Raw genomic sequence first — 52,077 nt, forward strand, 5'->3', positions numbered from 1 at the left:
CCAACGGAGATCCAGTTCTTCGACGGCTGGTTGTGGAAGATCACCGTTCTACTGGATCTCCGTTCCCACGTCCTGAGAACTGGCGCGCTTGACGGCGCTACAGAAACCTTAACTACCTGGCCTTGGGGGTTCGCCCCGAAGTGTGGACACCGGCTGTCATGCGGCGAGCAGTACTCTATCGGTGGTCTGCTGCTCGTAGTCGATCGGGCTGAGGTAGCCGAGGGTGGAATGTCTCCTGCGGGTGTTGTAGCGGGTGATCCATTTGAAGACGGCCAGGCGGGCCTCACGCGGCGAGGACCAGCGCCCGGCGCCCTGCAGCGTCTCGCGTTTGAGGCTGGCGTTGAACGCCTCCGCGGCGGCGTTATCGGCGCTTTATCCGGCTAATGGCCCCGGTTGCCGGCGTTGGCCGGTTAACGCTTTCAGCCGACCCGAGTAGCGAGTCGCCGGAGTTGCTCTTCGTGGTTACGGACGCGAGTGGCGATGGCTTCCAAGGCGGTGTGGAGGGTGTGGATCTCGTCCAGGAGGCCGGTGAGGGTGCCGTTGGTGGCGGCGCGGTGACGGTTTTCCTCGATGACGGCGCGGAGGCTGGGGCTGCGGTAGAGGGTGGTGCGGCCTAGCCCGGTGAGGTTGGCGACGGCGGTGAAGGTGACGGGTTGGCCGTCGCGGTGGAGTTGAGCGCATGCCTTCTCGACGCGGTGGAGGGTGTCGCTGGTGGTCATCCGGCTTGGGCCTCGCTGATCAGGTTGTCGAGTCGGGTGATGAGTCGCCGGTGTCGTTCGGCTTCGGCGATCCAGCCTCGATTTTCGGCGTCTTGGGCGAGCGCGTCTGCGTCGACACGCTGGGCGGCGAGGATGGGCAGCGAGCTAGGTTCGGTGTGGAAGCTGGGGCAGTGTTCGCAGATGTTGGCGTAGGTGCAGGCGCCTTGGGCGGGTGCGCGTAGGCAGAAGCCGCCGGCCATTCTCGATTTGATCAGCGGGGTGTCCTTCCAGTCCTTGCCGCCGGTGATGTCGGCCAGGGGCAGGTGGACACGGCCGGGGGCCGGGGTGCGGGCTTGTTGTTTGGCCAGGTCGAGGGCTCGTTCGTATTCGGAGCGGACGGTGGTGTCGAACAGTCGTCCATAGCGCAAGCTCATTTCAGCGGAGGCGTGTCCGAGCAACGCCATCAACGCCTGCAACGAGACCCCGGCGTTCACCAGGGCTGTGGCGTAGGTGTGGCGGAGCTGGTGGGAGGTGATGTGACCGAGTCCAGCTTGCTGAGCGGCGCGATCGAGTTCGGCGCGGATGGCGCCTTGGCCGAGGCGGCGGCCGTGGTGGGTGAACAGGAACTGCGCCGGACGTCGGTAGCGGGGATGCGGCATGGGTCTGCCGTGCGTTCGGAGTTCGATGGTGCGGTCGATCAGGTCGCAGATCTCTTCATCGAGGGGAACCATGCGTTCGGTCTCCAGCTTCCCGAGGCCGATCTTCAGCCAGCTGCCGTGGCCGGGAACCTCGTGGACGCAGTCGAGTTCCAGGTCCAGGAGTTCTCCGATGCGTAGCCCGCAGGCGCGTTGCAACCTGAGGGCGCAGGCGGCCATCTGGTTGCCGGGACGGTCGCGGAGCTCTTCGGTCAGGCGGCGATCGGCATCGACGGGCAGGTAGCGGGGCAGCACTTGCGGGAGCTTGGGGTTGTCATCACGGAACACCAGCTTGCGGGCGGGCGCCTCGGCCCAGCCCCACTCGGTGATGTCGGTGAGGAAGCCGGTCAGCGCGATCACCCGGCGGGAGCGGTCGGCGACGGTGATGGCTTCGCCATTCTTAGGATTGACGGCGTCGACCAGGGCGGTGAGGTAGGGCTCGATGTGACGCTGGCGGTCCAGCTTGGCGATCGAGGTGAGTCCGGGATCGATGTGGGTGAGGAAGAGGCCGAAGTGTTTGAGCCGGGTGGCGATCGCGGAGACGGTCTTGGGCTGACAGGTGGCGCGCTTGCGTTCCAGGTAGGCGATCATCGTGGTGCGGATCGGTTCTGCCACCTCGGCCAGTCGCTGCTCGAAAGGGACCGGCCCGCCCATCCTCGGCAGCATGTCGATAATGCCCAGGTGAAACAGGACCCGCTGGGCATTGCTGAGCGCGGACAGATAGTGACGGTGATCCTTGCCGGTGCGGGCGCTGCGGGCGACGCAGGCGGCGGCGAACTCTTCCAGATCGTCCAAGGTGAGCTGCTCCAGAGGGCGTCCAGCCTGGATGAGCAGCCGGGCCGGCACCTGAGAGCCGGTGGCCAGACGCACGCGCAAGGAGAAGCCGAGGTCCTCGGCGGCGGTCATGAAGCGCCGCACTCCCGCAGCGAGGGGCGAGCCCTCGATCTCTCGCCAGAACGTGGACAGTTTGCGTTCCAGCAGGTAGTCGTAGCCGGGTCGTAGTCCGCGGTGCAGCATGAGAAAGGTGATGATCGGCCGAGTGTGCGCATCGGCCGACAAGCGCATCTCCAACGGCTCGGCAGCCCAGCACCCGGGGTCGGGCCAACGCTCGAAGAACACTCGCGCGGCCTGCTGATAGGGACGGTTGCCTCGCCCGGTCCGCTGCAGATAGTCCAGGTAATCGGCGTGCAGGCTATTGCTGGGCGCGGATGCGGCTGCGTGCGGCATCGAACTCGGCTTTCACGTGGGCGGGTGCCAGATGGATATAGCGGGCGGTGGTGTCGACGTGCGCGTGACCGAGCAACGCCTGCATCACCGCGAGGTCGACTCCGGCTTCGGCCAGTGCGGTGCCGAAGGTGTGCCGCAGCGCATGGGGATGAGCTGCGATGATCCCGCTGACGGCGCGGTGATAGCGGAAGATCGTGCGCAGCCCGGCCGCCGTGAGCGGTCGTCCCCGGTTGGGGCCCTTGGCCACCAGGAACAGCCGCCGCTCGGCCGACTCGGGGCGCTCAGCCAGCAGATATACCTGGATGACCGAGGCGACGTCGGCGTCCAACGGGACGCGCCGCTGCCGAGCCCCCTTGCCGATCACGCTCGCCCAGCGGCCACCGATGTCGGCGTCGGCGACGTTCAAGCCGAGCACCTCGGCCGAGCGCAGCCCGCAATACAGCATCAGGCCCGCGATCGCTCGGTCGCGCCAGGTGTGGAAGCTCGCCAGCAGCTCGGCCGCCTGGGTCTGGGACAGCGCTTTGGGCAGCCGCCGGGGCTCGCGCAGTCGTAGCGAGGAGCGATTCTTCGGACGGCGGATCGTGTGCGCGAGCATCCCGGACCGCTCGCCGGCCACCCGCCAGCGCGCCTCGCGTCCTTTCGGGACCGGGTTGACGAACTCCGGGTCGCGCATCGTGACGAACGTGAACAGCCCCGAGATGGCCGCCAGCCGCCGGTTGATCGTCGTGGCGGCGTACTGATCCATCCGACGGCCCGACAAGGTGACGACATTCGAACCGCCGCGACGCCCGGGAACCTTGGCCTCACGACAGGCGTGCAAGAACTTCAGCAGCGTCTCGGTCGTCACCACGCCCAGCGACACGTCCTCGGACGCCAGCCAACGGCAGAATGCCAGCAGGTCATAGCCGTAGGCGCGGACGGTCTTGGGCGAGTAGTTCCGGTCTGCCAGATGCGCCAGATACTCATCGACCAGGACAAACTGCCCGGCGGACGGTCCGGCCAGCATCCAGCTACCCTCACGCGCTTCGAGCCGGAGTCCTTGTTGGATCATGAGAACAGATGTACCCGCGATGACCCCATCCGGCCAGCAGGTAGCAGATCATGGCGTGTCGCTGACCTGGGGAAACATTCGTATTAGCCGGTTAAGAGGGAGGTACCGACGGCGCCCATGGACTGGCGCACCCCGAGCTCGGCGCAGACCTTGGCGAACTCGGCCGAGGTGTACTGGGCCCCGTGATCGGAGTGGAAGATCGCACCGTCCAGGCTGCCCCGCGTTGCGGCGGCGGCCCGCAGCGCGTCGGTCACCAGCTCGGTGCGCATGTGATCGGCGATCGACCAGCCCGCCAGCCGCCGCGAAGCCAGGTCCAGCACGGTCGCCAAATACAGGAACCGGCCCTCACCGACGGGCAGGTAGGTGATATCGCCGACATAGCGCAGGTTCGGCGCGGGCGCGGTGAAGTCCCGCCGGAGCAGGTCGGGAACCTTCTGATGCGACGGCTCGGGCACCGTGGTGCGCACCTTCTTACGCAGGTGCACCCCGACGATGCCGAAGCGGCGCATGACGCGGGCGACGCGCTTGTGGTTGACCTCGCGGCCCTTGTCGCGCAGTTCGGCGGTGACGCGCGGACTGCCGTAGGTGCCGTCGAACTCCGCGTGGATCTGCTTGATCTCCTCAGCGAGCGCGGCATCGGCTGCGGCGCGGGCCGCCCGCGCGGGCGCCGCCTTCATCCATCGGTAGAAGCCTGAGCGGGAAAGTCCCAGCACTCGGCACAGCCGCTTCACGCCGAAGGCGCCCACGTGGTCGGCAACGAACTCGAAGCGGCTCACCAGTTCGTCTCTCCCGCGAAATATTTCGCCGCCCGGCGCAGAATGTCGCGCTCCAGCTCCCGGACCCGAGCGCGGAGCTGCTTGTCCTCCTCTTCCAGCACGTCGTCGGACGATATCGGGCCGCTCGCCGGCTTCTTGGCCGGGCCCGCCTTCTTCGCCCCGGCGGTGCCGTCAGCGCGGGCCTCCTTCACCCACAGGCGCAGCGTCTCGCGGTTGATGCCCAGGTCCCGCGCCACCGACGCATACGTCCGCGCCGGGTCAGACAGATACAACGCGACGGCGTCCGCCTTGAACTCCGGCGGATACGACTTCATCGCCACGTGGAACTCCTTGTCTCCGGATTTCCATCATCCGGCACTCAAGGTGTCCACACTTCGGGGCGAGGACCCGAGTGTCCTTGAGCAGGAACCCGCTCGCCCCCGCCCGCAACGCCCTGAACACCAGCTCGTCGGCGTCGAACGTGGTGAGCACCACCACCTCGGGCGCGCCCGCCCGCGCCCGCAGCCGCCGGGTCGCCTCGATGCCGTCGAGGCCGTTCATCCGGATGTCCATGAGCACCACGTCCGGCCCGTGCTCGGCCACGGCGCCCTCCACCTCGCCGCCGTCGGCCACCGCGCCGACGATGTGCAGGTCGGGGGCGCCTTTCAGCATCAACGTCAGACCGGCGCGTACGAGGGCGTCGTCATCCACGATCAGCACCCGGATCGGCGCGCTCTCGTCGGCTCTCACCTGGGCCATGCTAGCCAGGCCCGCACCACGGCGTAGCATCCATGGCCCTGTACGACCTTCAGCGTCCGGCCGTCGGCCCCGGTACGGCATGCGTACGCGACGAGCGGGTCACGACGACCTCGAGCAGGTTGGCGAGCTGATCGAGCTGTTCCGGGTCCAGGCGGCCGGTCGCGGGCGCGAGGGCACGCCGGACGTCGTCCTCCACGCGTTGGGCGAGTTCGAGCCCTGCCGGGGTCATGTACACCTCGACGACCCGGCCGTCAGCGGGATTCTTGCCGCGCGTCAGCAGCCCCCGGCGCTGGGCGCGGTCGATGAGGGTGGACATCGTGGACTTGTCCAGGCCGAGGTAGGCGGCCAGTTCGGTGACGCGGGCGCGGCGGTCGCGGAGGATGCCGAGCACTCGTAGCTGGGTGAGCGACAGGTCGTGCTCGCCGGCGATGCGGGTCAGCACGCCTGCCACCTCGAAGGTGGTCCGTACGAGGGCGTCCATGGCATCGTCGGCGCTGGTCATGCCGTCATGCTAGTTCGGCATGGTTGGAAATACCAACTATGCCGAAGCGAGGAAGGCCGCCGCCGCCACCCGAGCCTGCGGTTGACATGGTTTGAATGTCCAACCATTATGGCGATGGTTGGAAATGCAAACCATACTTCTGGAGGTCACCATGCACGCTGCCGTCATCCCGGCCGCCGACGTCCCGCCGATCTATCGCGACCACCCCGCCCCTGCGGAACCCCACGGCGACGAGCTGGTCGTCGAGGTCCTCGCGGCCGCCCTGCACCATCTGACCAGGTCGAAGGCGAATGGCTCGCACTACTCCAGCAACGGCGTGTTCCCGCTTGTCCCGGGCGTCGACGGCGTCGTACGCGACAAGGAGGGCAACCTCCGCTATGTGGTTCTGGACGACACGGCGCTGGGGACGTTCGCCGAACGCACCCTCATCGACCCCCGCCGCAGCGTGATCCTGCCCGACGGCATCGACCCGGTGCAGATCGCCGCCGCGATGAACCCGGCCATGTCGTCCTGGATCGCGCTGCGCCGCCGCGTCGACTTCCACGCCGGCCAGCGCGTCCTCATTCTCGGCGCCACCGGCAACGCGGGACGGATGGCGGTCCAGATCGCCAAGCTGTTCGGCGCAGCCAAGGTCATCGCCGCCGGCCGCGACGCCACCCGCCTGAAGGCGCTGACCGCGCTCGGCGCCGACGAGACGATCACCTTCGACCAGATCGGCCACGCGGCCGACGTCGACGTGGTCATCGACTACGTGTGGGGGGACGTCTCCGCCGACGCCATGATCCCGATGCTCACCGCCCGCGCCGACCGCACCGCCCCGCTGACCTGGATCCAGATCGGATCCGTCGCCGGCCCGACCGCGCCGATCCCCTCCGCGGCGCTGCGCTCCGCCCGCCTGCAGATCGTCGGCAGCGGCATCGGTTCGGTCCCCGCCCGGGACATCCTCGCCGAGTTGCCGGAGCTGGCCTCGGCGGTGGCCGCGGGCACGATCGACGTACGGGCCCGCGCCGTACCCCTCGCCCAGGTCGCGCAGGCCTGGACCGCCCAGACCGACGACCGCATCGTCTTCGTCCCCTAGCCGTCACATCCGGGGAGGAAGCCATCGCTTCGTTGAGCCGCGAGACAGATCGCCGACCACCCGCCCACCGTGCTCTTCTCCTGCCGCACCGACGACGTCGAGCTCATCGGCCGGCCCGCCGAACGGGTCCGCGCCGAGTACGGACCTCAGCCGGTCGGCGACCAGCCGCTCCGCGTGCACGCGCCCAGACGGACAGCGTTCGCGAGTTTGCGCTCGCAGCCATGGGGAGCACCGCTCCAACCGAAACCTGCTGATGAGGGCGATCAGGCCTTCTGCGTGAGCGCCGCCTCGCGTTCGAGGGAGATGTCCCGTAGAAGCGCAGTGTCCTGGTAGAACGAACGCTTCTTGGTGATCTTGCCGTTCACCACGTCGACCAGCTCGAGAACGGTCATCCTCCACGGGCTGCCGTGGAGGTCGGTGCCGCCGTTCGTGGCCACCACCACCACGCGAGTGGGACCGTCGGCCATGAGCTCGTCAATGGTGATGGCAGAGATGTCCAGCCCGGTCAGTTCGTGCATCCGATGCCGCGCCGGCCCGATGGCGGCTCCCCTGTGGACGCCGCTGTCGGGGTGGCCCCAGTTGAGCTCGACCTCCTGCTCATCGGTCAGCTCTTTGATCGTCGCGAAGTCCGGACCGCCGGATACTCGGAGAACGGCTTCGTAGAAGCGGCGGACCACTTCCTTGTTCAGCTCGGCCTGGGGCGGGGTTTCACTCAGCATGGGAGTTCCCTTTCTTTCGAAGGTGCCCCGGAATCCGGGGCTGGGCTTTCCAGGCGTCCTGTCAGGGTGCCGGGTCGCCGAACCAGTGGGTCGCGGCGTGCCGGAACGCCTCGTGATCGGGGTCGTGGCCGTCGGTCCAGGCCACGATCCCGTCGGGCCGGATCAGCAGGGCGCCGAATCCGAGGTCGTTGCTCACCGGTCCGGCCGCGTACCGGATCCGGCCTTTCCAGCTCATCGCCGCGTCGTGCAGGCGCCGGCCGGTGGTGAAGTCGAGTGCGACGCCGTGTCCTTCTCGCAGCAAATCGCCGAGGCGGGTGCCGTCGGCGAGACGGAAGTCCGGTGCGGTCCGGCCGACAAGTGGCTGGTCGCTGCCCAGGTCGTAGCGGTGGGACAGTCCTGAGGTGCTGCGGAACACGTGGGTGGTTCCGTCGCGGGTGTCGAGCAGGTCGTGGACCAGCCGCCGCAGGGCCGGGGCGTGGGGGCCGGGGTTCATGGTCGCGACCTGGGCGCGTGACCAGTCGAGGATCGCCGCGCCGACGGGGTGGCGTTCGGCGGTGTAGGTGTCGAGCAGGCCCTCTGGTGCGCTGCCGTGGATGGTGGCGGCGAGTTTCCAGCCGAGGTTCATGGCGTCGCCGATGCCGAGGTTGAGGCCCTGGCCGCCGAGCGGGGAGTGGATGTGGGCGGCGTCGCCGGCGAGCAGGATGCGGCCGTTCCGGTAGGTCGTGGTCTGCATCGCGCGGTCGGTGAAGCTGGAGGCGAGATGGACCTCGGTGAGTGTCGCGTCGGTGCCGGAGACCCGGCGCAGGACCGTCTGGAGGTGCTCGTGCGTCAGCGGCTGCGAGCGGTCGAAGGAGCCGCCGTCGAAGTCCATCATGCCCAGGTGCCCCTCGAAGGGTGTCCGCAGGTACATGCCGGTCGGCGTCAGGTTGAAGCCCAGGTCCAGCTTCTGCGGATCGGCGAAGGTGACGTGGGCGGCGTAGCCGGTGAACAGCGGTTCGGTGCCGGCGAAGTCGAAGCCCGCCAGCTCGCGTACCGTGCTGCGCCCGCCGTCGCATCCCATGAGCCAGCGCGCCTGGTGGTCGCGCCCACCGGCTCGTACGACGACGGTGTCGCGGTCCTGGGTCACGGCCTCGACGGGAACGCCCCGCAGGATCTGCACGCCGAGCCTGGCCGCCCGCTCGGACAGCACCGTCCCGACCGCGTCGAGGCTCGTCATGATGCCCTCCATCGCCGGGCCGGGCAGCCGGAACGGGAGGGCGGCGGTGTCGATGCCGGCCGGGTCGAGCCGCATGCCCGCGAAGTGGCTCACGTCACGAGGAGCCGGCGGCTCATGCGCGCCGGGGTCCGCGCCGATCCGCTTGCCATCGGCGCCTGAGGCCTTCAGCAGCTCTTCCAGCATCCCGCGGCGGTAGAACGTCTCGACCGATCCGGCGTTCAGGCCCCGCATCCCCAGCGGGAGCGTCTTCCACGGCGAGGTCTGCTCCTGGTCCCGCTCCAGCACCAGGACCGAGCAGTCCGCCAGCGCGAGCTCACCGGCAAGGAACAGGCCCACCGGGCCCGCACCCACGATCACCACGTCATACACGTCGATCCTCCTTCGATCCCAGGCAGTTATGGAGCATCGCTCCAGTCATGGAACGGTACTCCATGTTGGATCAATGCTCCAACCGTGCCAAAATGTCAGGCATGGCCATACGGACACGTCAATCACAGCGGCGCAGGCAGGTGCTCACCCGCGAACGCATCGTCGAGACCGCCGTCGAGCTGCTGGACGAGGTGGGGGCGGATGCGCTGACGGTCCGGGCGCTGACCGGCCGACTGGCCACCGGGCCCGGCGCGATCTACTGGCACATCGGCAACATGGACGAGCTGCTGGAGGCCGCGACCGACGCCGTCGTCGCCACCGCCCTGGCCACGCGACCCGCCCAGCCTGCGGAAGCCGGCGGGGCTGCCGGCGAGATCCGCTCCGTCGCACTCGGTCTGTTCGACGCGATCACCGAACACCCATGGCTCGCCGCCCAGCTCGCGGTGCAGCTCATCCGCAATCCCTGGGGACCGGTGACCCTGCGGATCTTCGAAAGCATCGGCCGGCCGGTCCGCGCGCTGGGCGTGCCGCAAGGCGACTGGTTCACCACGACCTCGACGCTGGTCCACTACATCCTCGGCGCCACCGCCCAGACCTCCCACGGCTCTGGTGACGGCAGTGTCCCCGGCTCCGAAGCGGACCGCGCCGAGTTCCTCGACACCGCATCCAGGGCCTGGCAAGAACTCGACCCCGACGACTACCCGTTCATCCGGGCCATCGCCGAGCAGATGCGCGAGCATGACGACCGCGAACAATTCCGCAGCGGCATCGACCTCGTCCTCACCGGCATCACCACCCTCCACGTCAAGGGCTCTGCTCCCGGTCGCCTCCCCCGCCCAAGTACCGCGTGATCGTGTTTCGGGTGATGCTGGGCGGTCACGACACGCCCCAATGCACATCCAAGGATGACCGAGGCGGCGCTCACCGCCACCGTCATGGCGAGCGCGGCCGTGCTGGTCGGCATCGTCTCGGCCTTCGTCCCCAAAGATGTCACGCTCGATCAGAGACCGAGGGCTCCCCCGGCGACGCCTCAGTAGCCAGGAAAGACGCGGCGGAGCAGATCGAGGTCGACGGCTCCCGTCGTGGCCACCGTGCCGGGCGTGTGAAGAGGGGCAAGGCGACCGGCGACCAGCCGCAACCACGCCTCGGCGGGCAGGGCGAGCGTGGCGTCGGGTGACTCCGGCACGTCGAATTGCACGCTGACCGGCGCCTCCAGCCGCAACGCGAAAACGGATTCGGGCTCGCTCGTCGTGACCTTGACGACCAGGTTCCGGCCGTCGAGCGCGTCCGGCTTACCGACCCAGGCGAGCAGGTCCGGCGCGCCGTGCAGGAGGGCCGCCGCGGCCTCTGGGGCGAGGGTGGCATGCTCGTCGAAGCTCACTCGCACGTCCCACGAGTGATGGGTGAGCTCGCTGAGCCGCATCCGCGCCACGGTCGCCACATCGACCGGTTCGGGCAGGAAGCCCAGCTTGACGTGGAGCTTTTCGCGGCTGGCCGGGTCCAGCGACTCATACAGCTCGGTCAGCGAGCGGCTCGCGCGCAGGAAGCCATCGGCACGTTCGCGCCGGGTCATGGCGTTCCATCGGTCCCAGACGGTCTGGTTGAAGTCGGGGCCGGGGGCCGGCTCGCCGTCGAGGGCGGCCCGCAGGCTGGCCGCGCCGATCTCGGCGCCGCTGCCCAGATGGCTGAGGACCTGCGAGATGTCCCACGCGGACGCGCCCGACGGCCGGGCCAGGTCGTCGTCGCTGAAACCGGACACCAGGCCGGCGAGGTGGTCATGTCCGGTACGGAGCGCGGCTATCACCGCGTCTGCGTCGTTGCTCATGGTTTCTCCCATCGATTATGTCAGGCAGCGTACTGCTCGCCCTTGCCGTAGGAGACACCCACCGCGGCGGGCACGGCCTGCCTTCCGCCTTCAGATCCGCGGACCTGAACCGTGCTCATCAGGCGGTCACGAGGTGGGTGGTGAAGAAGTCGGTGAGCTTGTCGACGGCGGGGTCGATGCGCTTCTTCTTGTCGTACAGGTCGACGTGGCTGGCGCCCTTGATCCAGTGGATCTCTTTGGGGCCGGTGGCGCGGCGGGCCGTTGCGGCGGCGTCCAGCAGGGACTGGAAGACGGCCGGATCCTGGGTGCCGTCGGCGCCGAGCCGGAACTGGCGGGCGGGCTCGACACGGCGGTGGACACGGCGGTGGACACGGCGGCCACGGCCTTGACGCGGTGGTCGCCCCCGGTGGCGGCCAGCGAGTAGCCGCCGGAGGCGCAGATGCCCAGCAGGCCGATCCGGTCGGCGTCGACCTCGCCGAGAGTGGTCAGGTAGGAGACGGCGGCCGTGAAGTCCTCCACCCGCTGGGCGGGGGCCTCCAGTCCGCGCGGCAGACCGCCGGACTCGCCCTGGTTGCCGCGCATATGCGCGGCCAGGTCGGTGCCGCCGAACGCGCCCGGACGGCGAACAAGCACGCCACCAGCGAGAAGATCACCAAAGCCGCCACGACGGTGATCAAGGCCTTCAACCAGCTCGACATCGCCCCAATGTGGGGCGACGGCAAGACCGTGGCCGACCCCCACGACATGTCTCGACCTCGAAATCGTCTCGTGTCGCAAGCGGCTCTCTAGCCGGGTGTGCCGCCGCGTTTGCTTCTTTCGGCGAGGCGCTGGACTTCCCCGATGTGTATGTCGCTTACCCATTCCCAGCCGGGCTTGGCCGATGGGCCGACCCGCGGGTCACTGGGAACACGGCCCTCACGCAAGGCGAGCACGTACGCCCGATCCAGCTCGATCCGCGCGTGTACCTGATCGGCCCCGCCGGCTGACCCGTGGCCGGGTACGACGACATCGACGTCGCCTGCCACGCCCTCGAGCAGCCGCAGTCCGACGAGGTACTCCTCGATCGGGTCATTGGTGTCGTTCAAGTTGTCGAGCCCCGGGACCAAGACATCAGAGAGCATGTCGCCGGCGACGAGAACCCCGCGTTCCTCGATCAGCAGCGCCGCATGGCCCGGGGCATGCGCCGGATGGTCAATAATCCGGACTTCAGGGCCATCCCATGGAATCTGCGTAGTTCCGGCGGGCAGGCCGGTGATGAGGCCGAACAGGTCCAGCGGTGTCTCGTCCGCGATTTCCGGCGGCAACCCCTCGGCGACGCGGGCCTTCCAGTTCGCGTTCGACCGCAGATCTCGCATATAGGCCGCACAGCGGGCTGTACCGTAACGGGGCGCTTCGCCGAGCTCGGGGTGCCAGAGCACGTGATCCCAATCAGGATGCGTCGCGAAGCCGGCCACGACGGTCTGGCCCAACTCGCGAAGGTCGTTCGCGAGGCAGACCATTTCGTCGCCCGTTAATCCCGGGTCGATGAGCAACACGCCGGCCCGGCCTTGCACGACAACGGTGTTGTTCTGGAGTAGCTCGCTCTGGTGGACCAGCACACCCTCCGCGACCTGCGTCAGCATGGCGTTCCTTCCGCTTGTGGTTGGTAATCGCTCGGCGAGACCGTACTGCCGGCTCGTCCCCGCGACATCGTCTTCGGAGACCGCCTCCCGGCGCTCCGGCCGGTCCGCCCTACCGAACGGGGAGTGGGCGGTAGCGCACGTTGAGAGTGGTGACCTGGTCGTGGTCGTTGAGCAATTCTAGATGGACGGGTTCGCCTCCTGGGTTGTCGAACAGCCGGATCCCGTCGCCGAGCAGTACCGGCACGATGTGGAGGTCGATCTCGTCGATCAGTCCGCGCTCGAGGAGCTGGCGGCCGACGTCGGCGGAGAGGATCTCGAGGTTCTTTCCGCCGGCGGCCTTCAGCGCGATCTGGACGGCCTCGGCGACATCGCAGTTCAGAAATGTCGTGTCGGCGGTGGGCGGGGCGTCTTCGGGATGGTGCGTGAGGATGAACACCGGGCCCTGCCAGCCGCCGTAGGTGCTGGTGGGCTCGGGGTAGGCGTCGAAGCCATCCCGTCCGCCCAGGACGGCGCCGGTCGTCTCGACGTACTCCTCGGCGAGGCCGGGGCGGTCGACGCCGGTCATCCAGTCCATCGCGTGGTTCGGTCCCGCCACGAACCCGTCCAGCGACATCGTGAAGTGCCAGAGCACCTTGCCTTCGGCGATCTGCGGTCTCGTGTCCGCTATCGCCCAGGTGGGCGAGACGGCTGCGTGCGCGCGGGTCTCTTCGGTGGCCATGATCGATCCTCTTTCGGTGATCGGCTGAGTGCGATGTTCTGGTTGAGCCGGAACACGTTGTCGGGGTCGTACCGGTCCTTGAGCGCGGTGCGGCGGGTATACCCGCCGGCCACGTCGTTCAGGGTGCTGACATAGGCGCCGTTGGCGCACGGCGCGAGCGCGGCGATCCGGGCCTCGTCCTCGTCACGACGGTTCGCATGAGATTTGCTCTTTTCCTGTCGTAAGGCCGGCAGCCCTGCTGCCGTTCACGTCGCGAGCCGGCGTTGACGTGACGGAGGGCCGTGCGGATGGTTCTTGCTCTGCCGGTGTTCTCCAGCGCTCTCGGCGGATCAGGAGCAGCGCGGGCAGCATCGAGACCGCGACGAGGAGGAACGCGGCCGGGTACCCGATGAGGCCGACGACGAAGCCGACGCCGAGCGCGCCGACGGCCATCCCCACGTCGTACGCCGCGTTCCAGATCGCGCTCACCGGACCGTAGCCGGCGGTCGTCACCCGCGAGTACATGAGCGTCAGGGTCGCGTTCTGCAGCAGCCCGAAACCGAGCCCGAACGTCGTGGCGCCCACCAGCACGGTGATCGGTGAGCCGGTCAGGGCCAGCAGTGCCATGCCCGCCACCGACGCGATCACGCCGGGCGCGAGGAGACGCACGTGGCCGTGGGTGTCGCCCAGCCGTCCGGCGATCCACTTGCTGCCAGTCGCCGCCGCCGAGTGCGCGAGCAATGCCGCCGGCGCCACCCAGGCCGCCGCTCCGCTCATGGCCAGGGGCAGGAACGTCGTCAGCGCCCCCACGGCGACGGTCGAGGCGGCGAACACGAGCGCCGGCCGGTTGAGGTCGGCGGAGCGCAGCCAGGTCAGCATCCCGCGAGGGCGGTCGGCGGCCGTCTCCTTCGCGGGCAGAAACGGGACGGTCACCAGTGCGAGGACGGGCGCGGCGGCGGTGGCGCAGAAGACCACACCGAAGCCGTACTGACCGGCGAGCCAGACGCCCGCGGGGAGCGCGATCAGGGTCGTGACGCCGGTGACGAGTCCGACGACGGCGAGGCCTTCGCCTCGGCGTTCGGCGGGGATGAGGAGCGCGGTCAGTGCCCCGCCGGCGACCACCGCGATGGCGAAGCCGGCTCCCCTCAGGACGCAGGTCACGAGGAGCACCCACGGTGACGACGAGACCAGGAGCAGGAGCGTCGGCGGGCCGAGCAGCAGCAAGCCGACGGCGAGGGCCCACCGGTGTCCGAGGACGCGGATGATCCGCGGGCTGAGCAGTTCGACCCCCACGGTGGTGAGCAGCAGGGCGCCGGTGGCGAGCCCGCCTGTCGCCGCCGTCCCGGACTGCGCGGCGTACAGCGGCACCACGCCCAGGGGCAGGAAGAAGCCGATCGACGATGCCACCACGGAGACGAACCGCAAGGCGAGTGGCCGGGTGAGGATTCGCGCGCGGGTGGGCTCGGCCCGTCGCCCTGGGGACGTCACGATCGGTCCTCGTCATCCGCCACGGCGTACAGGTGCTCGACCGACCCGTCCGGGAAGGTCCGGCTCGTGGTGAGCAGCAACTGCTGTCGCTCACTCTTCTCGGGCGTGAGCCGGAGCCCGTCGCCCAGGAGGATCGGCATCACGACGACGCCGAGCTCGTCGAGCGCGCCGATGTCGCGGAACGCCTGAATGGTGCGCTGCCCGCCGACCAGATGAACGTCGCCGTCGATGTCGGCTTCGCGCATCAGCCGCAGCAGCGTCGCCGGGTCATCGGCCGCCACGACGTCGTCGGGTGTTCCGTCCGGGAGGGGCCGGCTGGTGAGGACGAACACCCGCAGGTTCGGCCACGGCCAGTGCGACGAACCGACCGCCGGCTCGAACGTGGTGCGTCCCATCACCACCGCGCCGCAGTCCGCGACGAGGTCGGGCAGGCCATGAGAGACACCCGACTCGAAGTCGGGCGCGGTCAGGATGACGGGCCGGCCGTCCGGAGAGGCGATGAAGCCGTCGACACTCACGGCGATGTGGGTGCGGATGCGCATAAGGTCTCCGATGTCGGGTTCGGTCGATCGGCTGTCGAGCTCAGCTTGTCCGTCTCGCGGCCCGCCGACATCGGGCAGATGCCTTAGGTCTGATGAGATCACCTCTTCAGATCCGCCGCGCATGGGATCATCTGCGGGTGTCCGGTCGACTGACGAGTCCCGTGCTGGTGGGGCGGGAACGCGAACGTGCGGCGCTGACGGCTGCCCTCACCGCTGCCAGGTCCGGCGCGGCCGTGGTGCTGGTCGGCGGCGAGGCCGGGATGGGCAAGACCCGGCTCGTCCGCGAGTTCACCGGCGGCCTGGGCGCCTCCACGCGCGTTCTCACCGGAGGTTGCACCGACCTCGGCGTCGACGGCTTGCCGTTCGGGCCGTTCGTCACGGCACTGCGCCGGCTGGTGCGCGAGCTCGACGCGCCACCGGTGACCGCGCTGCTGCCCTGCGGTGGCCGGCGCGGTCTGGCGCGCCTGCTGCCGGAGCTGGGCGTGGCGGATGACGAACCGGAGCCCGGCCTCGGCCGCGCCCGGCTGTTCGAGGAGGTCCTGCTCCTGCTCGAGGGCGCGGCGCGACAACGGTCGCTGGTCCTCGTCCTGGAGGACCTGCACTGGGCGGACCGGTCGACCGGTGAGCTGCTGACGTTCCTCGCCACCAACCTGGGAGAGCCCGGCGTCCTCATCCTCGGCACGTACCGGCCGGACGAGATCGGCGGCACGCATCCGTTGCGACCGCTGGTCTCCCGCGTCGACAGCGTGCGCGGCATCAGCCTCGGCGGGCTGGACCGGGACGGCGTGGCCGAGCAGCTCAGCGAGCTCCTCGCGGCCCCGGCGGACGAGGCGTTCACCGAGCGGGTGTTCCTCCGCAGTGGCGGCAACCCGCTGTTCGTCGAGGCCCTCGTGACAGTCGGCGACGCGCCCGCCGCGTCGCTGTCCGACCTGCTGCTGGCCGATGTCGACCGGTTGCCCGACCTCAGCCGCCGGGTGCTGCACACCGCCGCCGTCGCCGCCAGCCCGGTCGGTCACGCACTCCTGGCGATACTCGTCGAGATGGACGACCTCGCCTTCGAGGACGCGCTCCGGCCGCTGGTACGCCGACGGTTCCTGGACGTCGTCGAGGACGGGTACGCGTTCCGGCGCGACCTGATCCGCGAGGCGGTCTACGGCAGCCTGCTGCCGGGCGAGCGGGTGCGGCTGCACCGCGCCTGCGCCGAGGCCATCACCACCGACCCAGCCCTCGTCTCCGACGATCGCGCGTACGCCGAGGTCGCCCTGCACTGGCACGCGTCTGGCGCACCCATCCGCGCCGCCGAGGCCGCCTGGCACGCGGCCGAGTCCGCGCGGCGGACCTACGCGTACGCCGAACAGCACCGCCTGCTCGACCGGGTGCTACAGACCTGGCAGCGCGCGCCGGACCTGGCGGACCGCCTCGGCGTGGACCGCGGCACCGTCGCCAGCCTGGCGGCCGAAGCCGCACTGAACGCCGGCGAGCTGGACACCGGCGTCGCCTCGGTGACCACCGCCCTGGCCGAACACCCCGATCCCGAGGTGGCCGCGCTCCTGCTCAGGACCCGCGCCGCGATGTACGACCGCAACGGGCAGGACCCGCTGCCCGACCTGCACGAGGCGGTCCGGCTGCTCCCGACCGGCGCGGACACCCCGCTGCGCGGCGAGGTCCTGGCCGACCTCGCCATCGCGCAGCGGCATCACCAGCACGACGCGGAGGCGCGAACGACGGCCGAAGACGCGTTGCGGATCGGCCGGCGCACCGGTGACCGCGGCGTCCAGGCTCGGGCACTCATCACGCTCGCCGCGGCCGACGCGGACCTGCCCACCGCCGTCGAGCTGTTCGAGCGGGCCCGCACGGCCGCCCGGGACGCCGGCGCCGCCGACACCCAGCTCGCCGTGGCCGTGACCGAATCGGACCGCCTGGAGGCCGCCGGCGAACATGCCAGAGCGGAGCAGGTCGCGCGGAGCGGAATCACCCTCGCCCGCGAGCTGGGACTGACCCGCACCCGCGGCACCCTCCTCGCCCCGAACCTGTCCGAGTCGCTGCTCTCCCTCGGCCGCTGGGACGAAGCCGAAGCGGTCTACCGAGAGGCGCTCGCCCAGTCGCCACCGCCGCTGTACCGCGCCTACCTCCAGGTCATCCAGGCGACCGTCGACCTCAGACGCGGCGCACTCGACGCCGCGACCACGGCCGCGACGCAGGCGAGAGCGGTGATGCGCGAACCCAACCGGGGCGAGGAGACGTGCCTCGAACCGGACCTCCTGGACTGCCGGCTCGCGCAGATCAGACAGGACGCCGGCGCGGTGACGGCGATCCTCGACCACGTCCTCACCGACCACGACCTCGCACGAAGCCCGCGCTACAGCTGGCCGCTGCTGACCACGGGCGCGCTCACCCTCGCCGGGCACCACGGCACCGGCGCCCTCCTCACCCGGATGAGCACGTACGCCGACGCGCTCGCCGTCACCGGCCGGCTCCAGCAGGCCCACCGGCTGACCTTCCTCGCCGCGACCCGCCACGACGACATCGACGCCTGGGCAGCGGGCCATACAGGCATGGCGCGACCTCGGACAGCCGTACCCGCTCGCCGAAGCACTGCTGCACTCCACCCGCGCCGCACTGGCGACACAGCACCGATCCACTGCGGCCGGGCTGATCACCGAAGCAGCGTCGATCGCCGAAGGCCTCGGCGCCGCCCCGCTTCAACGCGAGATCCGCCAACTCGCCACCCGAGCACGGATCACGACCAACCCGGCCCGGCCCGGCAACCCCGCAGGGCTGACCGCTCGCGAGATGGAAGTGCTCGAGCTGGTGGTAGCCGGCCTGAGCAACCGAAAGATCGGCGAGCACCTGTTCATCTCCGCCAAAACCGCCGGCGTACACGTCTCCAACATCCTCGCCAAACTCACCGTCACCACTCGCCTCGAAGCCGCCGCCTGGGCCCACCGCAACCAGCTCTTCACAACCGAATAAGGGTCGAACCACAGGGCGCGCGCTTTCGTGATGTCGCCTGGCGATCCGGAAAGCATGCCTGACCGACGCGCCAGAGTCGCACGCAGGGGCAGCACGGCCGACATCATCGTCTGGCAGACCGGACCGCCCCGCCTCCTGCCCAAATTGCTCGTCGGACGCGGCAAAGGTCCCGTGTTCCTCGCCGAACGGCGCGCCCGCGTCGAACCTGCCTGATGATCCGTACGGGTATCTGGCGGCGTACTATTCCTCCCGGGCCGGACGGAGGACCCGGCGCACGGCGCCACGCAAGCCGGCCGTCCTCGCCACTTGACGCTTCTCCCCCTGCCCGGCCGGTGCCGCCGCAGCCCTGCGGAGGCACCGCCCTACTTGACTGATCTTCCGGATGGGTGCGAAGCTCGCCCCAGCTCGGTCGTCGAGACGGCGGTGGAGCGCTGGGATGTGAGGCACCGGTCCAGGGCCGGTGGTTGACACCGCATCGTTGCGCCGCTCGACCGGTGCCGAGCCATGTCCGAATGGCTCTTTGCGAAAGGTCGACAGGCGATGAAGATCGCTTTTGTGGGTGATGTCCACGGTTGTGTGCGGCACGCGCTGGGTGCCGCGGTACTGCTGCAGGATCGTCGCGGGATCCGGCTCGATGCCGTGATCCAGGTCGGAGATCTGGGCGCGTACCCGTCGTTGGAGCGGTTCGACAGGTCCAGCCGCCGCTTCTGGCAGGAGCATCCCGCCCAGGGTGACTTCTTCCGCCTGCTCGATCCGTCGCCGTCGTTCGCCGAAGGTGTGCGCCTGGCCCTCGGGCAGGTCCCTTCGGTGCTGTTCGTCAGCGGCAACCACGAGGATCACGACTGGCTGGCCTCGTTGCATGACGCGGCGGCCGCCGAGGTCGTGCCGGTGGACCCGTTCGGCGCCTACCGTCATGTCGCCTGCGGGAACGTGATCGAGGTCGCTGGGCAGCGGGTGGCGTTCCTGGGGCTGATCGAGGCTCCGGGGAAGATGGATCTGGACGAGAGCGCTTACGCGCGGCTGACCGCCGTCGAACCGGGTGGCGTGGACGTCCTGGTCACCCACGACGGCCCGTACGGGATGTCACTCGATCGGCGCGGGAACGTGCAGGGCTCGGCGAAGCTGGCCCGGCTCATCGAACACCTGCAGCCGCGCCTGCACGTCAGCGGCCACTACCACCACCCCAGCGGTCCACGCCGCTACGGCGACACGACCTCGTACGCGCTCGCCCAGCTGGTGCAGCCCAAGGTCACCAGGTGGGAGCCGGAGCCCGTCAACCCCGAGCAGCGGGTGACGGCAGGGAGCATCGGCCTGCTCGACACCGAGACCGGCGGCTTCGAGTACATACAGGACGAGTGGCTGGCCGACGTCAAAGGTGACGCACTCGACCTCGCCGGACTCGTCGCCGCCACGCACTGACCGGTGGCGGGCGTCCAAGCTTTGTGCCGGTCGAGAATGGCGGGCCACAATGGCCCGCATGCCTACCACGCCGGAAAATAATGTTGAGACCGCATTCAACGACTATGACCTCCTCGCCGAGGGGTACGCGGCCGAGAACGAGGCCAGCCTCGTAAACGCGTACTACGAACGGCCCGCGATGCTGGAGCTCGCCGGGGACGTGACCGGCCGGCGGATCCTCGACGCCGGCTGCGGCTCGGGTCCCCTGTTCGCCGCGCTGCGCGATCGAGGCGCCATCATGACCGGCATCGACGCGAGTGCCGGGATGCTGGAGCTGGCCCGGCGGCGGCTGGGCGACGACGCGGATCTGCGGGTCGCCGATCTGGCCGGTCCGCTGCTCTTTCCCGACGGCGCGTTCGACGACGTCGTCGCGTCCCTGGTGCTGCACTATCTGGAGGATTGGGGACCGACACTGGCCGAGCTGCGACGCGTGCTGAAGCCTGGCGGCCGGCTCCTCGTCTCGGTCGACCATCCTTTCGTCATCACCCTCATGAGTCACATGGCCGGGGAAAAGCCCAGCTATTTCGGAACCCGTAACCGGATCGAAGAATGGACCATGGGCGGGCAGACCGCCCCGATGAGCTTCTGGGACCGGCCGCTGCACGCGATGACCGAAGCCTTCACCACGGCCGGCTTTCGCATCAGCGTCATCAGCGAGCCGCCGTTCGTGCCGGAAGCCCGCGAGCTGTTCCCCGAGGAGCTCCGCGAGCGCACCGGCACGAGGTTCCTGAGCTTCCTGTTCTTCGTTCTGGAAGCCGGCTGACGGCGCCACCGGAGACGATCTGCCCCCTGCCGGCCAGTCTCTGAGCGCCTGCCCAGGCCGACCGGGCTGGCGGGTATGAGTCGGGATAGTCGCGAAATTTCTCCACCCTGACGCGAAATGATGGCCCGCCTCCCTACATAGGCACAGGTGTCCGCAACACAAGGGATGAAGGAGGCGGCCATGGGGATGCCGAAGAGACCGGACGCGGGACCAGCCCGTGGGTAGTGAGCTGTCCAGGTTCGAGTCGATCTACCGGGAGACGTACGGCCAGATCACGGCGTACGCGGCCCGACGCTGTGACTCGCCGCAGGATGCGGCGGATGTCGTGGCGGAGACCTTTGCCATCGCCTGGCGGCGGATGGGTGAAGTGCCGGACGGAGAGCAGGCCACGCTGTGGCTGTTCGGGGTGGCGCGCAAGGTGCTGGCCAACCACTATCGGGTCGAGGGACGCCGCCAGGCCCGCAATGTGGAGCTCGACGCCGAAATGGCCGACCATTACCAGGCCGCGCCCGACAGCGGGATCGAGCTGACGGCGATCACACATGTCTTCCAGGCCCTGCCGGACGCCGATCGGGAGCTGTTATCCCTGGTCGCCTGGGAAGGGCTGGACCGGCGGCAGATCGCCACCGTGCTCGGTATGTCGCGCAACGCCGTACGCATCAGACTCCATCGCGCCCGCAGGCGCTTTGCCCGCGCGCTCGCCGAGGCGGACGTGCACTTCACATCGGAAAGCCGGTTGGCCCCCGTGGAGAGACATCTGTGATGAAGAACATCGACGAGATCACACGTGCGCTGGCCCGGGTGGAACCGGGCAAGCCTGGGGGGCACGCGACCGATGCGGGGGCGCGAAAGTTGCTGGCCGCGATCGCGGCCGGGCAACCCGGACCCTCTGCTGCCCGTCCCCGCCGGCGCCCTGCCCGGCGGCTGGTGCTGGGGCTGGCGGGCGCCGGCCTGCTCGCCCTGGGCATCGTGGTGGGGCCGGGCCTGCTGGAGGAGGGCGGCACGCCCTCCTACGCGGTCACGAAGGAATCTGACGGCGTCGTGTACGTCCAAATCCGGGATTTCCGCGACAAGGCAGGGCTGGCGAAGCGGTTGGAGGAGCTGAACGTTCCGGCCATCGTCGACTACGCACCGCCGGGCAAGTGGTGCAAGGAACCGCGTGGAACCCATGTCCAGGACATTCCCCGCGGCCTGTACTCCGTGCCGGAGAACATCCCCGGGGAGGAACACAGCCAGGGCTGGCAGATGCGGATCGACACCAAACTCTTCAAGCCCGGACAGACGTTCGTCTGGACGATCAGCGACCACAGCACCAGCACGATCCTCATGAGCGGCCCGATCGCCCGTTGTGTTCTCGTGCCCGACGAGTCACACGAGCCGAAGGCGGGGGTCAAGTCCGACTACCGGCTGGCAACCACGAAGGGCCGCTCACTCGACGGCTTCCGGGTGGACGAGAAGACCGTCGGTGAGGTCCTGCCGGAGCTCAAGAAGCGCGGGTTGAAGATCTCGTACCTGATCATGCAGGTTGCGCCGGACAACCCGGGCGGCTTCGGCGAGCTCCGCACGCAGACCGAGCCCGTCGGCGACGACTGGATCGTCTGGGAGGCGCAGGAGTCCGTCCGCGAACCGGGACTGATCCGCTTGCTCGTCACCGACAAGCGCTTCGACCGGAATCCTGTCTACGGTGGCCCACGCGACAACATCATCAAGGAATAGCCTTCCCGCCCGGACCGCGCTCCGCGAGCTGACACGAGCTCGCTGAGGCGTCCGCGCCCCCATCCGGCTACGGTGTGTTGCGGCGCGGCGACGGAAAGCCGCGTCGCAAGGGGCGGCATGATGCTGTTGATCTCAACAGCGATGTTACGGAGAGCCCCATGGACCAGGCCACCGCCGGTGGAGGCGCCTCGACTCAGACGCAGACCTCGACGCCGTACGTCTTCAGCGGATGGCAGCCTTGGTACGAAGGGATCGATCGCGCGGTGGGCACCGCCGATCTCGCCTTCGACGTCGTGCCCCCTGTTGCCCGAAAGCAATATGTCAACGCGCTGCGCATCGACCTGACGAACGAGCACGTCTCCTTCTGCACCACGCCGGCGGGCGGTTTGTATCAGACGCTCGGAAAGACGGTTACCGAATTTCTGAGCGAGGAGCCGGCGGTGATGGTCGCGATCAACGCGAACTTCTCCTGGTACGACCAGTCCGCCAATTTCTCGCTACTGGGACTTGCCGTCTCGCAGGGCAATGTCGTGTGCGATCCCACCAAGCCGGCGCCGCGGCCCGCTCCTCCGACGACGGAAGCCGACGTGCCGGACCAAAGCTACGTCGGTGCGATGGCCATGCTGATCACGGAAGGGAACGCGGTGACTTTCCAGCTCGTCACGCAAGCCAATCCGGATTTTCAACACCTGAATCCGTACACGGCGATCGCGGGCAGCCCGCAGCCGATGAAAGGCGGCTGGCCGCCTCAGCAGCAGGTGTCGGGGCAGCCTATTCTTCTGGTCGAGAACGGGGCCAACCAGGCCACACGCCAGGAGACTCCCGCCGAGGAGATCGCTGGGCGCACCGGCGTCGGCCTGAGCGCCGATGGGCAGAGCCTGTACCTTGTCACGCTCGATGGGTGTGAGAACACCGCGGAGCAATTCGCCTATGGAGGGGGCTACTACGACATCGCGCAGTGGCTGATCATCGCCGGCGCGGACAAGGGGCTCAATCTCGACGGCGGCGGCTCTACCACGATGGCCTGCCGCGACAGCGACAACGATCCAGTCCTGATGAACGTCCCATACGGCAGCGAGGGCGCTCCCGGCTACCAGCGTCTCGTCGGGAATTACTTCGGCGTGGTCACGCAGCCGCTGTCTTAATCATCCCGAGTTCCCGCTCCACTGCGGTCTCGCGACCGGAGATTGACCGGACATCCGCAGGGGCCCTATTGTCGCCCGACGTGAAACTTCTCAAGATCGCGGCGCTCGCCTGCGCCCTCATCACCCCTTTAGCCGGAACGGCGGCCGCGAACGCTTCGGCATTTCCGGTGAAGAACCCCGTCCTCGTCAAGAACGCGCTGTACGAGGCGGGGCCGCTGCCGCCGACGACCTGCGACGAATTGCCGGTCGAGCCGTACGACGCCGGCCAGGCCCGCGCTTACATCAACGAGGTCATCCGCTGCCTGGAGAACACGTGGGGGCCGTACCTGAAAAAGGCCGGCCTGCCGTATGAGCCGGTCAAGGTTCGGTACGTGAAGCGCCTGCCCAAGAGCTACTGCGGTTCCGACGAGGAAGGGAGCCGGGATTCCGAGGTGTGGTACTGCGATTGGGACCGCACGCTGTCCTTCAAGCTCGGCCCGTCCTGGCTCACGTCCCCGTCCGACCTCCTGCTCTTCAAGGAGGCCGCGCTGATGTACGGCTATCACGTGCAGAAGCTGACCGGCCTGTACGACGCGGGCGAAGAGCTCAGGGCCGGCAGCAAGGCCGAGCACCGGGAGCAGTTGCAGCGCATGTACCTGCAGATCGAATGTCTGGGCGGCGCCTTCATGCAGAGCGTCTGGCCGATCAAGGGCAGGACCACCGAGGACTGGAACAAGGTCCTGGGATACGAAAGAGACGACAACGTCAAGCACTGGATCCGGGCCGGTTTCCGCACCGGCGATCCGGCGTCCTGCAACACCTGGGCGGCGCCCTCGTCGAAGGTGGCTTAGGCCGCACGCCGCCTGCGGGCGTCCATTCGCCGGCAGGACCAGGACGTGAGCGGTACAGCTGCCTGCGCCCTGCTCAGGCGGATTCACCGGCGATCCGCGCTGAGCAGGGCACCCATCGTCGCTCAGGGACAGGTCGGCTCACCGCTCTGCGCGGGGACGTTCACCCCGCTCCAAGCCGCCTTGATGACGTTGAACTCGACACAGCCGGTGTACAGCGTCCTGGCCGCCCGCAACGTGGCCACGCGCGCCTTGGCGTGCGTCCACGGCGCCGTCTTCATGTTCAGGCCGGTCATGAAGATCTGCCCCGCCTTGAGGGCGCCGACGCCGGTGATGGCCGCGCCGCCGTCGCACCGGCTGCTGGCCGGCTTTCCGCTCGGGTTCGTGCCCTCGGCCAGCAGGTAGAACCAGTGGTTCTGCGGTCCGGCGGCCGCGTGCACCTCGGTGCTCGGGATGGAGGAGCTGTAGCAGTTCGGGTGCCCCAGGGCCGACGGGTTGTACATGTTCCTGATCGCGCCGCGGCCCGACAGGTTGACCTCCTCGCCGACCAGGTAGTCGGGCGGGTCGAAGCTGGCCGGCTCGTTGACGTACGCCTCGGTCAGCGCGCCGAAGATGTCACCCGTCGACTCGTTCAGGCCGCCGGACTCGTTGCCGCTGCCGCCGCTGCCGCCGGAGAACTGGAAGATGCCGTGGCCGAACTCGTGCCCGACGACGTCCATCGAGGTGGCCTGCTGGGTGCTCGCGGAGTTGCGGCCGAAGGAGGCGTACGACCCGTTCCAGAAGGCGTTGGCCTGGTTCAGCCCGACCCTCGCGGGGTAGCCGCGGCCCGAGCCGTTGATGCCGTTGCGACCGAGCCAGTCGCGGAGCATGTTCCACTCGCGCTGGGCCGCGAAGAGCGCGTCGACGCAGGCCGTCTCCAGGTTCGTGCCGCTGCCGTTGCCCCAGCTGTCGGTCGACTTGGTGTACACCGCGCCGTTCTGGCCGCCGCACTGGACGCCGGTGCGCGTGGGGTCGCGCATCACGTACGACGGGGTGGTGTCGATGGTGACCGGGTTGCCGTTGTAGTAGCTGTTCCCGGTGCCGTCGACCACCTGGTCCCACTGGTCGATGACCTGGCCGTCACGCGCGTCCACGTACACGTGCACGATGCTGGACTGGTCGCCGGCCGCGGCCACGACCTCCCACGCCAGGCGTGGCGTGGGCGTGGCGGCGTGCACCACGAGAGCCGGCGTGCTGATCGAGGCGGCCTTGGGCGCGGCGTTGCGGGCCGTGTCCGCCGCCGCCTGCGCGGCGATCTGCGGCTTGGTGTCCAGGGCGATCTGCGCCTGCTGGCCGGTGTCGATCGTGCTGACGGCTCTGCCGGACTTGTCGGTCATGACGACTACCTCGCCGCCGAAGACGGGCAGGCCGGCGTAGGTACGCGTGTACGTGAGGTGCTGCATGCCGTTGACGCCGGCGATGGCCGACGACAGGGAGAAGGCGTCCTGGTCGGCGGCCAGGAGTTGCGTCCGGCTGGTGGCGATGACGCTCTGCGCGGTCGCCACCGCGGTGCCGCGCTCCGAGGGTGAGGGCGGTTCGGTCACCTGGGCGCTGGCGCTTGTGACGCCCGCCGGTGCGGTGATGGTCAGGGCTAACGCGACTATGGCGGCGGTGCCCAACCTGAGCTTGGGGTTCACGCTCGTTGCTCCTCAGGGGGGTGGAGTGGACGAGCCCCTGCCGGCTGGGGTGCACTAAGACTGTCATTTCGAATGTCCTATGTGATACCTCCCAATTTGCCTATAACGCGGTGGTATGGATCGACGGTACGGGCCCCATGGACGGAGCGAGGATGGCCTTCGTGCCGGTGCCTGCGGGCAGGGTGTCGTGGCCGCGACCGGCCATATGCGGAGCCGGGGATCAGGCAGGCCCGTCCAGGCTGGTGTAGAGGGCGTCGATCAGAGCACGGTTGCGTGAGCTCTGCCATCCGGTCCCGCCCATGGTGTTCATCACGTAGCCGAATCCGACACCGCTCGCGGGGTCGGCGAAGCCGAGCGATCCACCGGCTCCGAAATGTCCGAAGGCTTCGGGGTTGGGGCCGAGCGGCCGGTCGGGTTGCGGGAGCTGGAAGCCGAGCCCGAAGCGGCTGGGCCGCCCGAGGACCAGGTCGTTCCCGTTGACCTGTTCGGCCGTGACGGCCGCCAGGGCGTGTGCGGTCGCGAGCCGCCCGGCCAGCAGGGCATCGTAGACGGCCGCGATACCGCGGGCGGAGGCGTGGGTGTTGGCCGAGGGCAGTTCGGCTGACCGCCAGGCGGCGGTGTTGACGGTGCCGTCACCGGAGATTCCCGGCGGGTTGAAGTAGGTGTTGTAGGTCATGTCCGGCTCGACGGCCACCTCGGGGGCGGAGGCAGTGCCGGGCCAGTGGAAGTCGATGACCCGGTGGGACTGCGAGGCGGGCACCCCGATGAAGATGTCGCCGCCGCCGATCTCGTCCCGGACGATTGCGCCGAGCGTCGTCCCGGTGGCTCGCCGGACGAGCTCGCCGGCGAGGAATCCGTAGGTGTTGACGTGGTAGCCGTGGCCGGTCCCTGGCTCCCACCAGGGCTGTTCGGTCGCGAGAGCCCGGGCCATGAAGTCGTGGTCGAACATCGCGCCCGGTGGCAGCGGGCGCCGGAGCGCGGGAAGGCCGGCCTGGTGGCTGAACAGCTGGGCGACGGTGGTGGCGTCCTTGTCGGCTGCGGCGAACTCCGGCCAGTACCTGGCCACCGGCGCCGGCGGTTCGATCAGCCCGCGGCCGACGAGCCGGGCCAGGACGATCGCGATCAGCCCCTTGCCGACGCTGAACACGTTGACCAGGCTGTCGGGCCTCCAGCCGGCGCCGGCCCATAAGTCCACCACGGTGCGGCCATCGATGCGGACGCACAGGGCCGCGCCCTGCTCGCCGCGCCGGGTGACGTTGTCGGCGAAGGCGTCCTTGACGAGTGCGAAGCGTGCGTCGACCGTACCGCTGATCATGCTTGGTCGCTGACCGCGGGCAGGCCCGGCAGGGAGTCCAGGCTGTCCATCCACGCCAGTACGGCCTGCTCGTAGGCGATGCCGAAGCCGACGACGGCGGCGAGGTAGGGGTCGGCGTCCAGCATGTCGGACGGCACCGACCGGTAGCGGGCCAGCCGGCGGGCGTTGACGGCCTGGTGTCCTTCGATGAACTCGCGGAGCAGGCCGGGGTCGAGATGGGCGCCGAACCAGAGGGTGACCAGCAGGGGGATCCGCATCGTCTCCTGGCCGGGCGCCTGGCGCAGCCAGTCGGCGAAGGCCTCCCGGCCACTGGCGGTGATCGTGTACGGGCGGCGGTCCCTGGCCTGCCGCTCGCCGGCCTCGATGTAACCGCGGGCCTGAAGCGCCTTGAGCTCCCGGTAGACGTGGCTGGCGGTCACGTTCCAGAAGTGACCGAAACCGCGTTCTATCTCCTGCAGCAGGTCCCAGCCCGTTTTCGGCGCGTCGTGCAGGAACCCGAGCAGCGAGGCCCCGGTCGCGTTCAGATCATCCACTTGACATTCCCTTCAGGATGGTCAACCTTCCCTAAGGGAAGGATACGCTCCCTTGGGGAAGGTCGAGTCATGACGATCCATTACGACACCGACGGCGCCATCGTCACCATCACCATCGACCGGCCCGAGGTGAGCAACGCCATCGACCGGCCGACCGCGCAGGAGCTCGCCGACGCGATGCGCCGCTTCGACGCCGATCCCGCCCTGTCGGTCGCCGTCCTCACCGGCGCGGGCGGCAAGTTCTGCGCCGGCGCCGACCTCAAGGCGATGAACGACCCGGCATCGGGAAGGGTCAGCCGGATCGCCCCACACGGCGACGGCCCGGTCGGCCCCACCCGGATGCTGCTGTCCAAGCCGGTGATCGCGGCGATCGAGAAGCTTGCGGTGGCCGGCGGGCTCGAGCTCGCCTGCTGGTGCGATCTGCGCGTCGCAGCCACCGACGCGGTCTTCGGCGTCTATTGCCGCAGGTGGGGCATCCCGCTGATGGACGGCGGCACCGTACGGCTGCCCAGGCTGATCGGCCACAGCCACGCACTCGACCTGATTCTCACCGGCCGTGGCGTGCGCGGCGACGAGGCCTACCGCATGGGCCTGGTCAACCGGCTCGTGGAGCCCGGCCAGGCACTCCAAGCCGCTCTCGACCTGGCCGCCGAAATCGCCCGGTTCCCGCAGGGCGCCCTGCGCAGCGACCGCATGTCCTCCTACGAACAAGGGGAACGAACGCTGCCCGACGCCCTGTCCCGGGAGTTCATGCACGGAATGGCCACCCTCGACACGGGCGAGACCCTCGAAGGCATCCGCCGGTACGCCTCCGGGGTACGGGACTTCTGAGCGGGTGCCTCAGCGGGCGAGCGTGACCGGGTTGACCAGGTCGGCGTAGACCAGCAGGCCCGCCATGACCATCATCACCAGCGCCACCGCGTACGTCAGCGGCAGCACCTTGGCGATGTCGACGTGCTGGGGCTTCGGCCGCCGCATGACCTTGGCGTAGGCCCGCTTGAGCCCCTCCCAGAGCCCGCCCGCGATGTGCCCGCCGTCGAGCGGCAGCAGCGGGATGAGGTTGAACAGGCCCATCGCCAGGTTGAAGCCGGCCAGCAGCCTGACGAAGACGGCGATCTTCTCCTCGTTGGACAAGTCGGAGGCCAGGATCTCGCCGCCCATGCGGCCCGCGCCGACCACGCCCACCGGGCCCTCGGGGTCGCGTTCCTCGCCGGAGAAGGCCGCCTGCCAGACGCCGCCCATCTTCTCCGGCAGGTTGACGATCGAGCCCGCCACCCTGGCGGTCATCTCGCCCATGTAGCCGATCACCTGGCCGATGCCCTGCTGCTCCATCACCATGGTGGGACGCACGCCGAGGTAGCCGACGTTCTCGTCGATCTTCTCGGGGTCTTCGAGGCTGGGCCGGTCCTGGGCGATGAGCGTGACGTCGAGCGTCATCGGCTTGCCGTCGCGGACGATGCCGAGCTCGATCGGGCCGGGACCGTGGGAGCGGATCAGGCGGATGGCGGCGTCCCAGGAGCCGATCGTGGCGCCGTCGAAGGAGACCAGGTGGTCGCCCGGCTTGAGGCCCGCCTGCGCGGCCGGGGTGAGCTGGTCGCCGGGCTCGCAGGCGGCGCGCTGCTCGGAGCTGGGGATCATGCACGTTTCTGTGTCGGGCGAGACGATCGGGGCCTCGGCGGGCAGGCCGATGCCGATCAGCAGGACGGCGGAGAAGACGAACGCGAGCACGATGTTCATCAGCGGCCCGCCGGACATGATGATGACCTTCTGCCACCACTTCTTGCGGTAGAAGACGCGGTCGTCGTCGCCGGGCAGCACCTCTTCGTGGGCGGCGTCGCGGGCCGACTCGATCAGCCCCTGGAACGGGCCGGTGGCGTTGCTCCTGAGCTTGGTGGGGTCGTCACCCGGCCGGGGCGGCAGCATGCCGATCATGCGGATGTAGCCGCCGAACGGGATCCACTTGATGCCGTACTCCGTCTCGCCCTTGCGCCGTGACCAGGCGTTCGGCCCGAAACCGACCATGTACTGGGTCACCCGCACGCCGAAGATCTTCGCGGGCACGAGGTGGCCGATCTCGTGCAGCGCGATGGAGAACATCAACCCCAGGAGGAAGAGGACGATCCCCACGAGATAGAGCCAGTTCATCGAGACGCGCTCCAGAGCAGACGACGCGGGGACCGGACGGCCCGGCTGTCCCAGAGTAGTAGTCGAGATCACCGCTGAATCCGACGAGGACGCGAACATCATGTGCGGCGAAGCGCAGGATGCATGATCGAGCCTGCGGGAGGATCGGTGTACTTCAGCGTGTTGCGGCCGGTCCAGATCCGGCGCGATGACGTCGACGTACCGGCCTGGCGGGCGTGACCGTGCGGCGCTCCCGTTCGCTGACGGCCGAGCTGGCCCCCGCTCACCTCCTCACCGAACACATGCCTGGCCGGTACGTGCTGCACGACCTGCTATCTCCTGCGACCCCTGGGTCTGACGGACCCTGCGCCTGCGTGGAGCTCGTCCGTCCTCTCAGCCGGTGTGCAGGGTCCGAAAGCGATCGGGTGCCGCCGGATCCCGATCGACGACGTGGATCGGCGTCCAAGCCCATTGCCACACGCTGATCCCCGGCGTACGGGAGAACTGGATCTTCCCGCGGGTGCCTTCGATCGTGACGCGCGGCCAGGACTCGGCGATGCGCGCCCGGTCCGCGCCGTGAGAGCGCAGCACGTCGGCGAGGACGGCGACCGTGTCATAGCCCTCGAAGGCGACGAAGGACGGCGTTTCGGCCAGCCGCTCCCGGAGGGCCGCCTCGACTCGTCCACCGAGTGGGCCGAGGCGCTCGGGCAGGTAGCGCAGGAACGGGATCGCGGCGCCGTCGTCGCCCAGCAACGCCGCCCATTCGGCGAACTCCGGCTGCCCGGCCGGAGCACCGATCATGATCTCGGCGAGGCGCCGGTCGCGGCGGACGGACGTGACGATCGACACCGCCGGCTCCGGGTGGCCGGCCAGAAGAAGGAGGGCTGTCGCGCGACTGCCGACGAGCTCGTCGCAGACGGCCGTGGGGGTGAGCGCGCGCATGTCGAGTTCGATGACGGTGCCGCCGCGCGGAGTGAGGTAGTCCCGCAGAATGCGGGCCCCTGATGCCCAGTAGACACTCGGCTCGGCTGCTACGGCGATCCGGCTGTGGCCCGCGCCGAGAAGGAAGTCCGCGTAGATCCGCCAGCCGTGGGACTGCGCCGGGGCGAGGCGCGCGACCCATTCCGTCGGCTGTTCGGTGAGCGCGTCGAGAACCGCTGACGAGCAGAGGAACGGCAGGCCGAGGGCGTCGGCCCTGGCCGCGGCGGCGCGGGCGACGACGCTGTGGTACTCCCCCGCCAAGGCGGCCACGCCCAGGCGAGCCAGCTCATCGACGGCCGCCACGGCCCTCCGCGGATCAGCCGCGGTGTCTCGGACCACCAGCTCGAGCGGCCTTCCGGCGATCCCGCCGGCGTCGTTGACTTCGCGCACGGCCAGTTCGAGCCCGGCGAGCAGGTGCCGGCCCGCCTCGACCCAGCCAGGCCGGGTCAGCGGAACGAGAGCGCCGATCTGGACGGATGTTCCGTGCGATGGTGGCGTATTCATGTGCTGGCGTCTCCCGTGTGCCGATTCGGTAGCAGTATGCCTGGCTCGCAAAGCGCGGCGTTCAGGTGGGCCTGCGGCGGTCACCCACTCGGAAATCGCTTGATGAATCCTGCACGCGCTGGCAGCATCGCCCCTTGTGCCGTGAATCAGCTGCGCCCGAAAACCGGGATCAGGAACCATCACAAACCGACGCAAAACTGAGCAACAGTCGCGTGTCCGGGTGGCCGCTCCGCTCCCCCGCCTTCCGGTGGTTCTTCGCCGGCTGGTCGATCTCCATGGCCGGCAGTGCCATGTCGCCCGTCGCGCTGGCCTTCGGCGTCCTGGAGCTCACCAACAGCGCCGCCTGGCTGTCTGCGGTCATCACCGCCTCCATGGTCCCGATGATCGCGACGATGATTCTCGGCGGGGGCATCGCCGACCGCTACCGCCGCGACAGCGTGCTGCGCATCGCCAGTCTGGGGGCCGGCATCAGCCAGGCCGGCGTGGCGATCCTCCTGCTCACCCACCAGCACCCCGCGCTCTTGCTGCCGTTGTCCGCGCTCAACGGCATCTTCCAGGCACTGACCAAGCCTGCGCTGCGCGGCATCGTCCCGCAGCTGGCGAGCGGACGCGGCATCCAGCAGGCCAACTCCTTGCTGGCCTCCGCCAGGAACCTCACCCTCATGGCCGGCCCGACCGTCGCCGGCCTGCTGACCGTCTCCGTCGGAGGCGGCTGGGCGATCGCCGCGGACGCCGCGTCCTTCCTCCTGGCGGCCGTCTGCTTCGCCCGCATCTCACTCCCCGACCTGCCGCGCCGTACCAAGGGCGGCCCGACGATGTTCGGCGAGCTGCGGCAGGGCTGGAGCTACTTCAGCTCCAATCCGTGGATCTGGTCGGTGACGCTGGCCTTCGCCGTCTTCAATGCCGTCTACATGGGCGTGTGGCAGATCCTCGGTCCGATGATCGCCCGGGACACGATCGGCGCCGAGGGCTGGGGCCTGGTGCTGAGCACCCGCGGCGTCGGGGCGCTGCTCGCCACCATGGTGATGGTGAAGCTGACGGTACGGCGGCCGATGGCGCCCGCCCTGTCCTCGATGACCCTGGCCGCCGTCCCGCTGATCCTGCTCGGCACCGGCGCGAACATCTTCTGGCTGGCCGCGGCGGCATTCGCCGCCGGGGCGGCCGCGGAGTTCTTCACCGTCGTGTGGTCGACGGTCTGGAACATCCACGTCCCGGAACGGCTGAGCTCCCGGGTCGGCGCCTACGACGAGTTCGGATCGTTCGTGTCGATCCCCGTCGGCCAGCTGTCCGCCCCGATCCTCGCCGCGGCGTTCGGCACCGCAGCGGTGACGATCACCGGCGGCGCCCTGCTGGCGGCCGCCATGCTGCTACCCCTGCTCCTGCCGGCACTGCGGCGAATCGAGGTGAACGCCCCCAAAGCAGACTGAGAGGTTTGCTTTCGCGCCGGAGCCGGGAAGCCCGCGTCAAATCCGGTGTATCGATGAGTGTGGCCGGACTTCCCAGGTCGGCCGTTGGAGCTGATCGTTGTACACGATGATGTCGGCGTGGTCGGTTGGGCGGGCTGTGGCGAAGTAGAGCTGCTGGGAGGGGATATAGCGGTCGCGCCAGGACCGTTCGATGTCCGCGGCCGGCTCTGTGCCTCGGTCCCGGGCGCGATCTATCGTCTGCTCGAACGGGACGGACACGAAGATGCGCAGGTCCCACCGGTCGATGAGCTCTGGGCGCAGGAGGAAGACGCCGTCGAAGAGCAGCACGGCGTCTGCGGCGGCGGTGGCGGCCGGCGGGGACGATGGGGTGTCGGTGTCTCTGTCGTAGACCGCGTGCCGGAACCTTCGGTCTCCGCCTGGGCCCAGCGGATCGAGCAGGACCCGGCGCAGCGCGGCGTGGTCGTGGGCGTCGAAGTAGCAGCCTTCGGCCGAGTACTGGCCGCGCCGGTAGCGCTGTGCACGGGGGACGAGGAAGTCGTCGACGGTCGCGCGGATGACGTCGCGGTCCTGCGCGCGCAGGACTGCGGCGAGCTCGTCGGCCAGCGTGGTCTTGCCGGCGGCGGGCGGCCCGTCGATGGCGACCCGCAGCGGGTGCGCGGTCGTGACGGCCCTGATCGCCTCGGCCAGCCGGCTGATGAGCTCCGCACGGGGGCCGTGGTCCATTGCTGCCTCTCTCACAGTGTCTCTGTTTAGCACCGAACGTCAGGCTGCGGTCGCCGGCTCGCGTTCGGCGAGACGGGGTGCGTTGCCCGCGCCCCAGCGGGCCTGGGCGGACTCGATGAGTTCGAAAGCCACGGCCGGACCGGCGGCTCGGAACCCGGGCCCGTTGGCCAGGTGGTGTGCGTGGCTGGTCGGCATTACGGCCGAACGGGAACATACCGCGGATATACCGCGCCTCCCTATGTTTGCCCTTCGTACGCAACCGAATCATCCTCGGCACGAGAGGGCACAGTGCAAATGGCAAGCATCCTGCGGAAGACCGCGATCTTCGGAGCTCTAGGACTGGCGTTGTCGATCATCCCGGCGGCCACCGCCTCGGCCTCGGCAACCAGTGCGCAGCGGGAGCTCTCCGACAGCAAGTGCGCAGACGACGACAGTGACTACGAGTACTACGGGATCCTCAGGGTTTTCTACACGCCGGACAGCAACTCTGACGTTGACCATGTCAACGACATCAAATACTTCCTCGGCACCGAGAACGGCCGGAAGCTCGGAAAGAAGAGCAATGTCAGGTTGAGGATTCGCGAGTCCCTGCCCGATCGGCCCGACAAGACGCTGTGGGAGTGGGAATCCGGAGACGACATCAAGCCGGGCTGGCACTCCAAGCAGCCCTACAGGAACGTGGCCTTCAAGAAGAGGTGGCACGTCGACGCCAAGTTCACCTTCGACGTCTCCGGCGTCGACCCGCGGAGCGTCTGCACCACCAACAAGGCCTGACGCCACGTGACGGGGGTGCCGCGGCACCCTCACCCGCCTAGGAGAAGCATCTGTGATGTCCCGAGTCGTGCTCGCCCTGCTGGCGTTCCTGACCGGCTGCAGCACCGCGACCGCTCAGCCGGAGCCCGGCGCGCGGCCGCCGGCGATCGTGGCCGTGTCCGCGGAGGGCGCCGTGGTGGCCGACCACCGGGGCGAGGCGTTCTACGGGCTGGACCGGGCGGGCAGGGAGGTCTGGCGGGACACGGCGGCCTACTCCGAGGGTGCCGACGTGATCTGCCAGGCGCGCTGCCCCGACCCGGTGTTCTCCGGTGCGGCAGAGGGCCCCGATCCTGAGCCGCGTTCCCTCTCCGGCGCGTTCGCGAAGTCCGATGCCCCGATCAAGCGGGTGTTGACGGCACGTGATGCCTCCGACGCGGTGATCGTCGAGAGCGACGGCTCGGAAAAGGGCAGGCTGCGGCTGATCCGGCCAACGGGCAAGGAGAAGCGCATCCCGGTGGACAGCGGCTTCTCCTGGGCGGAGGACGCGTCCAGGACGATCGCGGTCGCGTCCACCGGGAAGCAGGTGCTGTGGTTCCGGCACGATCGGCGGGGCTGGCGCGAGACCTCCCGCAACACGATCGGCGAACCGGCCAGGCCGATCTGTACGTCGGGCGCCACTGCGGTGGTCACGGGGGAACGCGCCTACCTGCTGACCCCCTCGGGCAAGCCAGTGCCGATCACCACCAGCCTCGAAGCCGTCGCCGGATGCGCCGCCGGGACGAAGGGCCTGGTCGTGTACGCCCACTGGAAGGACGGCAAGGACAGGCGGTTCACCGGCATCCGAGGTGTCGACCTCCTCGGCAAGCAGACGTGGACACGCGAGATCGCCGACGAGGCGCAGATCCGCGCCCATCCCTCCGGCGCAACCTTCGTGATCACCTACGGCGGGACGGCCGAGGTGGTCGACGGATCCGGCCGCTCGGTGGCCACGCACCCGGGCACCGCCTCCGCCGCCTACACCGCCGACGGCGCGCTGGCACTCCTGACCACCGCAGGAAAACTGCGCTGGGTACCCGCCTCTTGAACCCGTTCGCGATCCAGGAGCTGCTCGGCCGCGCCTGGACCGGGACCACGGCCAGGTGCATCCACGTGCCTGCCACCCATGTCGAAGACCCCTGGGTCACCGGACAGCGACGCCATCTGCACCGCGCTGGGCTGCGGCGTCGACGAACTGCTGGTCCCCGAACCCGCGGCCGTCGCTGAGCCGCGGCACCATGACGATGACCAGATCGCGGCGTTGACGGCGCTCCATACGCGCGTTCCGTCAGTCGTGCGGTTACTCCGAGGGCACCGTCTCATCGGCTGGCGGTGGTTTGATGTCCACCTTCATCCCCCAGTCCGACAGGCGGAGATCATTCACGAAGGCGTAGTACGGGTCGTCACCGGCGTATCTGACGGGGCCGTCGTTCGGCTCGCGCCAGGAGCTCCACGCTCTGCGGACGAGTCGGTCGCTACCGATCCACAACCGCCAGGACACCTTCCAGGAGCCGTACTCGCCGGTGGCCTTGGCGGCAGCGGATCTTCAGGGTCACGCCTCCTGTGCGACTCATAGCCGCGCTCGCCGATGCAGATGTTGCGAGTGCCGCCAAGTCCTCTGTTGGGGTCCTTCTCGTCCCTCGCCACGATCTTGCCGTTGCCGAACCCCACCACGCGGGCGTGATGTCCATGAGGGTCACGCCGACCTTCTCGGCGTCGAGCACCCGTGAATCCGGAATCAGTCGCTGGACAAGTAGGCTGGTCGTCGTCTTGCCCGCGCCATGGGTGCCGTTGAGTCATACGATCATGGGATCCAGCGCTAGCGCGGGAGCGGCACAGCGCGCCCATGGCTATGAGCCTGCTCAGACCATGTACCGGCCGTGGCGGTGATAGAGGTCGGCCCACTCCTGCTCGCTCAGCTGCCGCCCGCTCGACACGATCTCCGCCAGCTCTTCGAAGTGGGCCTCGCGCGGGGCCCCGGGAGCGAACAGGACCAGCATCGTGGCCGGTCCGTCTGAGTTGCGGAACGCGTGGATCCCTCCCGGGGCACCGTCGCCCGGCGAGCCGACGGCCCGGTGTTCACCGTTGTACAGGCTGACCGTCCCGCTCAGGACGAAGAAGGATTCGGAGAAGGTCTTGTGGAGGTGCGGCCCTCCTCCTGACGGCTCGGCACCCATCTCCCGATGGGCTACCGGGTGGGGGCCTCCGCGAGCGACAGGCTGTTGCCGTCCGGGTCGAGGACTTCCACGTGGCGCACGCCGTTGCCGTAGGTTTCCACGGGCTCGTGCTCGATGCCGTGCGCGGACAGCCGGGCCAGGATGTCGTCGAGGTCGGTCACGCCGAGCGTGATCATGGTACCGCCCACCCGCGCGGCCCGCACGTGCCGGTCGTCGATGACGACCCACGCGTTCTCACCGGCCTGCCACAGGTACTCCTCGCCGATGATCTCGTCCGCCGGCCGCCCGAAGAACACCTCGAACCACTTCTGCGATGTCGCCCGGTCACGCACGCACACGACACTGTACAAGTCCACCGAGGCCACTCCTTCCAGTCGTTTCGAGGGTGAGACCGCCCCCGCGCCCGAAACTCATCGGCATCGTGACCAAGAAGGCCATTCATAACAAACCAGTCGATTACCGCTGCAGACCTCGCGATGATGACAGCCATGAGCAACCGCAAGCAGCGGCCGGCGTCCCACCGGGAGATCATGGCGGAGTTGCACGCGTCGCTGGATCGCCGCTACCGGCCGGAAGACATCGCCGACCTGGTGCTGCAGGTCTTGGCGGAGCGGCTGACCCGGCGTGAGCGCGTGGTGCTGGAGCGCGCGGCCAAGCACTCCTCGCGGGGCGAGGCCTGGTTCTCGTCGATGTCGAGCGACTATGCCCGCCCGGTGGGCGGGGCACGGCAGGTGGCGGCGGCCACGCGGCTGTTCGGCGAGTCCCGCGAGGTGGACGCCGACGATCCGGAGTCGCTGCTGGAGTTCGCGGCGAGCGTGGGCCGCCCGATCCGGTGGACGCCCGCCCGCAGCGACTTCCTGGCCGACCGGCTCAACCGGCAGGCCCGCGAGGCGGCCGGGATGGAGCTGTCCAAGCGGCAGTACAACCGCCGGTTCCGGATGCTGGGCAGACTCTCGGCCAAGGCCGGGACGCTGGCCGTCGAGCAGGACAAGCGGGGCCTGCTGATGGTCGGCGTCACGGGGTTCGCCGCCGAGGTGGCGCTTGAGCGGTTCGCCGCGGACGTGGATGCCGCGTGCTTCGTGGCGTACTACACCGCGCGCCGCAAGCTCCGCAGGGAGTTCAGTCTGTCGGGGCGGGAGAACCCGTTCGACGAGATCGCCTCGCTGCTGCTGGATCGGTGCACGGAACGGTCTGACTGGTGGCTCATCGCCCAGGTGCGCACCAGCCCGGACGTCCTGGAGCACCTGAGCGAGAAGGAGCGGGGCCTGCTGCTCGGCCGCTGGTCGTCGGTCCTGCGGCACAGCGCCGGCCTGCTGCGCGAGCGGTGGCGGCCGGGCACCGACCGCGCGACGATGATCGTACGGCGCGGCGACGACTCGACGACCTGGAACAACCTGGCCGTCGCCTACAACGCGGCCCGGGCGGGCTGGCTGGCCTGCCTGACCGGGCTGGATGCCATGCGGCTGCTGGACGCGGCCTGCCCGGGCAAGGTGATGCGGCTGATGGCCGGCGACCTGGCCGCCTGGCACCGTGCCAGCGGTGGCGGCGTCGATCCCAACACCGCGGTGTGGTCGGCGCTGCCGCCGCCGTGGCAGGTGCTGGACGGCAGCGCGACCTGCACGCGCGCCGATGTCGAGTCGGCCTGCCGCCGCGCCGGCCTCGATCCGGCCGCCTCGGGCTGGACGGCGCCCGCGCGGCCAGGCGCCACGGCGGTGTTCCGGCCGACGCCGGAGCTGGTCCACGGCGTGACCATCGCCGACCCGGTGTGGGCGGCGCTGCTGCGCCGGGCCGGGGTGTTCAGCGGCAAGCAGGTCAATCAGGAGCTGGCCGCCGACGCCTGGCACGGGCTGCAGTCCGGAATCGTGCGCAGCGACCTGCCCACGAAGGAGTCCCCCTGACAAACGGGTGGCGCGGGCGGGCCGGGACCGAGCACACTGGGTGCGGCCACGCCGTAGTTCAGTGGTAGAACGCCTGGCTCTTCTCCAGGTGGACGCCGGTTCGAGCCCGGTCGGCGATGGACGAGGCCTCGTTGTAGCTCAGTGGTAGAGCGCCCGGCTCGGGACCGGGTGGACGCCGGTTCGAGCCCGGTCAACGAGGCCACTCGTCCTCGGGGCGACGGCTGCCCGGGTCCGGTCGGCCGAGCTGGTCGTCTCGTCGCATGAAACGTGGCGCGAATCACTTCGGAGCCGCGGAACGCAGTGGTGACAAACAGCCGCAAAGGGCGCTTCGATGGCACCGACCATGGACGACGCCGATGTGACCGCAGACCGGGTGATCTCACCGAGAATCGTGGGCCGGGCCGCGGAGCTGCGGCACCTGCTGTCGGTGGTGACGCGCGTTCCGGCCGTCGTCCTGATCGAGGGCGAGGCGGGGATCGGCAAGACGCGGCTCGTCGGCGAGCTGGCCTCGGAGCCTGAGCTCGGCGATCGCCTGCTGCTCGTCGGCGGATGCGTGCAGATCCGGGAGCCGTTCCCGCTCGATCCCCTCCTGGACGCGCTGCGCGGCACCGGCGATCGCCTGGACAAGCTGCGCCTGTCGCCGGTGACCGGCGCGCTGCATCCGCTGCTGCCCGAGCTGGCTCCCTTCCTCCCGCCCGCGCTCAAGCCGCTCGACGACTCCGCCGGCTGGCGGCATCAGGTGTTCCGCGGGCTGGCGGAGCTGCTCAGGGCGCTCGGCCGGGTGGTGCTCGTGCTCGAGGACCTGCACTGGGCCGACGAGCAGACGGTGGAGTTCCTCGGTTACCTGCTGGCCGATCCTCCCTCTGAGCTCGCTCTCGTGCTCACCTTCCGCGGCGAGGAGGCCGGTCCTGGCCTGAGAGCGCTCATGACGCGGCGTCGTGCCGAGGTGACACGGTCGCACATCGTCCTGCCACTGCTGAACGTGGCCGAGACCAACGAGCTGACCGCCTCGATCCTGGGGACCGAGCAGGTGTCGGAGGAGTTCGCCGCCTATCTGTGCGAGCGGACCTCCGGTCTGCCGTACGCCATCCAGGAGCTGGTCGCGCTGCTGCGCGGCCGCGGGATGTTGATCCAGCGCGGCACCAGGTGGGCGCGTAAGGCGCTCGACGAGCTGGACGTCCCCGCCGGGGTGCGCGACTCCGTGCTGGAGCGCGTGCGCGGGTTGAGCGGGAGCGCCCAGGCGGTGGCGGAGGCCGCGGCCGTGCTGCAGGTGCCCGTACCGGTGTCGGTGCTCGTGGCCACCTGCCACGCGCGGCCGCAGGACGCCCGCGCGGGCCTGGACGAGCTGCTGGAGCGCGGCCTGTTCGCCGAGCGGGCGGGTGCCGCGGGGTTCCGGCACATGCTGGCCGTTCAGGCGGTGTACGAGAGCGTCCCGCTGTCCAGGCGGCAGTCGCTGCACGCGCGCGCGGCCACGGCCGTGTCGTGGCAGCGTCCCGAGCCTCTGGGGCAGATCGCGCACCATCTGCGCCGCACCGGCGACCACGCCGCGTGGGTCGACGCCGCGGAGAAGGCCGCGGACCAGGCGGTGGCCCTGGCCAACGACGCCGAGGCGGAGCGCCTGCTGGAAGCGGTGCTCCGGCACGCGCCCCTCGATCCGGCCAGGGAGGGCCGGCTCGCGGTGCGGCTGGGCTGGGCGGCCGGCCACACGCTCGCCCCCGACGAGGTTCTCGACCTGCTGCGCGGGGCCGCGGCACGGCAGCCGGCCGGTCTGGTACGCGGCGAGCTGAACTTCCTCATCGCCCTGGAGCTCGAAAGATCGGGCGCGCTGGGGGAACGATCCCGCCACCTCGCCGAGGCCGTCCCCGAGCTCGCGGGCAATCCCGCGAACAGACTGGCCGCGACAACACCAGCGTGTGGACGTTCCGGTCCAAGGGGCGTGCGAAGGACACCGTTCCCGCCACGCACGCCTGCACGTCGCTCGCGGGACTGTCCGGCTCGTGCGGCCCCGATCCCCTGGTGTTCGTCGGCTACGACCTCGGCGACACCCAGGCGCTGGACAACAGCGTCCAGGCCGGGCGCCGGCACACGTTCGACATCGACGTGAGCCACGCGCCGTCCGCCGGGAAGCTGCCGGCCATCGCCGGGCTGAAGCTCTCCTACAGCACCGATGACGGCCAGACCTGGCAGAACGCCAAGGTGAAGAAGGGCAGGGACGGCGTGTACACCACCACGCTCACCTACCCGGCGCTGGCCAGGACCAAGGGCGCGGTCAGCCTCAAGGCCGAGGCGTGGGACGACGGCGGCAACAAGGTCGAGCAGAGCACCGCCCGGGCGTTCACGCTGAGGTAGGCGGAGACCGTGACAGCGTGAGGCGTCCCCCGGCAGCACCCTGCCGAGGGACGCCTCCCTGCTACGGGCAGGACGTGACGATCTCGGCGTCGCACTTGTCGACGCCGTCGCCGCCGTTGGCGCTGTCCTGGCCGGCCTCACCGAGCAGGACGTCGTCCCCCGCGAGGCCGGCGAGCCGGTCGTCGCCGTTCCCGCCGCTCACCTGGTCCGTGGCGAGCCCGCCGATGAACTGGTCGTTGCCGTCACCGAGGCTCACGCGCGAGGGCAGCGTGGTCCGGTTCTGCACGACGTCGTCACCGGGCCGCGTGATCGCCACGATGTGCGTGACGCCCTCGGCCTTGCAGACCACCTCGTTCTTGGCGACCGACGCGCACCCGGCGCCGGGGATCAGCAGGTCGCCGTTGTTCCTGACGACCAGCCGGCCGCCCACCTGGCCGATCAGGACGTCGTCCGGCACGTCGTTCGTGATGATCTCCAGCACGCTGCCCGTCACGCTCACGTTGCCCGCGGCGTGCGCCGGCCCCGTGAAGATGGCCAGCGAGGCGGCCAGAGCCGCGCCCGCCGTCAGCGCGCGCACCCCGTGCCGGCGCAGAAGAGCAGACCTCGAACGCCGCTCGGTCCCTGGTGTACTCATGTTTCCCCCTCTGTCGGTGACAAGCCGCCAGGTCGGCGGCCGAGGACGAGTACAACCCGGGAGAGGTGGTGGTCGCCGTGCCGGAACGGACACGTGTTCTGTGGCTTTTTCCCTGTCCCCGGAGCCAGGCGTCGGCCTTGATGTCTTCCGCGGATCAGGACGCGGCCGGGCAGAACTCGGCGGCGAGCGCGTCGGTGAAGACGCTCAGGGGCGCCCAGTCGCCGTTGACCTGGGTGGTGAGGCGGTGTTTCCCGTCGCGGGTGCCCATGGCGTAGCTCCAGGAGCCGTAGGTGGCGCCGGCGTTGCCCCAGACGCTGGTCCCGCAGGGCAGCTCTTGTTCGAAGATGCCCAGGCCGTAGCGGGTGCCGGGGATCCAGTTCGCTCCATCGGTGGAGACGGTGGTGAGCATCTCGCGCAGCTGCGCGGCCGGCAGGACGCGTCCGCCGAACAGGGCGGCGAAGAACCGGTTGAGGTCGGTGGTGGTGGAGATGACGCCGCCGGCGGACCAGGCGAAGGACTGGTTCATCTGGGTGGCGTCGTAGATCGTGGGCTGGGGGTCGCGGGAGAACAGGGTGGAGTAGTGCACCGGGTGCGGGCCGCGGATCGTGGAGGCGGTGCCGGGCAGGGAGGTGCCGGTCAGGCGCAGGGGGCGGATGACGGTCCGGATGAGCTCCTGGTCGAACGTCTTGCCTGTCGCCTTTTCGACGATCATCGCCGCGAGGATGTAGTTGGTGTTGGAGTACGCGAAACGCCGGCCGGGCTCGCCGGTGGGCGGGTGGGCCAGGGCGATCTTCACCAGCTGCTGGGGGGTGTAGGTGTCGTAGCGGTGTTTGAACCACTCGGCGCCGACGCCCGTGGCGAAGAACTCCGCGTCGTCGGAGTAGGCGTAGATGCCGCTGGTCTGGTTGAGCAGTTGCCTGATGGTGATCTTGCCGGGCTTGTAGGCGGTGCCGTCGAACAGGCCGCGAAGGTGTTCGTCCAGGGTGTCATCGAGGCTCAGCTTGCCTTCGGCCGCGAGCTTGAGCACCACGGTGGCGGTGAAGGCCTTGGAGGCGCTGCCGATGCGGAAGCGTTCGTTCTGCCGGCGCTTGCGTCCGGTCTTGGTGTCGGACACGCCCGCCGAGCCGAACCAGGAGCGGCTGCCGTCGCGTACGTCGGCGACCATGCCGGGAGCGAGCTTGGCGGCCACCGCCTTGTCGAGCACCTGCTGCACCTGGGGATGTCCGGGCGCGGAGGATGCGGCGGCGGGCAGCGCCGTGGCGGCCAGGGCCGCGGCGGCGAGCAGTGCCACCTTGACGGACAGCGATCTGATCATGTCGGTTCCTTTGGATGGGTGGGGTTGAGGGCGACGGACTCGCCAGGCGGCCGCGAGCCTGCCCGACGCCGGGCACTTGGCGTTTGCAATAAACGAAAAGCTAGTTTGCGTTTGCAAAACTGTCAATTCCATCATGGCTGCTGAATAGGGATTTTCTCGCAGAATTGCAATGGCGATGACGGCGAATGCAACACAGTGGACTTGCAATGAGGTGGAGGCGAATGCAAGACTGCACCCGTCCGTGCGCGTCTGACCAGGAAGGTGCCGCCCATGCCCGGAGGCAGGCTGACCCATCAAGACCGGCGGCAGATCGCCGAGGGACTGGCCGAAGGGCTCACCCCCACCGAGATCGCCGCTCGCCTGAACCGGCCGCTGTCCACCGTCACGCGGGAGGTGGCCCGCAACGGTGGCCCCGGCGGTTACCGGGCCGACCGGGCGCACCAGGCCACCCAGGATCGCGCCCGCAGACGTCCGCCGGCCCCTGGGGGACGCGACCGTGAAGCCGTCGGCGATCTTGAGGAGCAGTTCACCACTGTCATGATCAACACTGGGTTGTCGCGGATGACCGCCCGCGTCCTCGCCAGCCTTTACCTCACCGACAGCGGCAGCCTCACCGCGGCCGAGCTCGCCCGCAAGCTGCAGGTCAGCCCCGCCTCCATCTCCAAGGCCGTCGGCGAGCTCGAACGGCAGGAGCTGATCCGGCGCGAACGCGACCCCCGCCGGCGGCGCGACCGCTACGTCATCGACGCCGACGCCTGGTTCCGCGGCTGGATGGCCAGCGCCCGCCAGAACACGCTGCTGGCCGCCTTCGCCCGCCAAGGAGCGGCAACGCTTGGAGCCACCTCACCCGCCGGGATCCGGCTACGGGACATCGGCGACTTCTTCGACCAGGTCAGCCACGCCATGCTGCAAGCGGCCGAGCAGTGGCGCCAGGCCCACGCCGCCAAGCAGACACCCGGCCGCACCTGATCGAGGCGCTGTCGCCTGACGAAGGACCGCCGGCCAGGGCCATCGCCCACTACGGCCGCGTTGACCTTCTCTGCCGGCTCAGACCTGGGCGGCGGCGCGGGTCGTAGGCGGTACGCGCGCGTGGATATCGATGCGCCATCCGATCCGCTCGAGCTGTCGTTTGAGGTCCCGCGGCTGGTGCGGGACCTTGACGATCCGGTACGCGGTCCCGTCCAGGAGCCGACGTTGCACGGTCGTGGACTGCTCGCCCTCGATGAGCTCCTCGGCGGTCCGGTAGGCGTCGTCGACGAAGAACGCCCGCCCCTGCGGCTTCAGGCAGGCGGCCACCATCGACCAGAATGACGCGAACCGTTCGGGGGGAACATGGGACAGCCAGAACCCGAAGAAGACGACGTCGTAGCGACGGTCCGGCTGCCAGCGGAACACGTCGGCGGACACGAAGCGCACCCGATCGTCCTCGCCCACCCGCGCCGAGGCAAGGGCGAGCATCTCCGGGGACGCGTCCACGGCGGTGAGGTCTGTGGCGTGCTGGAGCAGCTAAGGGGTCTACTTGCCTGGGCCGCAGGCGAGCTCGAGCACGCTGCCGGCCGGCCGGAACGCATCGAGCGCCGCCGACAGCTCAGCGGCTCCGGGAAAGGGCAGAGCGTGGCGCTCGTATTCCGCGGCGATCGCCCGGTAGTAGACGACCTGTTCGTCGAGGAGCTCTTGCAGGTTCCCGCCGTCAGCCGATTCCATGGATCAAACCCTAACTAACCGGTCACGGCTCGGAAGGCGAGCAGCCGGAGATCAGATCGGCCAGTCCGTGGCGGGAGCGCACGCCCAGCTTGGGGAAGGCCCGGTAGAGGTGGTAGCCCACGGTTCTGGGGCTGAGGAAGAGCCGGTCGGCGATGTCCTTGTTGCTCGCCCCCGTGGCCGCCAGCCGTACCACCTGCCGTTCCTGCGGGGTGAGCAGGGCGAGCGGGTCGCGTTCCGGCTCCGGCGAGGGGGTGGGTGAGCCGCCGACGGCGCGTAGCTCGGCGCGGGCGCGCCCGGCCCACAGGGCGGCGCCCAGCTGCTCGAACGCCTCCAGCGCCGAGCGGAGCTGCACCCGGGCGCCGGTGAGGTGACGGGTGCGCCGCAGCCATTCGCCGTACAGGAGCTGGGTTCGTGCCCGCTCGAAAGGGTGGCGGCCTTGGGGGTGGAGCCGGAGCGCCAGGTCGTAGTGGCGGCCGGCCCGCTCGTCGGGCGCGAGCAGGGCACGGGAGCGCAGCACGACCGGCGCCATCCAGGGCAGGTCTGTCCGCTCCAGCCAGGCCTGCGGCCGGCGGGCGAGCTCCGGACGACCGGCGCGTACGGCGGCCTCGACGTGGTCGGCCGCCCTGAAGACGGAGGGGATGCCCTGGTAGAACCGCACCGGCGCGGCCTCCCATCGGCCCAGCGCCTCCTCGGGCCGGCCGAGTCCCAGCTCCAGCAGGCCGAGCGCCCAGGTGGCCCACCCCGCCGTCGGGGCGATCTCACGGGGGCCGGCGTGGCTCAGTGCCGCGACCGCCAAGGGCGCGAACGGCGCGAGTCGCGCGACGTGGGGAACGAACACGATCGACACCACCAACGACGACTGCAACGGCCACGGCACCCACGTGGCGGGGATCGCTGCGGGTAAGACCGTCGGGCTCGCCAGGTACAAGAAGCTGGTGGCGGTCAAGGTGCTGGCCTGCGACGGCTACGGCTCCACGACCTCGATCATCAAGGGCCTGGAGTGGGCGGTCAAGGACGCCCCCGCTTCAGGTGGCCAGACCGTCAAGACCGTGATCAACATGAGCCTGGGGGGCCCGGTCGACACCGCGGTCGACCAGGCCGTGCAGACGGCCGTGGAGGCCGGGTACACCGTCGTCGTCTCCGCGGGCAACGACGAACAGGACGCCTGCAACTCCTCCCCCGCCCGCGCGCCGGGGTCCTTCACCGTCGCCGCCACGACCCCTGGCGACGGCAAGATGCCCTGGTCCAACTACGGCCCGTGCGTGGACCTCTTCGCCCCCGGCGAGGACATCCTCTCGGCCGACTACCAGAACGACGGCAAGTTCAAGCTGTCGTCGGGCACCTCCATGGCGGCCCCTTTCGTCGCCGCCGCCGCCATCCTGCTCGAGTTCGGCGCGGGCCAGGTGGCGACCCCGGCCGCGGTGCGCGAGGCGCTCATCGCCAACTCCACCAAGAACAAGCTCGACGGCATCAAGACGGGTTCGCCCAACCGCCTTCTCTACGCGGGCCGCAAATCCCGCCCCAGCTGTACGCCTCCTTCCGCGACCGTCACGCAGGCCGGCGCACCCTACGCCCCCCTGAACGAGAAGTGGTACAACCTCGCCCACGAGAACCGGGCCTGGACCGGCGCGGACGGCACGTACTCCATCAGCTCGATCCCCGGCACCGGGCGGCTCTGGATCTTCTCCGACACCTTCCTGGCGCCCGTCAACAGCGACGACACCCGGCCGGAGACCGCTCCGTTCATCAACAACTCGATCGTGCAGGACACTTCGGCCGGGGCGGTCACCCACACGGGCGGCACGGCGCAGTCGCCGAGCTCGATCATGCCCGGGACGCAGACCTACTGGTTCTGGGGCGGCGCCCCGAGTCATTCGAAGAACGGCGGCGATGATCAGTTACAGGTGGTGTACCAGGAGTACACGAGGTTCGGGACGGCCTGTGGGACTGGGGATGGTCCGGGAACGTCGTGGCCACCTTCGACACCGATGACCTGGGTCATCCCATCGACGTGTCGGTGCTGCCCTCGTCCAAGGGCGTGGCCTGGGGCGCGGCCGTCCTGAACCGCAACCGTTCCTACGACGGCTACACCTACATCTACGGGGTCGAGGACGTCCACGAAGGCCCGATCGAGGCGCCGACGGCGGTCTACAAGTACCTGCACGTGGCCCGCGTGCACGGCAGCGACCTGCGTCTGCCGTGGCAGTACCTGGACGTCAACGGCGACTGGATGCCCGAGGAGTCCTTCACCACCCGCCAGTACCTGGTGGGGAGCAACGGCGCGCACGTTCCCGTGAGCAACGAGTTCAGCGTCGACGACAACGGCAGGCTGGTCACCCAGGACAGCTCCGTGGCCTTCAGCGGCGAGATCTACCTCTACAAGGGATGCTCGGTGAGCGGCCCGTTCGGCGGCAAGACGTTCCTGTACAAGACGACCGAGGGCGGCCCCTGGGGTGACTACGGGAACGGGAATCTCTACACCTACAACGCCAAGGCGCACGACTTCGTCCTCGACGACGCGTCGGGCAGCGAGTCGATGATCATCTCCTACAACATGAACAGCCTCGACTGGCACGACGTCTACCGCGACATCCGCTGGTATCAGCCACGTTTCATCAAGGTCGTCCTCAAACGCTAGTTATAGTTCGGCACATGCTGGTCGGACGCGATGACGAGCGGGCTGAGCTCGACCGATTACTCAGTGAGGCCCGCGACGGCGCCGGGCGCTGCCTGGTGCTGCGGGGCGAGGCCGGGATCGGCAAGACCGCGCTGCTGGATCATGCGGCGCGGTCCGCCGGAGGGCTCGCACTCCACCGGCTGACGGGCGTGGAGTCGGAGAGCGAGATGCCGTACGCGGCCGTCGGCCTCCTGCTCCGCGACCGGCCCGGCGCCACGCTGCCGGCCGCCTTGGAGCAGGCGGTGCGCGGCGAGCCCGCCGACCGGCTCCGCGTCGGGCTCGCCGTGCTCGACGTGCTGGCCGCGCAGGGCCCGGTGGCCGTCCTCGTCGACGACGTCCAGTGGCTGGACCAGCCGTCCACCATGGTGCTGCACTTCGTCGCGCGCAGGATACGGAACGGCGCCATGATCTTCGCGGTCGCCGACGGCGTACACCTGCTGGAGGATCTGCCGGAGCGGCGGCTCGGCCGGCTGGACCGGACGGCGGCGGCCGAGCTGCTGAGGCAGGCGCGCGGCCCGTTGCCCGAGCCGGCCGCCGGGCGGCTGCTCGATGAGGCGGAGGGCAACCCGCTGGCGCTGAACGGCCGGGCCACCCGGCTGCACGAAGCCTTCCGCGCGCAGGTGGACGCCCTGCCGGTGAAAACCAGGACGCTCCTGCTCGTGGCCGCGAGCCAGCCGCGGCTGGAGACCGTGCTGCGGGCGGGGCGGAGCCTGGGCCTCACGCTGGAGGACCTGGGTCCCGCCGAGGAGGGCCGCCTGGCCGGCGTCGGCGACGGCGTCGTGACGTTCCGTCACCCGCTGATCAGGAACGCCGTCGCCGCCGCCGCGACGCTGGCCACGCGCGTCGCCGTTCATCACGCCCTCGCCCAGGTCCTGGACGGCGACCTGCGGGCCTGGCACCTGGCGGGGGCAGCCACCGGAACGGACGCAGCCGCGGACGAAGCGGCGGCCCAGGAGCTGGAGACGGCCGCGCTGCGCGCGCGCAGCCCCGCGGCCAGGGCGGACGCCTACGAACGCGCGGCCGAGCTGTCCGGCGGGCGCGCGGACCGGGCGCGCCGCCTCACCGCCGCGGCGCAGGCGTCGATCGACGCGGGACGGCTGGACCGGGCCGGCGACCTCGCCGACCGCGCCGCCCCTCTCACCGGCGAGCCCGCCGTCCAGGCCCGGCTGGCGGGCGTCCGGGCGGCCATCGAGCTGCAGCGGGGCACTCCGCGCGCGGCCCACACGCTGCTGGTCGAGGGCGCCGGTCTCATCGCGGGCGAGGACCCGCACGCGGCGGCGGCGATCCTTCTCGACGCGCTGCTCACCGTCTGGTACACGGGCGACCCGCGGCTGCCGGAGCAGGCGATCGGCCGGCTCGCCGCGCTCTGCCTGCCCGAGGACGATCCGCACCGCCTGTTCGCCGGGCGCATGCGGGAGCCCGGCGCGAACCGGCTTCGCGTCCTGGTGGACGCCGCCCGCGCCGGGCATCTCGGGGAACGTACGGGCACGCTGGTCGTGGCGGCGTTCGGCTTCGAGAGCCCGGGCGTCCCGGGTGGCCCTGGCGGCCCTGGCGGCTCCGGCGGCTCCGGCGGCCCTGGCGGCTCCGGCGGCTCCGGCGGCCCTGGCGGCTTCGACGGCGAGACCGCGGCCGAACTGGCCGCGCAGTCGTTCGTGGCCGGCTGCCGGGCGGACGGGTCCGCCGGCCTGCTCCCGCTCGGCCTGCAACTCCTGGCCACGGCGCGGCTGTATCGCGGCAGGCACGCGGAGGCGGCCGCCTGCGCGGCGGAGGGTCTGCACGCCGCGACGGAGACCGGCCAGCACCACTGGGCCGCCCAGCTGCGCGCGCTCCTCGCCGTACTGGCCGCGCTGGCCGGACGTGAGGAGGAATGCCGGCAACTGAACTCCTGCAGGCTCGTCTTGATGCCCGTGTCGATGATGTAGATCTGGTCGCCGGCGCTGGTCTCGCTCTGGTAGCGGTAGGTGAAGCTCTGGCTGAGCGGCCGGTCCAGCTGGTCGACGCGGTCCAGGCCCCAGTTCTCGGGATCGTCCTGGGTGGTCTCCTTGATGATCTCGTCGTCGGTCGCCTTGAACACCTGGTCCTGCTGGACCGACTCGACCGCGGGATCCTGCGCGAGCAGCTTCGCCTGCTCCTCGCTCATCTGCGCGGAGAAGCCCGGCAGGACACGGTCGAAGACATCCCGTACGGTGCCGCCGAACCGGCCCGCGAGGTCGCCGGCCACCTTCCGGGTGGGCGCCTGCTTGAGGGTGACGACGTAGCCGCCCTTGACGCCCTTGCCGGCGGCGGCCGGCACGAACCCCTTGCGCTTGACGAGCGGGGGCTTGGAGGCCGGGGGCACGGGCTCGGGCTTGGAGGCGGGCGTCGCCTTGGCCGTACCCGCGGGGAACTGGTTGCGGGCGCCGTTGCCGGGCGGCCGCGGCACGGCCGACGCCGCCACGGCGGGGGCGCAGAAGGAGAGGAGCAGGATCAGGACGGAAACCGTGACTTTGACACGGGACAACGGACCTCCCCGAAGATGATCTTTTTCGGGGACTGTAAGTCCAGCGGGATCCCATCGGTATCCGTCGGCTGACTGGGCTCTGACTGACGGCAGTCAGGTACATGACTGGGTCGCCTGCCCTGCCCACTCCCAAGGGTCTACGGCCCGAACACGTCGATCGCCGGGGCTCTGGATCAGCTCAGTGAGTGGCGATGAGCTTCTGCAGCTGCGGGCCGCTCTGCGAAATGAGGTGCGGATAATACCTGATGAGCAACTTCGCCACGAGGTCGTCGACACTCTCCGTGAGGAGGCCGCTGTTCAGGCCGAGCAGCTCTTCGCAGACGCCGAAGAAGGACGTGATCACGTTCTCGTCGCCCTCCTCCACGGCCGGCATGAACACCTCGGCAACGACCTCGAGCACATAGGTGAACATGCTGACGTACATTCCGTCTTGCTCGGCCGCCAGACGGCGCCTGCGCACCTCGGGCAGCACGTCCGCGACCTCGGACGGACCTTCGGCGGGGTCGAGCTCTCCCACGGCCAATGGCAGCGCATCGCCCTCGCCCGCGGCCTCATGCGCGAGAGGCCGTTGCTGCTCGTCCTCGACGAACCCACCGCAGCGCTCGACCCGCAGGCGGAACACGACCTCTCGAGCTGTTCGCCGAGCAGACCCGTGACTCCACGAGGCGGGGGGCGATCACCGTGCTGGTCTCCCACCGCTTCTCGACCGTGCACGTGGCCGGCCACATCGTCGTCCTGTCCCACGGCAGGGTCGCCGAACAGGGCAGCCACGCCCAGCTACTCGCGGCGGACGGCGACTACGCCGACCTCTACCGCACCCAGGCACTCGCCTGCCGGTGATCCAGGCGCCGGGCGCGGACCACGGGGTGCGCTCAGCCGGCCCCGGCGCGGGCCGCCGCCAGCGCCGCCGTGGCCGCCCGGTCCGCGGCGGCCTCGTCCAGGGGCTCCCCCGTGTTGAGCAGGGCGTAGTACAAGGGGGCGGAGACGGCGGCGATCACCCGGTGCGGGTCGGTGCCGGGAGGCAGCTCGCCGCGTTCGACGGCGTCGGTGACGCAGCCGGACCATTCACCGATGCGTACGGCGTAGAAGCGGTGCAGCGCCCGCGCGGCCTGCTCGTCGCAGAGCGAGGCGGCGATCAGCGCCTTGAACAGGCGCCCCTGGCGGGGGTCGGTCAGGGTCTTGACGACCAGGCGGGCGTTGTCGCGCAGGTCCCGGCCGATGTCGCCGTTACGGGAACGCGGCAGCGATCGTTCGGCCATGTCCTGCAGGAGGTCGGCGGCGAGCGCGCTGGGCGTGCCCCAGCGGCGGTAGACGGTGGTCTTGCCGACCCCCGCCGTACGCGCGATCTCACCGAGGTCGAGGCCGTCGAAGCCCTTCTCGGCCAGGGTGTCGCCGGCGGCCTGGAGCACGGCCTCGCGGACCCGGGCGGTACGCCCGCCCGGACGGACGGCACCGGGTTGTGCGGCGGCGGCCATATCGGACTCCTTCTCAGGTACCTTCAGCGCGACATCTGAGTGCTGCCGTCCTCTCATTCTAACGGAACTACACGCCCATTTGCTGCAGCCGGGCCGCGCGGTCACAACCACTTGAGACAACCGGCTCCGCCGATTTACCTGATGCACGAAGAGCGGCGATGGAGTCAATCGCCTGCAGAAACGGACGGGGGCCTGCGCGACAGCCACTCCCCGAACGTCCGGCGCGGCGGCCGCACCACCACACGCCCGTGAACCGCCTGACCGACCAGCTCCACGCGCAAAATGACCGGCGCATCCGGATTCGCCGAAGCCTGACGGTGCTTGACCTTGCTGTGCACCAGCTGCAGACCATCGGTATCGACCACGATGCCCGGCCTCGTGATCAGCGTCAGGGTCTTCCCCGTCATGCCCACGTCGATCCGCAAGGTGTCGTGCGTGATCACCGCGTCAGTGAAGTCAAGCGTCACCTCGCAGTACGTCACCGCGAGCTCCAGCCTCCGCGGCACCACCCAGCGCCCCACACGCTCGACCGCGCCGCTGAAGACCCGTTCGATCCGGACGACGTCCTTGACCTCCGCCACCGTCGCACCGGCCGTAGCCGACACAGGCGGCAGGTCAGCGGTGAGCACGGTCAGTTCGCTCAGAGTCCGCGCCGACAGGGCGGCTTCCAGGCGCTCGTCCAGCTCCTCCGCGGTCAGCAGGCCGTCCCCCGCCGCGATACGCAGCACCTCCACCACCCGGTCCCGGTCCGCATGAGAGGCGCGCAGCTCGGGCGAGGAGCCGGAGCCCTTTCCGGTGGGCGAAATCTCTCCCGACATGCTTCCGTCCTGGTCCTGTCGAACCTCTCCGCGCTGGGCGAGGCGGTGGCGCGAGTAGAAGACTAACGCTATATCGCGACATGAGATCCCGGCTGGGCCCATCACGGAGAGGCGACGACCAGCGTCGATCCGATGGGGCCCGGCGGCGAGCCCGTGATCAGCCCTCTGCCAGTCCCACCAGAGGTCATTGCCGACGAGGTCCCCTAAGAGCCTGCTGACAAAGGCTTAAGTGCTGGTGGGCATGGGGCCGTAGAGAGCCGGTGCGATCTTGTTGATGTAGCCCTGATGGGACCATTGGGACAGTTGAACGCGGAAGCTGTTGACGTTCTCGAT

The 52,077-nt window shown here is 69.7% G+C and carries 53 protein-coding genes, 2 tRNA genes and 3 pseudogenes; 26 read left to right on the forward strand and 32 right to left on the reverse strand.

Annotated elements, in window-relative coordinates:
* Positions 1–156: 156 nt before the first annotated feature.
* The 7 genes and pseudogenes from ABEA43_RS63975 to ABEA43_RS64005 all read right to left on the reverse strand — a co-directional run.
* A pseudogene (locus ABEA43_RS63975) lies at positions 157–372 on the reverse strand (integrase core domain-containing protein); the annotation flags it as partial.
* Between the two features lie 47 nt (positions 373–419).
* Positions 420–719: a hypothetical protein gene (locus tag ABEA43_RS63980; RefSeq protein WP_345579418.1), complete on the reverse strand. Its 300-nt coding sequence runs from the start codon at positions 717–719 to the stop codon at positions 420–422.
* Positions 716–2,620, reverse strand: coding sequence for a tyrosine-type recombinase/integrase (locus ABEA43_RS63985; protein ID WP_345579421.1), 1,905 nt, complete (start codon positions 2,618–2,620; stop codon positions 716–718). The genes ABEA43_RS63980 and ABEA43_RS63985 overlap by 4 nt, the downstream gene beginning before the upstream one ends.
* On the reverse strand, positions 2,586–3,626 hold the full coding sequence (locus ABEA43_RS63990) for a tyrosine-type recombinase/integrase (protein WP_345579424.1): 1,041 nt from the start codon (positions 3,624–3,626) through the stop codon (positions 2,586–2,588). Before ABEA43_RS63990 ends, ABEA43_RS63985 begins: the two co-directional genes overlap by 35 nt.
* A gap of 143 nt (positions 3,627–3,769) precedes the next feature.
* A pseudogene (locus ABEA43_RS63995) lies at positions 3,770–4,767 on the reverse strand (IS3 family transposase); the annotation flags it as partial.
* Positions 4,706–5,176 carry a response regulator gene (locus tag ABEA43_RS64000; protein ID WP_345579427.1) on the reverse strand — a complete coding sequence of 157 codons (471 nt, stop codon included), beginning with the start codon at positions 5,174–5,176 and terminating at the stop codon, positions 4,706–4,708. The gene ABEA43_RS64000 and the pseudogene ABEA43_RS63995, both read right to left, overlap by 62 nt.
* A 58-nt stretch (positions 5,177–5,234) precedes the next feature.
* Entirely contained in the window at positions 5,235–5,687 is a 453-nt protein-coding gene (locus tag ABEA43_RS64005; RefSeq protein ID WP_345579430.1) for a MarR family winged helix-turn-helix transcriptional regulator, read from the reverse strand.
* Between the two features lie 124 nt (positions 5,688–5,811).
* Between ABEA43_RS64005 and ABEA43_RS64010 the strand changes: the two genes are divergently transcribed.
* Positions 5,812–6,765: a quinone oxidoreductase family protein gene (locus ABEA43_RS64010; RefSeq protein WP_345579433.1), complete on the forward strand. Its 954-nt coding sequence runs from the start codon at positions 5,812–5,814 to the stop codon at positions 6,763–6,765.
* Positions 6,766–7,028: 263 nt separating this feature from the next.
* On the opposite strand, the gene ABEA43_RS64015 is transcribed toward ABEA43_RS64010, so the two are convergent.
* Positions 7,029–7,484 (reverse strand): nuclear transport factor 2 family protein, encoded by a 456-nt coding sequence (locus tag ABEA43_RS64015; protein WP_345579436.1) that lies wholly within the window; start codon positions 7,482–7,484, stop codon positions 7,029–7,031.
* A gap of 61 nt (positions 7,485–7,545) precedes the next feature.
* Positions 7,546–9,069, reverse strand: a complete 1,524-nt coding sequence (locus ABEA43_RS64020; protein WP_345579439.1) for an FAD-dependent monooxygenase — start codon at positions 9,067–9,069, stop codon at positions 7,546–7,548.
* 101 nt (positions 9,070–9,170) lie between these two features.
* Between ABEA43_RS64020 and ABEA43_RS64025 the strand changes: the two genes are divergently transcribed.
* Positions 9,171–9,920: a TetR/AcrR family transcriptional regulator gene (locus ABEA43_RS64025; RefSeq protein ID WP_345579442.1), complete on the forward strand. Its 750-nt coding sequence runs from the start codon at positions 9,171–9,173 to the stop codon at positions 9,918–9,920.
* A gap of 179 nt (positions 9,921–10,099) precedes the next feature.
* Here ABEA43_RS64025 and ABEA43_RS64030 read toward each other — a convergent pair whose 3' ends face one another.
* The gene (locus tag ABEA43_RS64030; RefSeq protein WP_345579445.1) at positions 10,100–10,894 is read right to left on the reverse strand and encodes a maleylpyruvate isomerase family mycothiol-dependent enzyme; all 795 of its coding nucleotides are present in this window, start codon (positions 10,892–10,894) and stop codon (positions 10,100–10,102) included.
* Between the two features lie 226 nt (positions 10,895–11,120).
* Between ABEA43_RS64030 and ABEA43_RS64035 the strand changes: the two genes are divergently transcribed.
* Both ABEA43_RS64035 and ABEA43_RS64040 read left to right on the forward strand, forming a co-directional pair.
* Positions 11,121–11,318: a hypothetical protein gene (locus ABEA43_RS64035; RefSeq protein ID WP_345579448.1), complete on the forward strand. Its 198-nt coding sequence runs from the start codon at positions 11,121–11,123 to the stop codon at positions 11,316–11,318.
* Positions 11,288–11,683: a Tn3 family transposase gene (locus ABEA43_RS64040; protein ID WP_345579451.1), complete on the forward strand. Its 396-nt coding sequence runs from the start codon at positions 11,288–11,290 to the stop codon at positions 11,681–11,683. Before ABEA43_RS64035 ends, ABEA43_RS64040 begins: the two co-directional genes overlap by 31 nt.
* On the opposite strand, the gene ABEA43_RS64045 is transcribed toward ABEA43_RS64040, so the two are convergent.
* From ABEA43_RS64045 to ABEA43_RS64060, 5 genes are all read right to left on the reverse strand, one after another.
* Positions 11,680–12,516, reverse strand: coding sequence for an MBL fold metallo-hydrolase (locus tag ABEA43_RS64045; RefSeq protein WP_345579454.1), 837 nt, complete (start codon positions 12,514–12,516; stop codon positions 11,680–11,682). The two genes, ABEA43_RS64040 and ABEA43_RS64045, sit on opposite strands and share 4 nt — an antisense overlap.
* A gap of 109 nt (positions 12,517–12,625) precedes the next feature.
* Entirely contained in the window at positions 12,626–13,234 is a 609-nt protein-coding gene (locus ABEA43_RS64050; protein WP_345579457.1) for a dihydrofolate reductase family protein, read from the reverse strand.
* A complete protein-coding gene (locus tag ABEA43_RS68535) occupies positions 13,180–13,347 on the reverse strand; it encodes a BBE domain-containing protein (protein ID WP_425570723.1) in 168 nt (55 codons plus the stop codon). The genes ABEA43_RS64050 and ABEA43_RS68535 overlap by 55 nt, the downstream gene beginning before the upstream one ends.
* Positions 13,348–13,417: 70 nt before the next feature.
* Positions 13,418–14,701 carry an MFS transporter gene (locus tag ABEA43_RS64055; RefSeq protein WP_345579460.1) on the reverse strand — a complete coding sequence of 428 codons (1,284 nt, stop codon included), beginning with the start codon at positions 14,699–14,701 and terminating at the stop codon, positions 13,418–13,420.
* Positions 14,698–15,243: a dihydrofolate reductase family protein gene (locus ABEA43_RS64060; RefSeq protein ID WP_345579463.1), complete on the reverse strand. Its 546-nt coding sequence runs from the start codon at positions 15,241–15,243 to the stop codon at positions 14,698–14,700. Before ABEA43_RS64060 ends, ABEA43_RS64055 begins: the two co-directional genes overlap by 4 nt.
* 92 nt (positions 15,244–15,335) lie before the next feature.
* Between ABEA43_RS64060 and ABEA43_RS64065 the strand changes: the two are divergent.
* From ABEA43_RS64065 to ABEA43_RS64100, 8 genes and pseudogenes are all read left to right on the forward strand, one after another.
* Positions 15,336–15,905 (forward strand): annotated as a pseudogene (locus tag ABEA43_RS64065) (AAA family ATPase); the annotation flags it as partial.
* A 2,131-nt stretch (positions 15,906–18,036) separates the two neighbouring features.
* On the forward strand, positions 18,037–18,216 hold the full coding sequence (locus ABEA43_RS64070) for a LuxR C-terminal-related transcriptional regulator (protein WP_345579564.1): 180 nt from the start codon (positions 18,037–18,039) through the stop codon (positions 18,214–18,216).
* A gap of 540 nt (positions 18,217–18,756) precedes the next feature.
* Entirely contained in the window at positions 18,757–19,635 is an 879-nt protein-coding gene (locus ABEA43_RS64075) for a metallophosphoesterase family protein (protein ID WP_345579466.1), read from the forward strand.
* A gap of 49 nt (positions 19,636–19,684) precedes the next feature.
* Positions 19,685–20,437, forward strand: a complete 753-nt coding sequence (locus ABEA43_RS64080) for a class I SAM-dependent methyltransferase (protein WP_345579469.1) — start codon at positions 19,685–19,687, stop codon at positions 20,435–20,437.
* Between the two features lie 217 nt (positions 20,438–20,654).
* Positions 20,655–21,200, forward strand: coding sequence for an RNA polymerase sigma factor (locus ABEA43_RS64085; protein ID WP_345579472.1), 546 nt, complete (start codon positions 20,655–20,657; stop codon positions 21,198–21,200).
* Positions 21,200–22,153 carry a hypothetical protein gene (locus ABEA43_RS64090; protein ID WP_345579475.1) on the forward strand — a complete coding sequence of 318 codons (954 nt, stop codon included), beginning with the start codon at positions 21,200–21,202 and terminating at the stop codon, positions 22,151–22,153. The genes ABEA43_RS64085 and ABEA43_RS64090 overlap by 1 nt, the downstream gene beginning before the upstream one ends.
* A 158-nt stretch (positions 22,154–22,311) precedes the next feature.
* Positions 22,312–23,298 carry a phosphodiester glycosidase family protein gene (locus ABEA43_RS64095; RefSeq protein ID WP_345579478.1) on the forward strand — a complete coding sequence of 329 codons (987 nt, stop codon included), beginning with the start codon at positions 22,312–22,314 and terminating at the stop codon, positions 23,296–23,298.
* Between the two features lie 80 nt (positions 23,299–23,378).
* Positions 23,379–24,128 carry a neutral zinc metallopeptidase gene (locus tag ABEA43_RS64100; RefSeq protein WP_345579481.1) on the forward strand — a complete coding sequence of 250 codons (750 nt, stop codon included), beginning with the start codon at positions 23,379–23,381 and terminating at the stop codon, positions 24,126–24,128.
* Positions 24,129–24,250: 122 nt separating this feature from the next.
* Here ABEA43_RS64100 and ABEA43_RS64105 read toward each other — a convergent pair whose 3' ends face one another.
* The 3 genes from ABEA43_RS64105 to ABEA43_RS64115 all read right to left on the reverse strand — a co-directional run bounded on the left by ABEA43_RS64105 (position 24,251) and on the right by ABEA43_RS64115 (position 27,649).
* Complete coding sequence (locus ABEA43_RS64105; protein ID WP_345579484.1) at positions 24,251–25,801, reverse strand: M4 family metallopeptidase; 1,551 nt, start codon at positions 25,799–25,801, stop codon at positions 24,251–24,253.
* A gap of 220 nt (positions 25,802–26,021) precedes the next feature.
* Positions 26,022–27,116, reverse strand: a complete 1,095-nt coding sequence (locus tag ABEA43_RS64110; RefSeq protein ID WP_345579487.1) for a serine hydrolase domain-containing protein — start codon at positions 27,114–27,116, stop codon at positions 26,022–26,024.
* Positions 27,113–27,649, reverse strand: coding sequence for a PadR family transcriptional regulator (locus ABEA43_RS64115; protein WP_345579490.1), 537 nt, complete (start codon positions 27,647–27,649; stop codon positions 27,113–27,115). The genes ABEA43_RS64110 and ABEA43_RS64115 overlap by 4 nt, the downstream gene beginning before the upstream one ends.
* A gap of 69 nt (positions 27,650–27,718) precedes the next feature.
* Here ABEA43_RS64115 and ABEA43_RS64120 point away from each other — a divergent pair, with 69 nt between their 5' ends.
* On the forward strand, positions 27,719–28,480 hold the full coding sequence (locus tag ABEA43_RS64120) for a crotonase/enoyl-CoA hydratase family protein (RefSeq protein ID WP_345579493.1): 762 nt from the start codon (positions 27,719–27,721) through the stop codon (positions 28,478–28,480).
* Positions 28,481–28,489: 9 nt separating this feature from the next.
* Here ABEA43_RS64120 and ABEA43_RS64125 read toward each other — a convergent pair whose 3' ends face one another.
* Together ABEA43_RS64125 and ABEA43_RS64130 are read right to left on the reverse strand one after the other, a co-directional pair.
* On the reverse strand, positions 28,490–29,794 hold the full coding sequence (locus tag ABEA43_RS64125; protein WP_345579496.1) for a M50 family metallopeptidase: 1,305 nt from the start codon (positions 29,792–29,794) through the stop codon (positions 28,490–28,492).
* Positions 29,795–30,166: 372 nt separating this feature from the next.
* The gene (locus tag ABEA43_RS64130; RefSeq protein WP_345579499.1) at positions 30,167–31,258 is read right to left on the reverse strand and encodes an ABC transporter substrate-binding protein; all 1,092 of its coding nucleotides are present in this window, start codon (positions 31,256–31,258) and stop codon (positions 30,167–30,169) included.
* Positions 31,259–31,470: 212 nt separating this feature from the next.
* On the opposite strand from ABEA43_RS64130, the gene ABEA43_RS64135 reads away from it, so the two are divergent.
* Entirely contained in the window at positions 31,471–32,685 is a 1,215-nt protein-coding gene (locus ABEA43_RS64135) for an MFS transporter (RefSeq protein WP_345579502.1), read from the forward strand.
* Between the two features lie 36 nt (positions 32,686–32,721).
* Here ABEA43_RS64135 and ABEA43_RS64140 read toward each other — a convergent pair whose 3' ends face one another.
* Positions 32,722–33,423 carry a cytidylate kinase family protein gene (locus ABEA43_RS64140; protein ID WP_345579505.1) on the reverse strand — a complete coding sequence of 234 codons (702 nt, stop codon included), beginning with the start codon at positions 33,421–33,423 and terminating at the stop codon, positions 32,722–32,724.
* Positions 33,424–33,702: 279 nt separating this feature from the next.
* On the opposite strand from ABEA43_RS64140, the gene ABEA43_RS64145 reads away from it, so the two are divergent.
* Positions 33,703–34,182 (forward strand): hypothetical protein, encoded by a 480-nt coding sequence (locus ABEA43_RS64145; RefSeq protein ID WP_345579508.1) that lies wholly within the window; start codon positions 33,703–33,705, stop codon positions 34,180–34,182.
* A gap of 55 nt (positions 34,183–34,237) precedes the next feature.
* Positions 34,238–35,245 (forward strand): hypothetical protein, encoded by a 1,008-nt coding sequence (locus ABEA43_RS64150; RefSeq protein ID WP_345579511.1) that lies wholly within the window; start codon positions 34,238–34,240, stop codon positions 35,243–35,245.
* A 96-nt stretch (positions 35,246–35,341) separates the two neighbouring features.
* Here the strand turns inward: ABEA43_RS64150 and ABEA43_RS64155 are convergent, their stop codons facing one another.
* From ABEA43_RS64155 to ABEA43_RS64165, 3 genes are all read right to left on the reverse strand, one after another.
* A complete protein-coding gene (locus tag ABEA43_RS64155) occupies positions 35,342–35,473 on the reverse strand; it encodes a hypothetical protein (RefSeq protein ID WP_345579514.1) in 132 nt (43 codons plus the stop codon).
* Positions 35,474–36,059: 586 nt separating this feature from the next.
* Positions 36,060–36,374: a cupin domain-containing protein gene (locus ABEA43_RS64160; protein WP_345579517.1), complete on the reverse strand. Its 315-nt coding sequence runs from the start codon at positions 36,372–36,374 to the stop codon at positions 36,060–36,062.
* 11 nt (positions 36,375–36,385) lie between these two features.
* Positions 36,386–36,730 (reverse strand): VOC family protein, encoded by a 345-nt coding sequence (locus ABEA43_RS64165; protein WP_345579520.1) that lies wholly within the window; start codon positions 36,728–36,730, stop codon positions 36,386–36,388.
* Between the two features lie 132 nt (positions 36,731–36,862).
* Here ABEA43_RS64165 and ABEA43_RS64170 point away from each other — a divergent pair, with 132 nt between their 5' ends.
* From ABEA43_RS64170 to ABEA43_RS64190, 5 genes are all read left to right on the forward strand, one after another.
* Entirely contained in the window at positions 36,863–38,272 is a 1,410-nt protein-coding gene (locus ABEA43_RS64170) for a hypothetical protein (RefSeq protein WP_345579523.1), read from the forward strand.
* 47 nt (positions 38,273–38,319) lie between these two features.
* A tRNA-Lys gene (locus ABEA43_RS64175) sits at positions 38,320–38,392 on the forward strand.
* A gap of 7 nt (positions 38,393–38,399) precedes the next feature.
* Positions 38,400–38,474, forward strand: a tRNA-Pro gene (locus ABEA43_RS64180).
* A gap of 129 nt (positions 38,475–38,603) precedes the next feature.
* Complete coding sequence (locus ABEA43_RS64185) at positions 38,604–40,376, forward strand: ATP-binding protein (RefSeq protein ID WP_345579526.1); 1,773 nt, start codon at positions 38,604–38,606, stop codon at positions 40,374–40,376.
* Complete coding sequence (locus ABEA43_RS64190) at positions 40,289–40,621, forward strand: hypothetical protein (protein WP_345579529.1); 333 nt, start codon at positions 40,289–40,291, stop codon at positions 40,619–40,621. The genes ABEA43_RS64185 and ABEA43_RS64190 overlap by 88 nt, the downstream gene beginning before the upstream one ends.
* A gap of 61 nt (positions 40,622–40,682) precedes the next feature.
* Here the strand turns inward: ABEA43_RS64190 and ABEA43_RS64195 are convergent, their stop codons facing one another.
* Positions 40,683–41,255, reverse strand: coding sequence for a calcium-binding protein (locus tag ABEA43_RS64195; RefSeq protein WP_345579532.1), 573 nt, complete (start codon positions 41,253–41,255; stop codon positions 40,683–40,685).
* A gap of 154 nt (positions 41,256–41,409) precedes the next feature.
* Positions 41,410–42,570 (reverse strand): serine hydrolase domain-containing protein, encoded by a 1,161-nt coding sequence (locus tag ABEA43_RS64200; RefSeq protein WP_345579534.1) that lies wholly within the window; start codon positions 42,568–42,570, stop codon positions 41,410–41,412.
* 270 nt (positions 42,571–42,840) lie between these two features.
* On the opposite strand from ABEA43_RS64200, the gene ABEA43_RS64205 reads away from it, so the two are divergent.
* Positions 42,841–43,539: a GbsR/MarR family transcriptional regulator gene (locus tag ABEA43_RS64205; protein WP_345579537.1), complete on the forward strand. Its 699-nt coding sequence runs from the start codon at positions 42,841–42,843 to the stop codon at positions 43,537–43,539.
* A gap of 78 nt (positions 43,540–43,617) precedes the next feature.
* On the opposite strand, the gene ABEA43_RS64210 is transcribed toward ABEA43_RS64205, so the two are convergent.
* From ABEA43_RS64210 to ABEA43_RS64220, 3 genes are read right to left on the reverse strand one after another with little or no spacing between them, the layout of a single operon-like run.
* Entirely contained in the window at positions 43,618–44,076 is a 459-nt protein-coding gene (locus ABEA43_RS64210; protein ID WP_345579567.1) for a class I SAM-dependent methyltransferase, read from the reverse strand.
* A 9-nt stretch (positions 44,077–44,085) separates the two neighbouring features.
* On the reverse strand, positions 44,086–44,274 hold the full coding sequence (locus ABEA43_RS64215) for a hypothetical protein (protein WP_345579540.1): 189 nt from the start codon (positions 44,272–44,274) through the stop codon (positions 44,086–44,088).
* Between the two features lie 22 nt (positions 44,275–44,296).
* The gene (locus tag ABEA43_RS64220) at positions 44,297–45,112 is read right to left on the reverse strand and encodes a helix-turn-helix transcriptional regulator (protein ID WP_345579543.1); all 816 of its coding nucleotides are present in this window, start codon (positions 45,110–45,112) and stop codon (positions 44,297–44,299) included.
* Between ABEA43_RS64220 and ABEA43_RS64225 the strand changes: the two genes are divergently transcribed.
* From ABEA43_RS64225 to ABEA43_RS64235, 3 genes are read left to right on the forward strand one after another with little or no spacing between them, the layout of a single operon-like run.
* Positions 45,006–46,337 (forward strand): S8 family peptidase, encoded by a 1,332-nt coding sequence (locus ABEA43_RS64225; protein WP_345579546.1) that lies wholly within the window; start codon positions 45,006–45,008, stop codon positions 46,335–46,337. The genes ABEA43_RS64220 and ABEA43_RS64225 overlap by 107 nt on opposite strands.
* Positions 46,286–46,912, forward strand: a complete 627-nt coding sequence (locus ABEA43_RS64230) for a glycoside hydrolase family 183 protein (RefSeq protein WP_345579549.1) — start codon at positions 46,286–46,288, stop codon at positions 46,910–46,912. The genes ABEA43_RS64225 and ABEA43_RS64230 overlap by 52 nt, the downstream gene beginning before the upstream one ends.
* Positions 46,913–46,926: 14 nt before the next feature.
* Entirely contained in the window at positions 46,927–48,873 is a 1,947-nt protein-coding gene (locus ABEA43_RS64235) for an AAA family ATPase (RefSeq protein WP_345579552.1), read from the forward strand.
* A 756-nt stretch (positions 48,874–49,629) separates the two neighbouring features.
* Here the strand turns inward: ABEA43_RS64235 and ABEA43_RS64245 are convergent.
* Entirely contained in the window at positions 49,630–50,073 is a 444-nt protein-coding gene (locus tag ABEA43_RS64245) for a hypothetical protein (RefSeq protein WP_345579573.1), read from the reverse strand.
* On the opposite strand from ABEA43_RS64245, the gene ABEA43_RS64250 reads away from it, so the two are divergent.
* Positions 49,984–50,409 carry a hypothetical protein gene (locus tag ABEA43_RS64250; RefSeq protein WP_345579570.1) on the forward strand — a complete coding sequence of 142 codons (426 nt, stop codon included), beginning with the start codon at positions 49,984–49,986 and terminating at the stop codon, positions 50,407–50,409. The genes ABEA43_RS64245 and ABEA43_RS64250 overlap by 90 nt on opposite strands.
* Here the strand turns inward: ABEA43_RS64250 and ABEA43_RS64255 are convergent.
* The gene (locus tag ABEA43_RS64255; protein WP_345579558.1) at positions 50,324–50,926 is read right to left on the reverse strand and encodes a TetR/AcrR family transcriptional regulator; all 603 of its coding nucleotides are present in this window, start codon (positions 50,924–50,926) and stop codon (positions 50,324–50,326) included. The genes ABEA43_RS64250 and ABEA43_RS64255 overlap by 86 nt on opposite strands.
* A 164-nt stretch (positions 50,927–51,090) precedes the next feature.
* On the reverse strand, positions 51,091–51,744 hold the full coding sequence (locus tag ABEA43_RS64260; RefSeq protein ID WP_345579561.1) for a DUF1707 SHOCT-like domain-containing protein: 654 nt from the start codon (positions 51,742–51,744) through the stop codon (positions 51,091–51,093).
* Between the last annotated feature and the right edge of the window lie 333 nt (positions 51,745–52,077).

It is taken from the genome of Nonomuraea rosea (assembly GCF_039539705.1).
Lineage (GTDB): Bacteria > Actinomycetota > Actinomycetes > Streptosporangiales > Streptosporangiaceae > Nonomuraea > Nonomuraea rosea.

Bases quoted from the DNA above. Each gene is read 5' to 3' on its own strand.
- ABEA43_RS63980 (WP_345579418.1), bottom strand. From the start codon at position 719: ATGACCACCAGCGACACCCTCCACCGCGTCGAGAAGGCATGCGCTCAA.
- ABEA43_RS63985 (WP_345579421.1), bottom strand. From the start codon at position 2,620: ATGCCGCACGCAGCCGCATCCGCGCCCAGCAATAGCCTGCACGCCGAT.
- ABEA43_RS63990 (WP_345579424.1), bottom strand. From the start codon at position 3,626: ATGCTGGCCGGACCGTCCGCCGGGCAGTTTGTCCTGGTCGATGAGTAT.
- ABEA43_RS64005 (WP_345579430.1), bottom strand. From the start codon at position 5,687: ATGACCAGCGCCGACGATGCCATGGACGCCCTCGTACGGACCACCTTC.
- ABEA43_RS64010 (WP_345579433.1), top strand. From the start codon at position 5,812: ATGCAAACCATACTTCTGGAGGTCACCATGCACGCTGCCGTCATCCCG.
- ABEA43_RS64015 (WP_345579436.1), bottom strand. From the start codon at position 7,484: ATGCTGAGTGAAACCCCGCCCCAGGCCGAGCTGAACAAGGAAGTGGTC.
- ABEA43_RS64025 (WP_345579442.1), top strand. From the start codon at position 9,171: ATGGCCATACGGACACGTCAATCACAGCGGCGCAGGCAGGTGCTCACC.
- ABEA43_RS64030 (WP_345579445.1), bottom strand. From the start codon at position 10,894: ATGAGCAACGACGCAGACGCGGTGATAGCCGCGCTCCGTACCGGACAT.
- ABEA43_RS64045 (WP_345579454.1), bottom strand. From the start codon at position 12,516: ATGCTGACGCAGGTCGCGGAGGGTGTGCTGGTCCACCAGAGCGAGCTA.
- ABEA43_RS64050 (WP_345579457.1), bottom strand. From the start codon at position 13,234: ATGGCCACCGAAGAGACCCGCGCGCACGCAGCCGTCTCGCCCACCTGG.
- ABEA43_RS64060 (WP_345579463.1), bottom strand. From the start codon at position 15,243: ATGCGCATCCGCACCCACATCGCCGTGAGTGTCGACGGCTTCATCGCC.
- ABEA43_RS64070 (WP_345579564.1), top strand. From the start codon at position 18,037: ATGGAAGTGCTCGAGCTGGTGGTAGCCGGCCTGAGCAACCGAAAGATC.
- ABEA43_RS64075 (WP_345579466.1), top strand. From the start codon at position 18,757: ATGAAGATCGCTTTTGTGGGTGATGTCCACGGTTGTGTGCGGCACGCG.
- ABEA43_RS64080 (WP_345579469.1), top strand. From the start codon at position 19,685: ATGGCCCGCATGCCTACCACGCCGGAAAATAATGTTGAGACCGCATTC.
- ABEA43_RS64090 (WP_345579475.1), top strand. From the start codon at position 21,200: ATGAAGAACATCGACGAGATCACACGTGCGCTGGCCCGGGTGGAACCG.
- ABEA43_RS64095 (WP_345579478.1), top strand. From the start codon at position 22,312: ATGGACCAGGCCACCGCCGGTGGAGGCGCCTCGACTCAGACGCAGACC.
- ABEA43_RS64110 (WP_345579487.1), bottom strand. From the start codon at position 27,116: ATGATCAGCGGTACGGTCGACGCACGCTTCGCACTCGTCAAGGACGCC.
- ABEA43_RS64120 (WP_345579493.1), top strand. From the start codon at position 27,719: ATGACGATCCATTACGACACCGACGGCGCCATCGTCACCATCACCATC.
- ABEA43_RS64125 (WP_345579496.1), bottom strand. From the start codon at position 29,794: ATGAACTGGCTCTATCTCGTGGGGATCGTCCTCTTCCTCCTGGGGTTG.
- ABEA43_RS64130 (WP_345579499.1), bottom strand. From the start codon at position 31,258: ATGAATACGCCACCATCGCACGGAACATCCGTCCAGATCGGCGCTCTC.
- ABEA43_RS64145 (WP_345579508.1), top strand. From the start codon at position 33,703: ATGGCAAGCATCCTGCGGAAGACCGCGATCTTCGGAGCTCTAGGACTG.
- ABEA43_RS64150 (WP_345579511.1), top strand. From the start codon at position 34,238: ATGTCCCGAGTCGTGCTCGCCCTGCTGGCGTTCCTGACCGGCTGCAGC.
- ABEA43_RS64155 (WP_345579514.1), bottom strand. From the start codon at position 35,473: ATGGAGCGCCGTCAACGCCGCGATCTGGTCATCGTCATGGTGCCGCGG.
- ABEA43_RS64160 (WP_345579517.1), bottom strand. From the start codon at position 36,374: ATGGGTGCCGAGCCGTCAGGAGGAGGGCCGCACCTCCACAAGACCTTC.
- ABEA43_RS64170 (WP_345579523.1), top strand. From the start codon at position 36,863: ATGAGCAACCGCAAGCAGCGGCCGGCGTCCCACCGGGAGATCATGGCG.
- ABEA43_RS64185 (WP_345579526.1), top strand. From the start codon at position 38,604: ATGGCACCGACCATGGACGACGCCGATGTGACCGCAGACCGGGTGATC.
- ABEA43_RS64195 (WP_345579532.1), bottom strand. From the start codon at position 41,255: ATGAGTACACCAGGGACCGAGCGGCGTTCGAGGTCTGCTCTTCTGCGC.
- ABEA43_RS64200 (WP_345579534.1), bottom strand. From the start codon at position 42,570: ATGATCAGATCGCTGTCCGTCAAGGTGGCACTGCTCGCCGCCGCGGCC.
- ABEA43_RS64205 (WP_345579537.1), top strand. From the start codon at position 42,841: ATGCCCGGAGGCAGGCTGACCCATCAAGACCGGCGGCAGATCGCCGAG.
- ABEA43_RS64215 (WP_345579540.1), bottom strand. From the start codon at position 44,274: ATGGAATCGGCTGACGGCGGGAACCTGCAAGAGCTCCTCGACGAACAG.
- ABEA43_RS64235 (WP_345579552.1), top strand. From the start codon at position 46,927: ATGCTGGTCGGACGCGATGACGAGCGGGCTGAGCTCGACCGATTACTC.
- ABEA43_RS64255 (WP_345579558.1), bottom strand. From the start codon at position 50,926: ATGGCCGCCGCCGCACAACCCGGTGCCGTCCGTCCGGGCGGGCGTACC.
- ABEA43_RS64260 (WP_345579561.1), bottom strand. From the start codon at position 51,744: ATGTCGGGAGAGATTTCGCCCACCGGAAAGGGCTCCGGCTCCTCGCCC.